Source organism: Moraxella sp. CTOTU47616 (genome assembly GCF_032017465.1).
GTDB lineage: Bacteria > Pseudomonadota > Gammaproteobacteria > Pseudomonadales > Moraxellaceae > Faucicola > Faucicola tetraodonis.
Map to the genome: position 1 here is coordinate 230686 of NZ_DALZPU010000004.1, position 41933 is coordinate 272618.

The 41933-nt window shown below is 43.3% G+C and carries 41 protein-coding genes and 2 tRNA genes (1 of these 43 running past the window's edge); 28 read left to right on the plus strand and 15 right to left on the minus strand.

Annotated elements, in window-relative coordinates; genetic code table 11:
- The 4 genes from metX to RTS10_RS06740 all read left to right on the plus strand — a co-directional run.
- On the plus strand, positions 1-734 hold the 3' portion of the coding sequence (gene metX, locus RTS10_RS06725) for a homoserine O-succinyltransferase MetX (RefSeq protein WP_312539742.1). Its footprint begins 433 nt before the window's first position; only the last 734 of its 1167 coding nucleotides appear in the window; its start codon lies beyond the left edge, outside the window; the stop codon is at positions 732-734.
- Positions 735-755: 21 nt separating this feature from the next.
- Positions 756-1364 (plus strand): methionine biosynthesis protein MetW, encoded by a 609-nt coding sequence (metW, locus tag RTS10_RS06730; protein ID WP_007117232.1) that lies wholly within the window; start codon positions 756-758, stop codon positions 1362-1364.
- 358 nt (positions 1365-1722) lie between these two features.
- Positions 1723-2304 (plus strand): tetratricopeptide repeat protein, encoded by a 582-nt coding sequence (locus tag RTS10_RS06735; protein ID WP_007117233.1) that lies wholly within the window; start codon positions 1723-1725, stop codon positions 2302-2304.
- Positions 2305-2542: 238 nt separating this feature from the next.
- Positions 2543-3790: an MFS transporter gene (locus RTS10_RS06740; protein WP_312539712.1), complete on the plus strand. Its 1248-nt coding sequence runs from the start codon at positions 2543-2545 to the stop codon at positions 3788-3790.
- Here the strand turns inward: RTS10_RS06740 and RTS10_RS06745 are convergent.
- Both RTS10_RS06745 and RTS10_RS06750 read right to left on the minus strand, forming a co-directional pair.
- Positions 3780-4589, minus strand: a complete 810-nt coding sequence (locus RTS10_RS06745; protein WP_095356735.1) for a DNA-methyltransferase — start codon at positions 4587-4589, stop codon at positions 3780-3782. The genes RTS10_RS06740 and RTS10_RS06745 overlap by 11 nt on opposite strands.
- Entirely contained in the window at positions 4586-4801 is a 216-nt protein-coding gene (locus tag RTS10_RS06750; protein ID WP_036596632.1) for a hypothetical protein, read from the minus strand. The genes RTS10_RS06745 and RTS10_RS06750 overlap by 4 nt, the downstream gene beginning before the upstream one ends.
- A 66-nt stretch (positions 4802-4867) precedes the next feature.
- Between RTS10_RS06750 and RTS10_RS06755 the strand changes: the two genes are divergently transcribed.
- Together RTS10_RS06755 and RTS10_RS06760 are read left to right on the plus strand one after the other, a co-directional pair.
- Positions 4868-5089 carry a helix-turn-helix domain-containing protein gene (locus RTS10_RS06755; RefSeq protein ID WP_076775015.1) on the plus strand — a complete coding sequence of 74 codons (222 nt, stop codon included), beginning with the start codon at positions 4868-4870 and terminating at the stop codon, positions 5087-5089.
- Entirely contained in the window at positions 5089-5613 is a 525-nt protein-coding gene (locus tag RTS10_RS06760) for a hypothetical protein (protein ID WP_076775013.1), read from the plus strand. Before RTS10_RS06755 ends, RTS10_RS06760 begins: the two co-directional genes overlap by 1 nt.
- Here the strand turns inward: RTS10_RS06760 and RTS10_RS06765 are convergent.
- Both RTS10_RS06765 and RTS10_RS06770 read right to left on the minus strand, forming a co-directional pair.
- Positions 5587-6489, minus strand: a complete 903-nt coding sequence (locus RTS10_RS06765; RefSeq protein WP_312383690.1) for a type II restriction endonuclease — start codon at positions 6487-6489, stop codon at positions 5587-5589. The two genes, RTS10_RS06760 and RTS10_RS06765, sit on opposite strands and share 27 nt — an antisense overlap.
- A 2-nt stretch (positions 6490-6491) precedes the next feature.
- Positions 6492-7382, minus strand: a complete 891-nt coding sequence (locus RTS10_RS06770) for a DNA adenine methylase (RefSeq protein ID WP_144918227.1) — start codon at positions 7380-7382, stop codon at positions 6492-6494.
- A 129-nt stretch (positions 7383-7511) separates the two neighbouring features.
- On the opposite strand from RTS10_RS06770, the gene ispE reads away from it, so the two are divergent.
- The 7 genes from ispE (at position 7512) to panD (ending at position 12088) form a co-directional block, all read left to right on the plus strand.
- On the plus strand, positions 7512-8417 hold the full coding sequence (ispE, locus tag RTS10_RS06775) for a 4-(cytidine 5'-diphospho)-2-C-methyl-D-erythritol kinase (protein ID WP_312539714.1): 906 nt from the start codon (positions 7512-7514) through the stop codon (positions 8415-8417).
- Positions 8418-8516: 99 nt separating this feature from the next.
- Positions 8517-8592: transfer RNA gene (locus tag RTS10_RS06780), tRNA-Gln, on the plus strand.
- Positions 8593-8715: 123 nt separating this feature from the next.
- Positions 8716-8791: transfer RNA gene (locus RTS10_RS06785), tRNA-Gln, on the plus strand.
- A 127-nt stretch (positions 8792-8918) separates the two neighbouring features.
- On the plus strand, positions 8919-9869 hold the full coding sequence (locus tag RTS10_RS06790) for a ribose-phosphate pyrophosphokinase (protein ID WP_007117244.1): 951 nt from the start codon (positions 8919-8921) through the stop codon (positions 9867-9869).
- 273 nt (positions 9870-10142) lie between these two features.
- Complete coding sequence (locus tag RTS10_RS06795) at positions 10143-10868, plus strand: 50S ribosomal protein L25/general stress protein Ctc (protein ID WP_007117245.1); 726 nt, start codon at positions 10143-10145, stop codon at positions 10866-10868.
- Positions 10869-10905: 37 nt separating this feature from the next.
- Positions 10906-11493: an aminoacyl-tRNA hydrolase gene (gene pth, locus RTS10_RS06800; protein ID WP_312539717.1), complete on the plus strand. Its 588-nt coding sequence runs from the start codon at positions 10906-10908 to the stop codon at positions 11491-11493.
- Positions 11494-11707: 214 nt separating this feature from the next.
- Positions 11708-12088, plus strand: coding sequence for an aspartate 1-decarboxylase (panD, locus tag RTS10_RS06805; RefSeq protein ID WP_036589204.1), 381 nt, complete (start codon positions 11708-11710; stop codon positions 12086-12088).
- A 321-nt stretch (positions 12089-12409) separates the two neighbouring features.
- Here panD and RTS10_RS06810 read toward each other — a convergent pair whose 3' ends face one another.
- A complete protein-coding gene (locus RTS10_RS06810) occupies positions 12410-13036 on the minus strand; it encodes a superoxide dismutase (protein WP_312539719.1) in 627 nt (208 codons plus the stop codon).
- Between the two features lie 513 nt (positions 13037-13549).
- Here RTS10_RS06810 and rdgB point away from each other — a divergent pair.
- From rdgB to clpX, 4 genes are all read left to right on the plus strand, one after another.
- Positions 13550-14200 (plus strand): RdgB/HAM1 family non-canonical purine NTP pyrophosphatase, encoded by a 651-nt coding sequence (rdgB, locus tag RTS10_RS06815; protein WP_312539720.1) that lies wholly within the window; start codon positions 13550-13552, stop codon positions 14198-14200.
- 305 nt (positions 14201-14505) lie between these two features.
- The gene (tig, locus tag RTS10_RS06820) at positions 14506-15870 is read left to right on the plus strand and encodes a trigger factor (protein WP_312539722.1); all 1365 of its coding nucleotides are present in this window, start codon (positions 14506-14508) and stop codon (positions 15868-15870) included.
- Between the two features lie 137 nt (positions 15871-16007).
- Positions 16008-16682 carry an ATP-dependent Clp endopeptidase proteolytic subunit ClpP gene (gene clpP, locus RTS10_RS06825; RefSeq protein ID WP_007117251.1) on the plus strand — a complete coding sequence of 225 codons (675 nt, stop codon included), beginning with the start codon at positions 16008-16010 and terminating at the stop codon, positions 16680-16682.
- Between the two features lie 56 nt (positions 16683-16738).
- Positions 16739-18022 carry an ATP-dependent protease ATP-binding subunit ClpX gene (clpX, locus tag RTS10_RS06830; RefSeq protein ID WP_203171366.1) on the plus strand — a complete coding sequence of 428 codons (1284 nt, stop codon included), beginning with the start codon at positions 16739-16741 and terminating at the stop codon, positions 18020-18022.
- Between the two features lie 63 nt (positions 18023-18085).
- On the opposite strand, the gene RTS10_RS06835 is transcribed toward clpX, so the two are convergent.
- The 9 genes from RTS10_RS06835 to RTS10_RS06875 form a co-directional block, all read right to left on the minus strand.
- Positions 18086-18673, minus strand: a complete 588-nt coding sequence (locus tag RTS10_RS06835) for an HD domain-containing protein (protein WP_203171365.1) — start codon at positions 18671-18673, stop codon at positions 18086-18088.
- 36 nt (positions 18674-18709) lie between these two features.
- A complete protein-coding gene (locus tag RTS10_RS06840) occupies positions 18710-19285 on the minus strand; it encodes a hydrolase (protein ID WP_312539723.1) in 576 nt (191 codons plus the stop codon).
- A gap of 90 nt (positions 19286-19375) precedes the next feature.
- Positions 19376-19918 carry a hypothetical protein gene (locus tag RTS10_RS06845; protein ID WP_312539725.1) on the minus strand — a complete coding sequence of 181 codons (543 nt, stop codon included), beginning with the start codon at positions 19916-19918 and terminating at the stop codon, positions 19376-19378.
- A gap of 131 nt (positions 19919-20049) precedes the next feature.
- Positions 20050-20307 (minus strand): YfhL family 4Fe-4S dicluster ferredoxin, encoded by a 258-nt coding sequence (locus tag RTS10_RS06850; protein ID WP_007117256.1) that lies wholly within the window; start codon positions 20305-20307, stop codon positions 20050-20052.
- Positions 20308-20344: 37 nt separating this feature from the next.
- Entirely contained in the window at positions 20345-20764 is a 420-nt protein-coding gene (locus RTS10_RS06855; RefSeq protein ID WP_095356728.1) for a hypothetical protein, read from the minus strand.
- A 46-nt stretch (positions 20765-20810) separates the two neighbouring features.
- A complete protein-coding gene (gene trhP / locus RTS10_RS06860; RefSeq protein WP_312539727.1) occupies positions 20811-22244 on the minus strand; it encodes a prephenate-dependent tRNA uridine(34) hydroxylase TrhP in 1434 nt (477 codons plus the stop codon).
- Positions 22245-22354: 110 nt separating this feature from the next.
- On the minus strand, positions 22355-22825 hold the full coding sequence (locus RTS10_RS06865) for a flavodoxin family protein (RefSeq protein WP_082168271.1): 471 nt from the start codon (positions 22823-22825) through the stop codon (positions 22355-22357).
- A gap of 107 nt (positions 22826-22932) precedes the next feature.
- Positions 22933-23805 carry an SPFH domain-containing protein gene (locus RTS10_RS06870; protein ID WP_050324924.1) on the minus strand — a complete coding sequence of 291 codons (873 nt, stop codon included), beginning with the start codon at positions 23803-23805 and terminating at the stop codon, positions 22933-22935.
- Between the two features lie 30 nt (positions 23806-23835).
- Entirely contained in the window at positions 23836-24294 is a 459-nt protein-coding gene (locus RTS10_RS06875) for an NfeD family protein (RefSeq protein ID WP_312116616.1), read from the minus strand.
- A gap of 222 nt (positions 24295-24516) precedes the next feature.
- Here RTS10_RS06875 and RTS10_RS06880 point away from each other — a divergent pair, with 222 nt between their 5' ends.
- The 3 genes from RTS10_RS06880 (at position 24517) to RTS10_RS06890 (ending at position 26537) form a co-directional block, all read left to right on the plus strand.
- Positions 24517-24981, plus strand: coding sequence for a MarR family winged helix-turn-helix transcriptional regulator (locus RTS10_RS06880; protein WP_312523953.1), 465 nt, complete (start codon positions 24517-24519; stop codon positions 24979-24981).
- A 281-nt stretch (positions 24982-25262) separates the two neighbouring features.
- On the plus strand, positions 25263-25679 hold the full coding sequence (locus RTS10_RS06885; RefSeq protein ID WP_007117263.1) for an Ohr family peroxiredoxin: 417 nt from the start codon (positions 25263-25265) through the stop codon (positions 25677-25679).
- 222 nt (positions 25680-25901) lie between these two features.
- A complete protein-coding gene (locus tag RTS10_RS06890) occupies positions 25902-26537 on the plus strand; it encodes an NAD(P)H-dependent oxidoreductase (protein WP_312539728.1) in 636 nt (211 codons plus the stop codon).
- Positions 26538-26687: 150 nt separating this feature from the next.
- Here the strand turns inward: RTS10_RS06890 and RTS10_RS06895 are convergent, their stop codons facing one another.
- The gene (locus RTS10_RS06895; protein WP_312383663.1) at positions 26688-27785 is read right to left on the minus strand and encodes a TonB family protein; all 1098 of its coding nucleotides are present in this window, start codon (positions 27783-27785) and stop codon (positions 26688-26690) included.
- A 171-nt stretch (positions 27786-27956) separates the two neighbouring features.
- Between RTS10_RS06895 and RTS10_RS06900 the strand changes: the two genes are divergently transcribed.
- The 8 genes from RTS10_RS06900 to RTS10_RS06935 all read left to right on the plus strand — a co-directional run bounded on the left by RTS10_RS06900 (position 27957) and on the right by RTS10_RS06935 (position 41616).
- Positions 27957-28730: an ABC transporter ATP-binding protein gene (locus RTS10_RS06900; RefSeq protein ID WP_007117267.1), complete on the plus strand. Its 774-nt coding sequence runs from the start codon at positions 27957-27959 to the stop codon at positions 28728-28730.
- A 35-nt stretch (positions 28731-28765) separates the two neighbouring features.
- The gene (locus tag RTS10_RS06905; RefSeq protein WP_253852240.1) at positions 28766-29674 is read left to right on the plus strand and encodes an ABC transporter substrate-binding protein; all 909 of its coding nucleotides are present in this window, start codon (positions 28766-28768) and stop codon (positions 29672-29674) included.
- On the plus strand, positions 29667-31730 hold the full coding sequence (gene fhuB, locus RTS10_RS06910; protein WP_312539729.1) for a Fe(3+)-hydroxamate ABC transporter permease FhuB: 2064 nt from the start codon (positions 29667-29669) through the stop codon (positions 31728-31730). Before RTS10_RS06905 ends, fhuB begins: the two co-directional genes overlap by 8 nt.
- Positions 31731-31835: 105 nt before the next feature.
- Positions 31836-34082: a TonB-dependent receptor gene (locus RTS10_RS06915; protein WP_312539730.1), complete on the plus strand. Its 2247-nt coding sequence runs from the start codon at positions 31836-31838 to the stop codon at positions 34080-34082.
- A 95-nt stretch (positions 34083-34177) separates the two neighbouring features.
- Positions 34178-35872 (plus strand): multidrug ABC transporter permease/ATP-binding protein, encoded by a 1695-nt coding sequence (locus RTS10_RS06920; protein WP_312539732.1) that lies wholly within the window; start codon positions 34178-34180, stop codon positions 35870-35872.
- A gap of 136 nt (positions 35873-36008) precedes the next feature.
- Complete coding sequence (locus RTS10_RS06925) at positions 36009-38141, plus strand: TonB-dependent siderophore receptor (protein ID WP_312539733.1); 2133 nt, start codon at positions 36009-36011, stop codon at positions 38139-38141.
- Between the two features lie 77 nt (positions 38142-38218).
- Positions 38219-39313 (plus strand): SIP domain-containing protein, encoded by a 1095-nt coding sequence (locus tag RTS10_RS06930; protein WP_312539735.1) that lies wholly within the window; start codon positions 38219-38221, stop codon positions 39311-39313.
- A 206-nt stretch (positions 39314-39519) separates the two neighbouring features.
- Complete coding sequence (locus RTS10_RS06935) at positions 39520-41616, plus strand: bifunctional 2',3'-cyclic-nucleotide 2'-phosphodiesterase/3'-nucleotidase (protein WP_312539736.1); 2097 nt, start codon at positions 39520-39522, stop codon at positions 41614-41616.
- Positions 41617-41933: the final 317 nt, after the last annotated feature.

The following is a 41933-nucleotide window of genomic DNA, read 5'->3' on the forward strand; positions in this document are numbered from 1 at the left end:
ATCTGGGCATTGACATCTGGCATGCCATTGTTGGTGGCTCAATGGGCGGCATGCAAGCCATGCAGTGGTCAATTGATTATCCGAGTCGGCTCAAAAAATGCCTGGTCATTGCCAGCACGCCGAAGCTGTCTGCGCAAAATATCGCCTTTAACGAAGTGGCACGCCAATCGATTTTATCCGATCCTGATTTTTGCGAAGGACGCTATATCGAGCAAGGCAAAATCCCCAAACGCGGTTTGATTTTGGCGCGTATGGTCGGTCATATCACTTATCTCACTGATGAAGCGATGCGGGTGAAATTTGGACGCGATTTAAAAGCCGGCAAGCTGATGTTCAATTACGATGTAGAGTTTCAAGTGGAAAGTTATTTACGCTATCAAGGTGAGCAGTTTAGTGAACGTTTTGATGCCAATACCTATTTGCTGATGACTAAAGCCTTGGATTATTTTGACCCGGCGCGTGGCGCGATTGCGGATGACAGTCTCAATGATAGCTTGACTGATACCGATGCGCTACGGTTGGCATTGGCAAATACCCAATGTAAGTTTTTAATTATATCCTTTACCACCGATTGGCGGTTTAGCCCAGAGCGCTCGCAAGAAATTGTGGATGCGCTAATTGCCAATGGTAAGCCCGTAAGCTATATCAATATCGATGCCGCCTATGGGCATGATTCGTTTTTGTTTGATATTCCAACCTATCGTCAATCGGTATTTAATTTTTTAACGGCTTAACTTAGATTTAACGAGAATTGAATGAAAATCGACCATCAACTTGCCGAACGCTGGATCAAACCCAATGCCAAAGTCTTAGATTTAGGCTGTGGCAACGGTGATTTACTCGCGCATTTGCAAAACAAATTGGGCGTATTTGGCTATGGTATCGAAATCGACCAAACTAAAATCAATGACTGTGTTACCAAAGGCGTTAACGTCATTGAGCAAGACTTAAATGATGGGTTGGCGCGGTTTGCCGACGCAAGCTTTGACACGGTGGTGATGGCGCGTGCCCTACAAGCGGTCAAAGAGCCCGACCAACTACTTCTCGATATGGTACGTGTTGGCAAAGAAGTGATTGTCACTTTCCCTAATTTTGCGCATTGGCAAAACCGTATTCACTTGGGTATCAAAGGCATGATGCCAATGTCTGAAGCCCTGCCGTTTGCTTGGTACAACACGCCGAATATTCACTTGTGTACCTTTAAAGACTTTGAAAAGCTGTGTGATGACAATGACATCCGTATCATCAATCGTTTTGCGGTACAAGAAAGTGAAAAGCCCTATCCTTGGCTACTTGCACAAATCATCCGCAAAAACCCCAACTTACTTGCCGATGTGGCCATTTATCGGGTTACCAAAAACTAAGCTGTTTTATCGCTGATTCTATGCCTATGAAAATTTGGTAAGCGGATAAATTATAGTCTAGTCTAACAATATGTCACAAAAGTAAAGCCCTACACGACACCAAGTGTCGCAAGACTTTGTTTCCTCTGTGAAATATTGTAACAACTGTTTACATTTTCCCTTAAATATTTGAAACGCAAAGCAAACAGTGTTAACCTAAAACAATCAAAAGATTGCGTTATCCTATTAAAACATAACGAACAGCTAAATCATTGTAAAATTTAAGATTTTCTGTTAATTCGTTTACCTATTTATTAAGTTATTTTATCTAAACCTAGGCAAGCTTGCGATGGCTGCAGCTTGATACTCGGAGTTGGTTATGAAATTATTAAAAGTCACCGTATTAACTGCATTTTTAGGCTTATCTGGCGTTGCAAGCGCTGAACTGGTTGCCAATATTCCACTCAATGGCTCACGCTATGACAGCATGGAACCGATGGCATTACTAAGCCAAGCTAAATCTGGCAACCAACAAGCCCAATTCTTCCTAGCCAAACGCTACCAAAAAGGTCTCGGCATTCAGCAAAACTTCCAACAAGCCATCCAGTGGTACACCACCGCCGCCAAACAAGACATTGCACCTGCACAATTAAATCTTGCCATGATGTATATCCGTGGCGAAGGCGTGCAGCCTAATGCTGGGCAAGCGCGTTATTGGTTAGAAAAAGCGGCAAAACTGGGTGATAACCGTGCCAGCTATACCCTAGCCATGCTAGATGAAAAAGAAAAGAAATTGGTCGATGCCTACAAATGGTATGACCTAGCGGCTCGAGACGGCATGCTATCAGACCAAGTACGCACCCGCGCGCAAAGCAAAATCGGTCAATTGGCATTAAACTTGTCCTCACAAGACATCGCCACTGCACGTAGCCGTGCGGATTCTTGGTTCCAAAGCAAGTAAGTTTAATACAACGAATGCTTGGTTAAGTGTTAAGCTAACCATTAAAGTCTATGAAACCCTAGTATTTACTAGGGTTTTTTGTTTTTATGGGTTAAATTAATCAAGATTGCTCGGCGCACATTGATTATATGAAATCGCGCATTCATGGATTTTTTTGTACAGTTTTATGCGTCAGATACTAGCGCGTTAGCCAAGTAGTTGCCACCCCAGTTTTTGTTACCTTTTTTGGATATTCCCTATGCCAAGCTCTAACCTACCGTCAAAAAATCAGCTTTGGCTGTTAGTCGCCGCCGCTGCGGTTATTTTATTGATTACGTCTGGGATTCGCCTATCGCTTGGGTTATTTATCAAACCGATTGATGCTAGCGCGCATATTGGCATTGTGCAAATCAGTTTTGCCTTAGCGGTGACACAGCTAATGTGGGGCGTGTCACAGCCTGTGACAGGGGCATTGGCGGATAAGTTTGGCGCATGGCGGGTACTGTTGTTCGGTACTTTGCTACTGGCGATTGGCTGTTTTAGTGTGCCGTATTTTGTCAGTGCCGGTGGTTTGGTGGTCACGCTTGGGATTTTGGTCGCATTTGGGACAGGTGCGGGTAGTTTTTCAGTGCTGATGGGGCAAGTAGCGAATCAGACCCCACCCCATATGCGCGGCACTGCATCGGGTATTATTAATGCAGGTAGCTCGTTTGGGCAATTTTTATTTGCGCCGATTTTACAAGGGTTAATTGCCCTGCCAGTGGTAGGTTGGACAGGGGCAATGTATTTTATGGCAGGGACAAGTTTGCTTTGTTTGCCGCTGGCTTATTATCTCACGCAGGGTAACAATGTAGGTAAACATGCGCCTGCCGCTTCGTCGGCGGTTGCCAATAACCAAGCCCACGAAACGCTATCACAATGCATTCGACGCGCGCTTAGCGATCGTAACTACTGGCTGCTGCATATCGGCTTTTTTACCTGTGGTTTTCATATTGCGTTTTTGGTCACTCATTTGCCGATGGAAGTGACGTTGGCGGGTCTTGGTAGCAATGTTGCCTCTTGGTCGCTCGCGTTGATTGGCTTATCAAATGTGGTCGGCAGTTTGTTTGTCGGTTGGTGTGTGGGTCATTTTCGCAGTAAATATATTTTGTTTTGGATGTATTTGAGCCGTACTATCTTGATTGCGATTTTCTTGATGGCGCCTAAGACGGCAACGACTTTTTTTATATTTGCGGTTAGCTTGGGTCTAACTTGGCTTGCCACCGTACCCCCGACTGCGGCAACCGTCGGCAAGTTGTATGGGGTCAAATATTTGGCGACCTTGTTTGGATTGGTGTTGTTTAGTCACCAAGTTGGCGGGTTTTTGGGCGCTTACTTGGGGGGAATTGTGGTTGATAAATTTGGTAATTATCAGTATATGTGGTATGCCGATATGGCGCTGGCTGCCTTGGCTGCTGTGCTCAATCTACCGATTCAAGAGCCAAAAATGATGAAAGCTACAAGCTAATCTGTTGCTTTACTCTCTCTTTAAAATATTGGCGTGATTTTTCATCCAACCCAAGATAGCGATTTTTGCTTAAGGTTAAAAAATTACTATCTTGGTCAACTCCGATAAATTTTCTACCAAATAAATTGGCAGCAATACCTGTTGTCGATGAGCCTGTAAATGGGTCAAGCACGAGATCATTGGCTTTGGTAGAGGCCAAAACAATCCTTGACAACAATCCTAACGGTTTTTGCGTAGGATGTTTGCCAAATTGCTTTTCCCAGCTTGATACCGCAGGCAGACGCCAAACATCTTTCATTTGTTTGTCACCATTGAGCGACTTCATTAATTCATAATCAAAGTAATGCGGAATTTTTGGGTTTTTTCTTGCCCAGATTATCCATTCAGTTGAATAGGTGAAATAGCGACAAGAAAAATTTGGCGGTGGATTGGGTTTTTCCCAAGTTATCATGTTTAAGATTTTAAAATTGAGTTGTGATAATACTCGCCCTAGCGTAAAAATATTGTGGTGGGTTCCACTCATCCAAATCGTGCCATTATCTGCCAACATTCGCTTTGCTTGGCTTAGCCAATCATAAGTAAAAATATAGACTTCATTATCATCACTAAATTTATCCCATTCGCCCTTATTAACAGATTGCACCATGCCATTTTTTACCGTTAATCCGTCATTGGATAAAAAATAAGGCGGATCAGCAAAAATCATATTGATAGATTTATCATGGATAGTTGGTAGGATGTGCAAACTATCGCCTTGCAACAACGTAAAGTCCTGCGATTGTGATTGATAAAAAATCATTCCATCATATCCGCAATAAAGTGCAACATTGACGCGATATCATAACTCCCTTCTAAAAAACCCATATTTTCACAACCATCAGGAATGAAAACCGTCTGGTTTTCTAATCGACTATCCAAGCTAAGCATTCGCAAGGTATTCACAATTTTGCCTTTGATGCCTTCATCCGCTAGCCATTCACAATCATCATTGAACTTGTAAGCAACATGCATGTCAATAATTCCAAAATAATACTTATTGTGTGTAGTTTATTTTAAACAATGAGTGAGAATAACGCAATGGAAAATGACATTTTAATCAAGTTTGGGCAAAAAATTCGCCAACTGCGTAAAGCTAAAAACCTCAGTCAAGAGCAGTTAGCAGAACTGACAGGGTTTCATCGTAACTATATTGGGATGGTCGAACGTGGCGAGCGAAATCCTGCACTAATCAATATTGAGATTTTTGCTAACGCGTTTGATTTGTCGTTAAGTGAATTATTTGAATTTAAGGATAAATAATGGCAAGACAGCCTAATAGTTTTGGCGGTGGGGCACAAACCAATATTAATGGTCTAACCTTTGAAAGAGACATGAATCTTTTGACAGTGATTGATGCTCTACCTAATTTTCATACGGTAAATAATAAAATTTATTTGAAAAATATTTTGGTCGCTGAACATTTTTCTAAGTATGGCTTGTACAAGAATTACTTATTGCTTAATCAAATAAATTGGCAAGATTTTATTAGCTCTCAATTATTGCCTGATGATGTATTAATTACCCAAAAGTCATGTTATATCATAGAGAAAAAGTTTCAAAATACAGGCGGGTCAGTTGATGAGAAACTGACAACTTTTCCTTTTAAAACCCAGCAATATCAAAAAATGTTTACCCCTTTAGGAAAACAAGTTCATTTTTATTACTTACTAAGCGAATGGTTTGATAAGCCTAAATATAAAGACCCGTTGCAATATATTCGAGATAATCAATCGGACTACTTTTTTAATGTTGCTGACTTACTTAATAAGATTGTTTGGGAATAAAATTTTACCCAAATAATCATCTTTTAACATTTCAATATTGAGCAAAATATTGTTGCGTTCAAAATAGTCTTTTAATGGATTTTTAGTTTTCAGCCAACCTTTCCCATCAGTCACCCAAATAAAAGTAACCTCTTGAGCCTGCCAAAAGCGGCTCATTTCGATATATTCAGTTGCGGTGGATTTTAACTTTGAGCCACCACCGCCATAAAAATTGCACTCGATAAAAAATAACTGCGCATCTTTTTTGATTACAAAATCGATGATTCTCGAAGATTTATCAACAGCAATATCGATGCCCCAAACTTCTTTAATCTTTTTGGCGTTGGCTTGAGCCAAATAAGCTAAATTATGTTCATGACAAAATATGGCGACAAAGGATTCAACGAGTTTTTCCATCGATGTACCACCACGATTTTTTCGACCGTTGGAATCAAGTCCAACTTCTACACCAATACAATAGTCAGGGATACTTTTAATTTGCTTGGTTTTGATCAATTCCGCAAAACCACTCTCAATCAAGAGATTTACCACATCGTGAATTTTTTCATCTGTGACTTCTTTTAAATTGAAGTCAAAATTTTTATAAATAAAAGCCGTGCTATCAATCAAAACTTCAACTGATTTATCTCGAATTGCCAAAAGAGTGGGTACTGTCTTAATTGTCTTCGGATAAGTCTTAAGAATATCGAACAATGCCGCTTCGATATCTTCTTTACCAATGGCAGTGTTTAACAAATTCAGCTCTTTTTCGATTGGGGTAATATTTTTAAACACCTTTCCCCAGTTCACAAAATAATCAAACTGAGTGATACCTTTTAAATTTAGTGTCTCAATGAACTTCTCAAAATGTTCATCTGCAAACAATTGACTATCCATAATTAATAATTCCGTATTAACAATTCATTGACGGCTTGACGACTGGTTGATTTTGCCCCAATAGCACGATTAGCGGTTACTCGCTCTATATTAAAATCTTGATAAAGATTATCAAAAAAATCATCATACTTGCTGTGCGTCGTTGGGTCGGAATTACTTAATAAAAACTGATGTCCCAATTTATCAATTTTTTGGCAAAACCCATGCAGCCGACGTTGCTCACTGTCATCAAAAACTTGATGAGAATAAGCAGTAAAACTTGCTGTTTCGCTAATCGGGCGATAAGGTGGATCAAGATAAAACCAGCAAGGTAAGTCGTTTGGTAGCGCTTTAATCGTTTGCTCGTAGTCACCCTGTAAAATCACGACTTTTTGCAACGCGTCAGAGACTGCAAGTAATAATGCTTTATCCAAAAAAATCGGTCTTTTATAACTACCTATTGGCACATTAAACTGATTTTTTTTATTAACTCGATATAGCCCATTAAAACTGGATTTATTCAAAAATATAAATAAACTGGCTTGCTTCACTGGATCAAGATTTCTTTGATTGAAACTTGCACGTTTAGCATAAAAATAAGGCGTTTTTGCATCTTTATCTAACAACTTATCATAATCTCTTTGCAAGTTATCTAACTCAATCATTAATTGTTGAACATCTGCCTTGATAACCTGATAGACATTTATTAGATCTTCATTAAAGTCATTAATAATAAGTTTTTTTAAATATTTTAAGTTAGATAATGCCCAAAAACTGACCGCACCCCCACCCAGAAATGGCTCAATCATGCAGAAATCTTGATTGGCTGTATAATTTGGCAAACGTGCTTGTATATCACCGATGAGTTGTGATTTACCGCCAGCCCATTTTAGAAAAGGTTTAAGTTGAGACATTTTTTAAATTTGAACATCGAATCAAAAAGGATAGGCATTATAGCACAGCCGATTTTTATCCTTTCAATGAACTTCAATGCAAATTGATGTGTTAGAATTTTAAGCAAACCTGTCACTCATTATAAAAATATGCCGACCCTTACCCAACAATCCCCTGCCAAAATCAATTTATTTTTACATATTACCGGTAAACGCCCCGACGGCTATCACAATCTACAAACCGTATTTCGGCTGATAGATTTGTACGATACGCTCACTTTTAGCCATACAGATAAAACCATTGGCGATAATTTACCCGTCACCCTGTCCAATGCCGAGCACGTCACCGACACCCCTGCCGACAATCTGATTATTAAAGCGGCCATTGCCTTATTAGCCTTTGCCAAAAATCATCAAATTTTGAGTGACTCGCAAATCGCCCAATTACCGATTGTTGATATTCACCTCGATAAACACATTCCGATGGGGGCAGGCTTGGGCGGGGGTTCGTCTAATTGTGCGACAGCCCTGATGACGCTCAATACCTTATGGCGACTGGGATTGAGAAATGAGCAGCTACGCCTCATTGGCGCAAAACTGGGCGCGGATGTACCGATATTTATTTTTGGCAAAGATGCCATTGCTGAAGGCATTGGTGAGATTTTAACGCCGATTGACTTGCCTGCGCAGCAATTTTTATTGCTAAAACCCGATGCCCATATCAGCACGGCTGAACTTTTCGTCCATCCGCTGTTAAAACGGGATTGCGCAAGCCTTTCTCATGACTATTTAAAAAGCCATTGCCATGCCTTTACCAATGAGTTAACCGATGGCTTTACCAATGTTTTTGAACCTGTAGTATGTGCCTTATCTGCAGACGTCAACGCCGCGATGAATGTTTTAATGACGCTTGCCGCCAACACCCACACCACACCGCGCATGACGGGCTCAGGGAGCTGTGTGTTTTTGCCAGTACCTAGCGATGTTGATAAAAATAGCATTAAACACGGTCTGCAGTCCTCACCTTTTCAGGCGTATTGGGTGCATACGCTGTAACAAAGTTTTGAGAAATCAACAATTGCAAAAATTTTGATGTTTATGCCCAAAAAAAGCTTGCAATTTTATGTTTTTTGGTTAAAATATCGCTTCCAATATAGGGGTATCGCCAAGTTGGTAAGGCACCAGGTTTTGATCCTGGCATCCGTTGGTTCGAGTCCAGCTACCCCTGCCATATTCAAAGATGTACAGATTTTCTTGTGCCTCACGTAGTAAAAATTTTGTCATAAAATCTGCGCTGTTCAAGACATTTTACATTGACAAAATCGCCTAAAATCGGTATAGTTCGCACCGTCACAGGGGTATCGCCAAGTTGGTAAGGCACCAGGTTTTGATCCTGGCATTCGTTGGTTCGAGTCCAGCTACCCCTGCCATTTTCTTTACTAACCCATTTTTAGTAGTTGACGTAATGACGTTTTTCTCATCCTAATTGTAAAAGTTAGTTGATGAGTTTTTTTGTTTGATGAAACCGTCGTTGGTCTAGAAAAATAGGACTCGCATATGCCTTATTTGGCGATTTTTACCGGAAATGCCCATCCAGAATTGGCAAAAAATGTCACCAATCACTTACATATTCCGCTAGGACGTGCCGATGTGACGCGTTTTTCGGATGGTGAAGTCGCGGTTGAAATCCAAGAGAATGTACGTGGTAAAGACGTCTTTATCCTACAATCAACTTGCTCACCGACCAATGACAATTTGATGGAAATCATGGTAATGGCAGATGCCTTGCGCCGTGCTAGTGCAGGTCGTATTACGGCAGTGATGCCCTATTTTGGTTATGCGCGTCAAGACCGTCGTCCTCGCTCAGCGCGTGTCCCTATCTCAGCAAAAGTGGTCGCTGATATGCTCAATATCGTGAGCATTGACCGTGTCGTTACCGTGGACTTGCACTCAGACCAGATTCAAGGTTTTTTTGATATCCCTGTAGACAATATTTACGGTACGCCGGTTTTATTTAAAGATTTACGTGAGCAAAAATACGATAACTTGATGGTAGTATCCCCTGACGTAGGCGGTGTGGTTCGTGCCCGTGCAATGGCAAAACAGTTAGGCGATGCCGATATGGCAATTATTGATAAACGCCGCGCCAAAGCCAACGAATCAGAAGTGATGCATATTATCGGTGATGTTAAAGACCGCGATTGCGTGATTATTGATGATATGGTGGATACCGCAGGTACCCTGTGTAAAGCCGCTGCCGCATTAAAAGAACGTGGCGCGCGCCGTGTGGTGGGTTACATCACCCACCCAGTATTGTCAGGTAAAGCAATCCAAACAATTGCCGCGTCAGTGCTTGATGAACTTGTCGTAACCGATACTATCCCACTGTCAGATGCCGCAAAAAACACGGGCAAAATTCGCCAAGTGACCATTGCACCTATGCTGGCTGAAGCGCTACGTCGTATCAACAATGAAGAATCATTGAGTGCGATGTTTGACATTATGTAGGTAATTTTAGGCAATGTTAGCCAGCATGTGGAATGCGGGCTTATCGGCTACGCCCATGTTGCTATTATTAACTTGCTATTTACAAAATAATTGTTAAAGTTTTGCTATTTTTTTGAAAAATGGCGTATAACGCATAAATTGGTCGCAAATTTATGCTTTTTTTCACTCGCTAGTTACTTGCTAATTTTTATAAGCAGAGCGTTGTAAGTAAAGGCAAACAGCCAAATCATACTGACAAGGCATCCCTGACTAGCCTAACCCAAGGAAACTCCCATGAGTAACCAAACTTTTGAATTAAACGCTGTCGTACGTGGCGACGAGTTACAAGGTAAAGGTGCGAGCCGCCGCCTTCGTAAACAAAACCTAGTACCAGCAATCGTATACGGTGCGGACAAAGAGCCAGCCTCTATTGCTATCCGTTACAATGAATTGATTAAATCACTTGAAACAGAAAGTTTCTTCTCTCACATTTTGACCATCAACGTAGAAGGTCAAGGTACGGAAGAAGTGGTGATTAAAGCACTACAACGTCATCCAGCCAAAAACACCCCAATGCACGCTGACTTCCAACGTATCGTCCGTGGTCAAGCGATGCACATCACTGTTCCTGTACACTATGTAGGCGCTGAAGATGCACCAGGTCATAAAGCAGGCGGTATCTTTGTATCGAATGCCACTGAACTTGAAATCACTGCTATTCCTTCAAAAATCCCAGAATACTTGACAGTCGATGTATCTGGCATGAACGTCGGTGATTCGATTCACTTGTTAGATATCCAGTTACCTGAAGGCGTTGCCATTCGTGAGCTTGAAGTGACTGAACCGTTTAACCGTACCGTGGCTACTATGCAAGCGCCAACGGTGGAAGTTGAAGAGCCAATCGAGCCAGAAGCAAATGAAGAAGCTGCAGGTACTCGTGATCCTGAAGGTGACGAAGAAGCACGTAAGCTTCAAGCACAAGATGACACCCATGATGCCCCAAAATCTGATGATGAATAATCATTTGTCATTTGCCGCTTAAGTTGGAATAATCAGCGTGTCAAAACTGAAACTGATTGTCGGACTTGGCAACCCAGGTCAGCAGTATGCCCAAACACGGCATAATGCTGGCTTTTGGTTTGTGGAGCGTATAAGCGAGACGTTTAACATCACCATGACGTTGGATAAAAAATTTCATGGTTTGGTTGGACGTAGCGTAGTGTATGGCATGGATATACGCTTATTGTTACCGCATACTTTTATGAATAAATCAGGGGAAGCGGTGGTGCCGATGGTGAATTTTTATGGCATCCACAATGACGAACTGCTGATTGTTCATGATGAGCTTGACCTTGATGTGGGTCGTATGCGCTTAAAAACAGGCGGTGGTCATGGCGGTCATAATGGACTGCGTGATATCGTGCCGCATATCGGTGCAGATTTTCACCGTTTACGTTTGGGTATTGGTCATCCAGGACATAAGTCCAAAGTATCGGGTTATGTGCTTGGCAAACCGACCGCTGATGAGCAAATCGCATTTGACAGTATGCTAGATGCTGCCATGCGTACCCTGCCCGATTTGGTAACAGGTGACTTAGCCAAAGCCCAGCAAGCCATCAATAGTTTTAAACTACCTAATGCCTAACGTTAACCAAAGGATAAGATTGATAAATCTTGGGGTCTATCCTTGAACTTTTATTTTCCTTCCATATATTGATTGCAAGATGGATGAATTTTTCACCTGATATTTCAATCATGTTTAACTTTTATCGAGTTGGTTAATAGCCTCTCATGACTAGCCTGCTCACTTTTACCACAATGACGCGCATCGCGTTAACCTGACAAGGTAAGGAACGATCATGTTATTAACCCTATTAAAAGCCAAACTTCACCGCGCGCGTGTGACCCATTGTGAGCTTCACTACGAAGGCTCATGTGGCATTGATAGCGAGTTACTCGACTTGGCGGGCATCCGTGAGAACGAATCAATCGACATTTACAATGTCAACAATGGTAAACGCTTTCGCACCTATGCGATTCGTGCAGAAGCAGGCTCAAAAATGATTTCGCTCAACGGAGCAGCCGCTCACATGGCGGATTTAGGCGATGTAGTGATTATCGCTGCTTACGCGCAAATGGATGAGAAAGAAGCCGACAACCATCATCCACGCTTGGTTTACCTTGATGAAGGTAATATCGTTAAAGACACTGCCAACGTGATTCCTGTACAAGTTTCTTAACACTGCTTTATCTTTACCACAAATGTGCAAATAAATTAGGCGAGTCATTGAATACTCGCCTTTTTTTGTCTGTATTTTTTATTTAAACAATGCGTTTGGCTGATGCGTAAATGAATGAGCGGGTCAACCGTAAATTGCACGTTGGTAATCTGCTTGCGATAGGTTAATTAGCACCAATGTGGCAGATAACGAAAGGCTTGATATAGGATTAATAACATTTTACTTTTAGTGCCTATTAATAAAAAAAAATAATAAAAAAAGCCGAAATTGATTCGGCTTTTTTTAAACGATTAAAGGACTTAAAAAAGCAAAGATAGATGATTATTTCTCTACGCCAGCTGGTTGACCTTTGTATTTGGCGTTTGCGTAATCCCAGTTAACCAGTTTATCTAGGAAAGTATCAACGTAGTCTGGACGACGATTACGGTAGTCAATGTAGTAAGCATGCTCCCACACGTCACAAGTCAATACCGCAACTTGGTTATGGGCTAATGGGGTGTCTGCGTTTGCCGTTTTGGTGATTGATAATTGACCACCCACGCTGTCAGCCACTAACCATGCCCAACCTGAACCAAATTGGCTTACGGCCGCGTTTTTGAATTCTTCACGGAATTTTGCATACGAACCAAATGCTTCTTCGATTTTGGCTTTTAGGTCGCCTGTTGGCTCACCACCACCATTAGCAGTTAGGCAGTTCCAGTAGAAAGTATGATTCCAAACTTGTGCCGCTTGGTTAAAGATTGTCGCTTTGCTGTTATCACCTGCGGTGGCTTTGATGATTTCATCTAGCTCTTTACCTTCAAGACCTGAACCTGGTAGTAGCTCATTTAGTTTGTTGACATACGCTGCATGGTGTTTGTCATGGTGAAATTCTAGGGTTTCTGCGCTGATATGTGGCTCAAGCGCGTTTTTGGCGTATGGTAAATCTGGTAATGTAATGTGTGACATGTTGTTTTCCTTTTTCCTTCGCTATTGTTGTGATGACTTTATGATAAAAGTAACCACATGCCATTTTTGAGATAAAAGCTTTGTATTAAAAACGCATATATCAAAACCATATCCAAAATGGCAAGTTGGCTGGGTTTATGTTATTTATCTATGCTTCATCAAGGGTTAAAAACGCTCACTAGCTTTACTATCGTTAGCTTTGTTTATTAACCTTGCTATCATTAGCCTTGATAATATCCTCATAACACATGGGTTATTTTGCCATAAAAATTGGCAGAATTTAACCGTTTCTATAGTGGGGATTTATTATCTTGTGGGGTAAAAATCAATGAGTGCCTGCTAATAAGCTGATTTTTAACCCGTTACTTGCTATTTGATGATAGCAAATTACTCAAAAAAAACTGTAGTGGTTTGGTATAAGGCTTTTGCAATGTGAGTATTTGCAGCGCGAGCCACTGTTAACTATGCTATGATAAGGTCAAGTTTTTTATGCAAAATACACAGTGGGTCTGTATGTCAGTTTCTATCCCCAATCAACTATTTCCTACCCGCCAGTTAGTCCTCGCCAGTAATAACCAAGGCAAGCTCGCGGAATTCAAGCAATTATTTGAACAAGCCAATCTTGAGATAACCGTCATTCCGCAAGGGCAATTGGGCATCGAGGATGCGGTCGAAGATGGACTTAGTTTTATTGAAAACGCGCTGATTAAAGCCCGTCATGCCAGCCGTATTAGCGGACTGCCTGCGATTGCTGATGATTCGGGTTTATGTGTACCCATACTAGGCGGTCAACCTGGGATTTATTCTGCGCGTTTTGCCCAAGATGAAGCCAGCTTTAGCGAGCATAAAGACTTAGCCAATAACCAAAAATTATTGCGGCTGCTTGAACCCCACAGACACGCGAATGAACCGATTATCGGGCAGTTTGTTTGCGTGTTGGCACTCGTGCGCCATGCCGATGACCCACTACCCATCATTGCACAAGGGATTTGGCAAGGTGAAATCTTGCCCGCCCCGCAAGGTGAGCTTGGTTTTGGTTATGACCCGCTATTTTGGGTGCCAAGCGTACAAAAAAGCGCTGCCGAGATGCAAAAGACCGATAAAAACCGCATCAGTCATCGTGGGCAAGCGATGCAGCAACTGCTAATGCAATTGATGAAGTAAAGTAGTGAAATTGATAAAGTAAAGGTTTTCAACTCACGCTCTTGCAGATAGACAGGGTGTGACTGCTAAGGTAGCCGATACAGAGATTTTACAGCAACAATTTTTTTACTTTACTAGATGATTAATTTATACTATACCACTTTCGGTTAATTTTTGCCTTTTAGCATGCGTTAACCAACAGATTTTGGATTGCGTATTTTATAGGCTTTTTTCATTCACCTTAAAAGCCTGATAACTTATCGCTATTTACCCTTATGAGTGGCACCCACGCTGCTCTTTTTTGATATTTTATGGAAGGTTTTGTTATGTCAAATTCAAATGTGTCAGATTCAACAGTTACTAACTTAGAAGTAACTACCAACAAAAAATCAAACCTTGAAACCCAAATCACGGTTAAAGTACCTGTGTCAACCATTCAAGGTCGCGTGGAAAAACGCATCAACCAAGTGGCAAAAACCGCTAAAATCGACGGGTTCCGCAAAGGTAAAGTGCCTGTATCACACATTCGCGCCCAATATGGCGCAGGTATCCAACAAGAAGTGATTAATGACGTAATTCGCGATACCGTATTTGATGCGATTCGTCAAGAAAACATCCGCGCCGTGGGTATGCCAAACATTGATGACGTGAAACTTGAAAACGACTTTTTGGTTTATCAAGCAACGGTTGAAGTATTCCCAGAAGTAGAAGTTCAAGGGTTATCAGACATCGAAGTTGAGCGTCAAGTTGCCAACGTGGGCGACGCAGACGTTGACACCATGATTGAAAACCTACAAAAACAACGCCAAACTTACGTTGCCAAAGATGATGCCGCAGCCGAAGGCGACCAAGTCAAGTTTGACTTTGAAGGTTCAATCGATGGTGAAAAATTTGAAGGCGGTAGCGCACAAGACTTTAGCCTAGTACTAGGCAGTGGCCGTATGATTCCAGGTTTTGAAGATGGTATCAAAGGCATGAAAGCAGGCGAAGAAAAAACCATCGACGTGACGTTCCCAGAAGATTACCCAGCCGAAAACCTACAAGGTAAACAAGCACAGTTCAAAATCAACGTCAAATCAGTTGAGCAATCACAATTACCAGAATTAAACGATGAGTTCCTTGAAGCATTTGGGGTAACAGAAGGCGGCTTAGACAAACTTAAAGCAGACGTGCGTAAAAACATGGAACGCGAAGTAAAAAGCGCTGCCCGTAACCAAGTGAAAGAAGCGGCATTTAACGCCCTACTTGAAAAAAATGAAATCGACGTACCTGCATCGATGCTTGAGCAAGAAATCGATCGCCAACGTAGTATGATGTTAAACCGTTTTGCCCAGCAATTTGGTGCCGATCCTAAAACTTTTAACAAAGACATGCTACCAAACGAATTATTTGAAGAGCAAGCCCTGCGCGCTGCCCGTCTTGGCATCATCGTTTCGAGCCTGATTGAGTCAAATAAACTTGAAGTTGACCAAGAACGTGTGACCACATATATCAATGAAATGGCAGAAAACTACGAAGATCCAAACGAAGTTATCGACTATTACACCAACAATGCGCAGGAACGTGCCAACATCGAAGCGGTGGTGTTAGAAGACCAAGTGGTCGATCATATCTTGTCTCAAGGTAAAGTGACTGATACTGAAGTATCTTACCAAGACTTACTAGCTAGCCAACAACAAGCGATGATGTAATAATTGGCTTAATCCATTCTTAGGCATTTAAGCTTAGGCGTTTAAGAATGTATTTTTAGTCAGCTTAGTAACTTGTTTTTATGCCAATTGCCCTTATAAACAATAAGGGCTTTTGCATATTTAAAAAGGACAATAACATGTTAGAAAAATTCTTGGACTCGCCTTTCGCGACGAGTCAAATCCAAAATACTGTAACCCGTGACGTGTTGTCACCACAAAGTGCTTTAGTACCTATGGTGGTCGAGCAATCGGCTCGCGGTGAGCGCTCATTTGACATCTATTCACGCCTATTGCGTGAGCGTGTGGTGTTCTTAGCCGGTCAAGTTGAAGACCACATGGCGAATTTAATTGTCGCCCAGTTGTTGTTCCTAGAAGCGGAAAATCCAGAAAAAGACATTCACTTATACATTAATTCACCAGGTGGCTCTGTGAGTGCAGGTCTTGCGGTGTTTGACACCATGAACTTTATCCAGCCACAAGTGTCAACGATTTGTATGGGCGGTGCTTATAGCATGGGTTCATTCTTACTAGCGGCGGGTGAAAAAGGTAAACGCTACGCCTTAGCCAATGCGCGTGTGATGATTCACCAACCGTCAGGTGGGGCACAAGGTCAAGCGACTGATATTGAAATCAATGCGCGTGAAATCCTAAAAATCCGTGAACGCTTAAATAAAATCTTGGCAGAACGTACCGGTCAGCCACTTGAGAAAATCGCCCGTGATGTCGAGCGTGACTATTGGCTAGACGCCCAAGAAGCCAAAGAATACGGTCTGATCGATGAAGTATTAGAAAAACGTCCAAGCATTGCTTAATAGGTTACACAATCACAAAGCAATTAAAACAAGCATAATTTTAGGAGCGTTTTTTTATGTCAAAAAATGACATTGAGCCACACTGCTCGTTTTGTGGTAAAGCCAAACACGAAGTCAAAAAGCTAATTGCAGGTCAAGACGCCAATATCTGTAATGAGTGTATTGAACTGTGCGATGATTTAATCGCCGAATCAAAGTCATCGGGCAGCGACGGTAGTGATACCAATGAGCGTGAAAACTGGGCAGCGCGCAAATTGCCAACGCCCAAAGAAATCCGCAGCCACTTAGATGAGTATGTCATCGGTCAAGATAAAGCCAAAAAAACTTTGGCAGTCGCGGTTTACAACCATTACAAACGCTTAAAGGTCAGTGAAAAGCTGAGTGAAGATAAGGCACTGACGACACTTGGCGCTGAAGATGCGATGGTTGAGCTATCAAAAAGTAATATTTTGCTGATTGGTCCAACGGGCTCTGGTAAAACCTTACTGGCACAGACCCTTGCCCGCCTACTTGATGTCCCATTTGCGCTCGCCGATGCCACTACCTTGACCGAAGCGGGTTATGTCGGTGAAGACGTGGAAAACATCGTACAAAAACTGTTACAAGCGGCAGAGTTTGATGTCGAGAGAGCGCAAAAAGGCATTATTTATATCGATGAAATTGATAAAATCAGCCGTAAAAGCGAAAACCCTTCGATTACCCGTGATGTGTCGGGTGAAGGCGTACAGCAAGCGCTGTTGAAATTGATTGAAGGTACGGTTGCCAATATTCCACCGCAAGGTGGTCGTAAGCACCCAAACCAAGAGATGATTCAGGTCGATACCAGTAATATCTTGGTGATTTGTGGCGGTGCGTTTGCTGGTCTAGACAATGTCATTCAACAGCGTACCGAAAAAACCGGTATCGGTTTTAACGCTGAGGTAAAAGCCAAAGACAGCGGCAAGAAAACCGGTGAATTATTCAAGCAAGTCGAGCCAGAAGATTTGATTAAATTTGGTCTGATTCCAGAGTTAATTGGTCGTCTGCCTGTGGTCGCGACACTGGAAGAATTGGACGAAGAAGCATTGGTACAAATCTTAACCGAGCCAAAAAATGCGCTGGTCAAACAATACGAATACTTGTTTGAGATGGAAAATGCGACGTTATCGTTTACCGATGATGCGCTAGTTGCGATTGCCAAACAAGCCTTAAAGCGTCGTACCGGCGCGCGTGGTCTACGCTCCATTGTTGAAAACGCCCTGCTCGATACCATGTATGAATTACCCTCGATGACACCCGGCAAAACCGTGACAGTCAATAAGGCAGTGATTGATAATAACCAATCGCCAGAGATTGTTTAACTGTTAGTGATTTTAAAAATAGTGAGTTAAAAAAACGTGCCTATGTCGCACGTTTTTTTATGTTTAATCTTCAATCAACCAACCCTGTTGTACCGCAATGGCAATTTGCTCGGTTATCCAGTCGTGAATGATGGGAAAATCCTGTCTGATAAAGGCTTGGGCGGCTTCGACTTGGGAGCGCTTGACCTGATGGTCTGTCCACGCACCGCCATCTGTCACCATATTGAGCATAAAGGGCAATAGCCTATCCACTACTTTAACTAGTTTGCTTTCAGCACTATGACCTGTTTCTTGCTCATCCCACAGCGTTAACAATTCTGGAACGGGGTTGCCCATCATCGTTGCCAGTTTTTCTACACCAATGCGCTCATCAACATGCGCCTGCGAGCGTTTATCAGCATATAAGAATGTGTCACCCGCCTCGATTTCACCCAAGTCATGAACCAATGCCAGTTTGAGCAACTTTTCATGATTGACATCCAGTTTGAAATGCTGCGCTACTGCCCAACACGCCATCGCCAAATGCCATGAATGCTCGGCTGAGTTTTCAAGACGTCGTGGCGTGTCTTTAGACAGTTGGGTGGTATAGTTGCGGCGGTTGACTGATTTTAAGGCATCCAATGCCAACAGATAATCAATAAGTGGTTGCATCAAATACCTCTTAATCCTGCATGGTCTGAGTCGTATTCACTTGACTAGCGCTGAAATCGTTTTAAAAGCGGGATCTTCTGAGCTACGACACAGCTCAAATAAAATCGCTTCGGTGGTGGTGACGACCGCACCGGCACGGCGCATACGACGAATCGCAATTTTACGGTCATACAGGTCTCGCGAGCCCACGGCATCGGTGATAATGATGGGCTGCATACCGTTATCGAGTAAATCTAACGCCGTCTGCATGACACAGACATGAGCTTCTGTACCAAATAAAATCACATTGTTGCGATTTTGCTGGGCGATATGATGCCAAGAGGTTGGCGTATCACAGGCGCTAAAGGTGGTTTTTTCAAACACTGGGGTATTTTTTTCAGATAGTAACTGCGTCAACTCTGGCAAAGTATGCCCAAGTCCTTTGGGATATTGCTCATTAACCATAATAGGCACATTAAGCGCTTGTAGACCTTGAATCAAAATCGCTGTTTTTTTGAGTAATTTTCGATGTTCGGCAATATGGGGCGCAAGTTTTTCTTGTATATCAATCAGCATGGCTTGGCAGTCATTGCGCTCGATACGATAGGGTTTTGGGATAAATTTTGTTGTCATCTTCAGCTCCTTTGATGATGGTTCAACTTGGGTGGTTACAATCATTCGTATGTCACGAATGCTATACTATACTCTATTAAAAAAACGCCATTAAAAATTCATGGCATCATCTGCGGTGTCGACCACAGTTAACTGATAGTCCAAATGCCCTAAATAGCCATAATGTCCTTTTTCACTGAGTTCGGCAACAATAGTGACGTCATCACAGTGCACCTGATCCATAAGCTTGGTTTGATGACTGGCTTGATTGTCAGTAGGTGTTTTATTGGACTGATACAGTGATTGAATACGCAGTAATGGATCATTGAGCGCATAGGTAGCGCCATCGGTGACAAAGGTTAAATACTCACCGACTTTGTGCACCTTACCTTTAAAATGCTGATTGGTCACAACCCCGCTAAATGCAGGGGTATACAAACGGCGCGTTTTATATTGCTGCTTGGCATATTGCCATGCGCCATAACTGCCTAAGACAGCAGTTGCGCCCGTTGCCGCTGTGGCTGTCACACCGACGCCAATGAGTTTCGCGACAACGTGACGCTTTTTAGCTTTGTTTTTTTGTTTGCGAGGCTGTGCTGAGCGCTTCGATTGTTGTGCTTGAGAGTCAGTCGCTTTGCTATTTTTTTTAAACATGAATGTCACTTTACTTTAAATGTCACTTTAAATGTTGTTTTTGATAAAAAATGCCAGTAATCACTTCAAAAAAAATTGATTAACTTATAGTAAAATGTTTTGGCAACATTTACCGCAACTTTTTGTTAGTATTATTTTTGCCAAATTTGCTTATATTTTGCAAGCAGCTGTTCGGGCGATTCAGGGCGCTCATCGTCTTTGATGATGCAGTCAATCGGACAGACTTTATCGCAGGTTGGCTCATCATAGAACCCGATGCATTCGGTGCACAAGTCAGGATTGATGACGTAGGTTTTTTGTACTTTATTGTCATAGCTAATGGCTTCATTTGGGCATTCGGGCTCACAAATGTCGCAATTTATACAGTCGGAAGTGATTTTTAGTGCCATGTCTTGTAGTCTGTTTTTACCTTAGCAATTAAAACCTTTAGCGATTAACGATTGACACCGCACTTAGGCGCCATACATTGTTATCTTGCATCCACAATTCCTGCATGACATTTGCCAGCGGTTCATGCTTATAATACAAAGTGATCATACATTCGGTGAGTGAGAAAAAGTGATAGCGAACACGGTCAGGCAATAGCGGTTGAGACTGCCAGTCTCGAGATTGCCATAAGTTATGTAAAATCTCATGCCAGCTGTCGCGATTGTGGATTGCTTTACCGTTAACGAACCGAAAGTTGTCCGCCAAAGTCGTCTCAATGGCTTTAAAATCCTGTGATAAATATCCTTGGATAAACACATTACGGCGAAGTGCTAGGGAATCCTGCAATGCTTCAACATTCACCGCTTCAACAATCGTTGAAATGGTGTCTGATTTATTTTGCTGGTATGAGTGAACCACAAAAATTCCTTAACCTAATGCCTGATACCGTGACAACAAGACCAACTTAGGTAAAAATTGGCTCACTGACGCTTTTCATGATTAGCGCAAATTGCAACACATCATCCTGCATCTCTTTAAACGGATTGGCGATTTGACACACCCAGCCAGAGCCTAAAGCGCCATCAATTGGCTCACCTTGTTTATTCCACATTTCTTTGAGTGGGTAGCTCAAATTACCCTGCGGCGTCATGATTTCGATGGTATCACCCACCATTAATTTGTTCTTAATTACCAAGGTTAAGCGCGTTGGGGTAATGTCGCTAATCTCCGCAACAAACTGCTGATGATCGGTTTTTGATGACCCATATTCATAGTTTTGGTAATCACTGTGCACGTGGCGACGTAAAAAACCTTCGGTATAGCCGCGATTGGCGAGCCCATCGAGTGCGGTGATTAAGCCTGTATCAAATGGCTTACCAGCGGCGGCATCATCAATCGCTTGGCGGTACACTTGCGCGGTGCGCGCCACGTAATAATGCGACTTGGTACGGCCTTCGATTTTGAGTGAGTGTACGCCCATATGGGTCAGCTCAGGCACTAGCTCAACAGCACGTAAGTCCTTAGAATTCATAATATAAGTGCCATGTTCATCTTCAAACATCGCCATCAATTCGCCTGGGCGACCTTGTTCTTCAATCAGTACCACTTCATCTGATGGCTGCTGTACATAGTCATCGCCCATCACCACATCACCATTTAGATTGATAGTTTGAATGGCATCTTCTTGCGTGGCTTGAGTAGGCACAAAAACCTCTGGGCTATTGATAGCTTGGCTGATAGGCTGCGTAGGCACGATATCGCCCGTTTCGTTTTCTTCTGCTTTATAGGTGTTGTATGACCAGCGACAGGCATTGGTACAAGTGCCTTGGTTGGCATCGCGTTTATTGATATACCCAGAGAGCAAACAACGACCCGAATACGCCATACAAAGTGCCCCATGCACAAACACCTCAATTTCCATATCGGGCACTTCAGCGATGATTTGCTCGATTTCTTTGAGTGACAGCTCGCGACTCAAAATCACGCGGCTGACGCCCATTTGTTTCCAAAACTTGACCGTTGCCCAGTTCACCGCGTTCGCCTGCACCGATAGGTGAATCACCTGCTCTGGAAAGGCTTCACGTACCATCATAATCATCCCAGCATCTGACATAATCAGCGCATCGGGTTTCATCTCAATCACAGGGCGGATGTCTTCGATAAAAGTTTTAAGCTTGGCATTATGCGCTTGGATATTGACCACGACATAAAAATGCTTGCCGAGTGAATGGGCGTAGGCAATCCCTTTGGCAAGATTTTCCTCATCAAAATCATTATTGCGCACCCGCAAGCTATAACGTGCTTGTCCCGCATAGACGGCATCTGCGCCATAGGCAAACGCATATTGCATATTACGAAAAGTGCCAGCAGGGCATAAAAGTTCAGGCTTACGGGTCATAACTATCCTTACAGCGTGTCATACAATGTGAAATTGTTGATATTATAACAAACTTGATAATCACGCGGAAAAAAACTTGAGTAATTTACTCGGAAATCATGCTAAAGCCGTTATAAAATATTCAATGATAAACCTGCACAGACTGCCATGGTAAGCTCAGCGACTTGCTCATCAAATGCGCTTGACCATTCACCTTTTAATACTAAAGGCGGTTGTATCCAGCGCCAACGCAATCCTGTGACGATACTCTCTACCGCGCGTTTGCTACCTGTACCGTCAAGCCCAGCACGGATATAACACGCCACAGGCAGTCCTTGTTTTTGCTCAAGCACCGGGTAATAAATTCGCTCAAAAAAATCCTTGGTCAGCCCCGCCATATAACCAAAATTTTCGGTTGTGCCAATGATAATGGCATCCGCTTTTAACACATCTTCCACTTGGGTTTGTAACGGTGTTTTAACAATCACGGTGACGTTATCAATATCCGCTAGCTGTGTGGCGGATTTTGCAACTTCTGCTAATCGCTGGGTATTATCTGATGGGGTATGTAGTACCAATAGTAAATTTTTCATTTCACGCATACTGTATATCCTAAAATGTCATGATTACCCAATTTTGGCGAATAAAAAACCGCAAGGTGATGCGGTTTCAGTCAGCGTTTTAATTAGCAGATGAGTCACGCCCAATGTTAAGGACGGTGGATTTTATCGCCCACTTCCCCCATCATACCGCGCACGGTATTTAAGATATCAGCAGGCAGTACCACGGTTTTGGCATTCGGTGATTTTGACATATCAGTCATGGCTTTGATGTACTGCTCACCTAGTAGATATAGCAGCGGAATCTCGCGCTCGCCCACCGCTTCACTAATCAAGCGAATTGATTGCTCACTGCCTCGTGCCAGTACCACTTGCGCTTCGGCATCACGCCGTGACGCCTCAAGACGTCCATCAGCTTCTGCAATCGCTGCTTGGCGTTGCCCATCCGCTTTGGTCACTGTAGCACGGCGTTGACGCTCCGCAGCCGCCTGTTCTTCCATCGCCATTTGCATGGTAGGTGATGGGCTAATATCTTGGATTTCCACGGTTTTTAGGGTAATTCCCCAATCGGCAATATCATCAGAAATGGACATTTTTAGCGCGGCTTTGATTTGGTCACGCGATGATAACGCACTGTCAAAATCCATGTCACCAATGATAGAACGCAGTGAGGTTTGTACCAAATTACGAATGCCCTGCTCATAATCCTCAATACCATACACGGCACGCTCTGGATGCACGATATTGATATACGCCACCGCATTGGCGATAATCACGACGTTATCACGGGTGATTACCTCTTGCGATGGAATATCTAGCACGATATCTTTGGTAGTTACTTTATATGCCACGTTATCGACATAAGGAATGATAAAATTCAACCCAGGCTCTAAGGTCTGATGGTACTTACCCAAACGCTGTACAATCCACTTAAACCCTTGTGGTACGATTTTTACCCCTTTATAAAGGGTAAATAGCACAAAGGCGACCAAAAAAATACCAATACCGCTCAACGCTTCCATGACAATTCCTTTATTGATGCTTATTAATGCTTATTGATGCTTGGTGGATTCTACAAGCAACTCATTTCCAATAACATCCACCACAATGGCTCTATCGCCAACTTCTAGCGGTGCGCTTTGGTAGCTACGACACACCCACTCATCCGCCCCAAAAATTGGCACACTAAAACGAATCTTGCCCAATTTATCTGCTTGCGGACTTTGAATAATCATGCCTGTTTCCCCGATGATAACCCCTGAACCCAATCCTGCTGTGGTACGATTTTGCATATACGGCTTGATAAATTTAAAGCCAATGATAGTAAAAATCACCGACAGTATCAGCCATACCATGAGCCAAAAAAACCAGCTAAACGGTAATAACCATGACAAAACGGCCACCACAATCGCTGCCACACCAATCGATAAACTCACAAAACTGGTCAAGAATAGTTCAAGAATAATCAGCACTAACCCCAAAATCAGCCAGTGCCAAGGCTCAATTAGCATATCCCCACCTTGATTTTTAGTATACCAAACCCATTATGCAAGATTATGAATTTAAAAACAAATGCCGTTATTTACCCGCCATCTTTGTCACATTATGCACTATCATCGGCTATCAACTGCTTGACCGCACAGACCGCCAATTGTGGTTAATGATTGCACAAAGATGTGTTTTTTCCTATAGTGGTCAATGACCCTTTCATCTCTAGAGTCCCAAAAAATACGATGAGCCTTGATGCCCTCAAACTGAGTAACCAGTTATGTTTTCCCATTTATTCACTGTCAAAAAGTATCACTAACCACTATCGTCCCCTGCTAAAAGCCTTGGATTTGACCTATCCACAATACCTTGTCATGTTGGTGCTATGGGAAAAAAGTCCACAAACTGTCGGCACATTGGGCGATTTTTTAGACCTTGATACCGGCACACTTACCCCTTTACTTAAAAGACTTGAAGCCAAAGGCTTTGTGCACCGTGAGCGTGCCACACAAGACGAACGGGTAGTACAAATATCGCTCACTGCCAAAGGGGATGCCCTAAAAATCCAAGCCGCGTCCATTCCTAGTGCTATGTTAGCTGCCATGCAGTTAGATGACGAAGCGATAGATCTGCTACAGCAAGTGGCGAAAAAACTCTGCCCGACTCATACAAGCGAGTGTACCCACAATCTATCACCCAAAAATCCTTAAACAAATTTTTAGCGTTAAGCGCTATCTGCCTGCGTCTTGTCTATTATCATGCGTCTTGTTAGGGTATCGTTAGATTTAGCATTTTTAGTCATTTGTTATTAGTTTGTATGCAGCGTGTGAGAATTTTATTACCTTATCTAGGCACCGAAAATTATATTGTGTAAAATATAATTTTTTAAAACTTAAATATTAAAACCTAAATACCGTGGCGAATGTTGTAACGTCTATCGCCGATTTTTTCATTCATTCACGCAATTTAACAATTCAAAAAAGGTACTCTTATGAAAATTTTTTATAAAACCCCAACCGCTACCTCAACAGGCGGCCGCTCAGGTCACGTTGCACTAGAAGATGGTTCACTGGGCTTTGATTTACAATCCCCTGAGCAAAATAGCACAGGCGTCAACCCAGAAAAATTATTTGCCATGGGTTATGCCGCTTGTTTTGACAATGCGTTGACTCATGTGGCACAGCGTATGAAGCTAGAAGGCGTGAGCTCAAAAACCTCAGCAGTAGTTGGGCTTGGCATGAATACCCAAGGCGGTTATGCGCTTGACATCGATTTGTATATAGAACTTAGCGGCGTCAGCGAAGAACAAGCGAAAGACTTGGTTGAGACGACGGACAAAGTCTGCCCGTATTCTAATGCCGTGCGCGGCAATGTTGACGTACGTCTGCATACCCAAGTAGTGGCATAATCAATTTAACATAATTTCCATTGCAACCGGCGTGCTCATCTGCCAAAAGACCAATTCCCACACATTCACCGTTTTGTTGAGCAAGTTGAAAGCCACCCAAGCTATCTAAAAGCCAATGATAAAATTGGCAAAATCGAGCTTTCTTTAGCTTTGTTTAAAGGCTCGGGCAATAATCTTTATCACTATCAAATTACTTTATCACTACTATATTAGGAGTATTTCATGTCACTGATTGAAAACTTACATTGGCGCCATGCCGTCAAAGCCTTTGACCCAAACCAAAGCGTGAGCCAAGAAAATATCGACAAAATCATCGAAGCCGCCCGACTTGCGCCCACCTCATCGGGATTGCAGCCCTTTAAAGTTATCGTGGTCAAAAACCAAGCCATCAAAGCGCAGCTAGTGGCGGGTGCGCTCAATCCTGACTGCATGAAAGAATGTTCTCACGTGCTTATTTTTGCAGGTTGGCAGGATTATAGCGCCGAAAAAATTGATACCGTGTATGACATGACCACAGATGAGCGTGGCTTACCTAGAGGACGTTTTGATAGTTATACTTCCATGCTCAAAGCAAGTGTGGCCAAAAAAAGTGCAGACGAAAACTTTGAACATATCGCTCGCCAAGCTTACATTGGCTTGGGACTTGCGTTGGCACAAGCAGCAGAGCTTAAAGTAGATAGTTGCCCTGCCGAAGGCTTTGATCCTAAGCTGATTGACGAGGTATTAGGTTTAGAGAAATTGGGGCTAAAAAGTATCGTAATCATGTATGTGGGTGTTTCAGATCCAGCACGTGATTGGATTGCGCCTATGGCAAAAGTACGCGTAGCCACTGAAGATTTTGTGATTGAATACAATTAATTCATCAGCTAGCAAAAAAATCTCTAAGAACAACCCTCTAAATAGCTTATTTAGAGGGTTTTTTATATCTACAATGGGCAAGTGATATTGGTTAAAGCAATTTGTACGGGGATAGGTTTTATGAAGTACGGATTTTTTTAATAATCATCTTTATTGACAGCGAACCGGTAGATTGACAATACCTACCACCGGTACGCCATTTTTGGTAAAGGGGTTAAATTTGCCGCTCTTAGCCTGCATAGACAGTTGTCTATCGACTCTGACATTGCCGGTCGATTTGGCTAAAGTGACGCTGGTTGGATTGCCTTGTTTGTCCACCGTATAGCGAATAATCGCTGTTAATGCGCCGTTTTCCAGGTCTTCACTATGACAGCTAAAGCTAGGTTGCCGCCGCCAACTTGCTTGCCCTGCCGAAAAGCTCACAGGTGAATTATTTTGCGCTTGCTGGGCTTCTTTATCCTTGTCGGCTTGTTGTTGTTTTGCCTTTTCGGCTTTCGCCCTAGCTTCATCGGCTTGTCTGGCTTTGGCATCAGCTAGCGCTTTTTGACGATCTATTTCTGCTTGTTTGCGCTCACGCTCTTGTTGTTCAATTAATTGGTTTTCCAACGCTTTTTGCCGTGCAAGCGCTTGTTGGCGTTCCAATTCTTGTTGTCTTTCTAATTCTTGCTGTCTGACGAGTGCTTGCTGGCGTTCAAGTTGTTGTTTTTGCGCTTGTTCGGCTCGCTCATTGGCGAGGGCTAGTTGCCTTGCCATGACAATGTTTTGGTCAACCTGTGGCGGCTTGACGATAGTTTTTTCAGCTGGTTTCGACGGTTCGGGTAATGGTTTAATCGGTTGTTCTACAGGTTTCTTAGCAATCGGTTTTTCGACTGTTTTCTCAACAGGCTTGCTGATGGGTTTTTCTATCGGCTTTTCTTCTGGTTTTTCTGCTATTTTTTCTATGGGCTTTTCTGTTGGCTTTTCGACGGGCTTAGGTAGTTGTTTTATCGGTTGTTGCTCGGCTGTTACCGTCATCTCTTCAGGCTTGGTTGGCGCAGGTGGTGGCGCGATAAAGCTAATTTCTAACGGTGGCGTGACTTTGGGCGGTTTGATATCAGGCGTTGCCATATTTGCCAAGCTAATCGCTACGATACCATGTAAGCTCAATACACCAATCAGTGCCAACGTGCCCGACTTTTTATCGACTATGCTGCTAATATCGTTTGAGAAATGGGCTGGACTAAAGTTAGCGTGACGTTGGATAGACATAGTTATAGCGCTGTATGTTTAGGGAAACTTTTGAAATCGCTGTATTATAGTGTGAATGAGAATCGTTATCAATATCTTAAATGATATTAATTCTTATTTATAAAAATTAATGATAATTATTATCATCAATGCTATGATTTGCTATTTTAAAACTTTGACCCGGGTCAACTCATGCTAACCACCCAATCGCTTACCGTCATGCGCCAACAAAAAACCCTCTTAAACAACATCAATGTTACCATTGAGAAGGGAAAAATCTATGCCTTAATTGGGCATAACGGTTCGGGTAAATCGACATTGATTAAAGCTTTGGCAGGGGAAACCACCCCCACTAGCGGACAGATTTTATTACCGGATTTTGCTGACAAATCAATCTTTGATTTACCGCCAAAAACCCTCGCCCAACAAGTCGCCTATTTACCGCAAAAATTGCCTGATGCCAGTCAATTTACCGTTGCCGAACTGGTGATGTTAGGGCGATACCCTTATCAAAAATGGCTACAAAAGCCTACGCCACAAGACCATACTAAGGTGCGTGAAGCAATGGCGCTGACCCAAGTCACGCCGTTTGCCGAGCAATCAGTGGCAACGCTATCCGGAGGGGAGCGCGCCAGGGCATGGCTTGCCATGTGTATCGCCCAAGATACGCCCTATTTGCTACTTGATGAACCACTTGCCCCGCTCGACATCGTCTATCAAGTTGAAATACTGCGTCTCATTCGTGATTTGGCACGGCAGAAAAACAAGGCGATTGTGATTATTATTCATGATATTAATCTTGCGGCACAGTTTTGTGATGAGTTTATTGCGTTAAAAAACGGCAAGCTTTGTCATGTTGGTGATATCGCCAGTACCATGCAACCGCAAGTGCTTGACCAGATTTTTGGTATCAATTTGCATTTATTAAGTCACCCAGTCACCGGTAATAAAGTGGCGGTGGTGTGATGAGAGCTTTTTGCTTGCTAATTGTTTTGTTTTTTTTGACAGCGTGCCAGCCTCAGCGGGATTTAAAGCTTGAAGCGCCCCCCGCAGAGGCTCACAGCGTCAAAGTCATCACCCCTGATTGGGCGGTGGCTTCGACACTCACCGCCCTAGGCTATCCACCGATTGCCACAGGCGATACCAAAAGCTACCGTGAATGGGTGGGGACGCCCGCGCTGCCAAGTGATATTATCGATATTGGGGAACGATTCACCCCAAACTTTGAACGGCTTGCCCAACTCACCTCATCTTCTAACAATATTGTGATTATTGATAATGATTTTTATGCTCATCTAAGACCTGCTTACGGCAACACACCCCATAAGTCGGTGAGTTTTATGTCAAAAAACGCGATAGCGACTTGGCAGGACTATGCTGAACCGACACTTCAGCTGGGTGAAATTATTCATCAGCCGCAGCGCGCCCAGCAATTTTTAACCCAGTCAAAAAAACAGCTTGGCAAGCTTGGTGCGACATTTCGCCAAACACATCCTCACATCAAAAAAATTGCGGTGGTGCAGTTTGCCGATAGCAATAATTTGCGGATTTATACCAACAATAGTCTGTTTCGACCGACATTTGAGGTGATGGGGTTAAATTTGATTACACTTGAAGATCAGATGGGTAAAGGTAATCTTTGGGGATTTAATTCGTTGGTATTGAGTGATTTGGCAAAACTTGATGATGATACCTGTTTGGTAGTGGTTGAGCCGTTTAGTCCTATGCTACGTCAAGAATTAGCCAAGAATTTGCTGTGGCAGCGGCTAGGCTATGGCGCAAGGGCTAACAATAGCCGCTGTATGGCAGTGTTACCGCCGATTTGGCTGTATGGCGGTGTGTCTTCTATGGTGGTATTTGGCGAGCGATTAAATCAGGCTCATTGGTTAGGGGGCAAGGCGCATGGATAATAAAACTAGGCTACAACATAACCAGCGAATTACCAAGCCCTTTAATGCCCCTGCCTGTTGGCTTTTTAGTGGCTTATTGTCGCTGGTTTTAATAACCACGGCTTTAGTCCTTAACAGCACTTGGCATGATGCATTGTGGTTATTATTTGCCAGTTCACAGTCGCTGACCTTAGCGCAAATGGTGGCGCAGTTACAAATTTTGCCGACTATGTTAGTGGCGATATTTGCCGGCGGATTACTGGGCGTAGTCAGTGTCTTGCTACAACAATTGGTCAAAAATACCCTTGCTTCAGATAGTACCCTTGCGGTAGGAACAGGGGCACAATTGGCTTTATTAATTGTGACGCTGTTTTTTCCCAGTTTTGGATTATATGGTAGCTTTTGGGTGGCGTTTGTTGGGACATTGCTGAGTATGGGCTTGGTGTTTGCGATTGCTGCCAACAGCCGTATGAATCCTGTGGTGCTCATTTTGGGTGGTTTGGTGGTCAATATTTTGTTTTCTGCTATTTCCTCACTGTTGATGATTTTTTTCTCAGAAAGGGTTATGGGGGTCATGGCATGGGAAAGCGGTAACTTAACCCAAACCAGTTGGCAAAATAGCCAGTTTTTTGTGCTAATAAGCCTAGTCCTGCCCGTCATCTTGTTGTTTTTGGTCAAACCTTTAACCATCATGAGCCTTGATGAACGCCAAGCCAAAGCCTTGGGCGTGCCTGTGGCTGCCGTGCGTATGTTGGTAGTAATCCTTGTTGCGATAGTCACGGCAAGCGTGGTAAGCCGCGTGGGCGTTTTAAGTTTTGTGGGCTTGGCTGCGGCAAGTGTCGTTAATGTAGTAGCGATTCGCCCGATTGGACAACGATTACTGGCAGGATTTGCCTTTGGGGCGATGTTGTTGTGGCTGACCAATAACATTGTGACGCTGCTGTCACCTTGGTTTAAACAGTTACTTAATATAACGCTGCCTGTGGGGTCGGTCACAGGAATATTAGGTGCCGGGTTGATTATTTGGTTGGTCATTCGACAAAGTAAACAGCCGATGATTGCCGAACAAAGCCCTAGCCTGTTGGCCGGCAAACGCCGATATTTTGGTGGCGGTTTTTGGGCGGTTTCGGTAGGGTTGTTGCTGCTTTTGACAGTAAGTGTATTACATATTTCCCCTGATGCAATGGGCAGTTTTGGGTGGCATGCCGAGGCAAGTTTTATCGAGAATTTTCGCCTGCCGCGTACCTTATCGGCAATGGCAACAGGTCTGATGCTGGCTACCGCAGGGGTGCTATTACAAAACTTGACGCGCAATCCGATGGCAAGTCCTGAAGTGATGGGCATCAGTTCAGGTGCAGCATTGGGGGTGGTATTGGTGTTCGTGCTTAGTCCAGTGATATCAGGCACACTGGGACTGGCAACCGATTCTGTTTGGGCATTGGGATTGCCGTTATTGGGCGGACTGTTAGGTGCGGCTTTGGTGTTACTGTTGGTTTTATGGCTTGCGCGTCGGCTATCCTCAAGCTATTTGTTGCTCGTGGGTGTGGCGATTTCTGCATTGATGGGTGGTATTTTAACTTTAATCAAACTGTCAGGCGACCCTCGCTTACAAGCGATGCTCAATTGGCTATCGGGTACAACGTATCATGCTTATCCTGTGACAGCGTGGGCATTGATGGTCATTGGTGCAGTGTTATTTTTGCTCAGTTTTTTGCTACTAAAGCCGCTTAGGGTGATTAGCCTAGATGAAACAATGGCTCGCAGTTTGGGCGTATCAGTAAAACGTAGCGAAATACTGATTTTTAGTCTTGTAGCAGTGTTAAGCACTGTTTCGACATTGGCGGTTGGACCGCTAAGTTTTATTGGATTAATGACGCCGCATTTAGCCAAGACACTTGGGGCGGTGCAGTTACCTCACCAATTAGCCTTATCAGCGCTACTGGGCGCAGGATTGATGTTGATTGCTGATTGGGTGGGACGTTATGCGATTTTTCCCTATGAAATACCTGCGGGCACAATCGCTTCCATCGTAGGCGGTTTATATTTTTTATGGTTGATGAAAGGTATGAAAAATTAAACAGATAACTTCTTTGGTTGCGCTATCATTATTTATTGTAAATAAAAATAATAATTGTTATCATTCGCAAAAATGTTTTATCTATTGTCCTTTGAGTGATTGAATATGCGTTTATCCCTATTATCTTTAGCCGTGCGTTCGGCTTTGGCAGCAAGTACGATTGGCTTATTATCGACCGCGGCGATGGCAGAAGAAGCAAATACCACGGATGCCGCCACAGAAACCCTACTCGATGAAATCGTGGTGACTGCAAGTGCGGATGCATCAAAAACTGGTTTGCCGCCCGCCTATCAAGGTGGGCAAGTCGCCACAGGTAGCCGTATCGGTATTTTGGGTAATAAATCGACCATGGAAACGCCTTTTTCGACCACGGCCTATACCAATGACTTTATTTTGAATAAACAAGCGGATTCTGTTGGGGATATCCTAAAAAAAGATTCAACGGTGCGTGTGGCTCGTGGCTTTGGTAATTTTCAAGAAGCTTATCTGATTCGCGGATTTGTCACCAACTCTGACGATACCATGATGAACGGCTTATACGGCATTATGCCTCGTCAATTTATCGCAAGTGAGCTATTTGAGCGGGTCGAAGTACAACGTGGCGCGAGTACCTTCCTAAATGGCATGGCACCCGGAGGTAGTAATAAAGGGGGCACAGTCAATTTGCTGCCAAAGCGTGCCACTCAAACGCCGATTCGTAAAGTCACTATCAGCAGCGAAAATGCCGAAAATGGTAAAATTGCCCTAGACGTGGGACAACGGTTTGGCGCAAATCAAGCGTACGGTGTGCGTGCCAATGTCGCCTATCAAGACGGCGGTACAGCAGTCGATGATGAAAAAGCCAAATTGGGTTTGGTCGGTTTGGGCTTAGATTATCGCCAAGATAACATGCGGTTATCGGCAGATTTGGGCTATCAAAATAACGAACTGCAAAAAACACGCACCAATGTCACCTTGTCAGGTTTGACCCGTGTACCCAATGCCGCTGATGCCAAAAGCAACTGGTCGCAACCGTGGAGTTATTCAAATGAAAAAGATGTGTTTGGCACATTACGGGCTGAATATGACCTTAGCCCAAATTTGACTGCGTATGGCGCGTATGGCTTTCGTCATGGCGAAGAAGAGAACTCGCTCGCTAACTTGACGGTCACCAATTTAAATGGCGATGGCACCACCTACCGCTTTGACAATGCCCGTGAGGATGACATTAACACAGGCGAAATCGGTATCCGTGGCAAACTGACCTCAGGCAAAATCAACCATAACTGGGTAGTGTCTGGCAATATCTATAAAGCACAGATAAAAGCACCTTATCAATTTGATTGGCAAAACACGCTGACGACCAATTTATATCACCCAACCTCGTACGCCAAACCCAGCTGGTCAGCAGCGGCGTTGGCAGGTGGCGATATCGACCATCCTACCAAGACAGGCGAAACCACGCTCACCAGTGTGGCATTGGCAGACACCCTAGCCTTCATGGATGATAAACTTCAAGTGACCTTAGGGGCAAGACACCAAACCATTGAAGATGAAAGTTTTGACCCCACCACCCAAGCCAGCAATGGCAAATATAAAGAAAGTAAAACCACGCCTGCGTTTGCCCTATTATATCGCCCTAGCGATGAATGGTCAGTCTTTGCTAACTATATGCAAAGCCTCAGCAAAGGCGAAACTGCCCCATTCACCACCACCATTGATGGTGTAGCAACTGAGCTGACCAATGCAGATCAAGCCATGTCACCGTACGTCACCAAACAAAGCGAAATCGGCGTGAAATACGACCGTGGCGTTATCGGTGCAGGTCTCACCGTTTTTCAAACCAACAAGCCGCGTTATACTACCGTTGATACTACCTTTGAAGCGCACGGCAAAAACCAACATAAAGGCATTGAGCTCAATGTATATGGACAACCCACCGCCAATATGCGAGTGCTAGGCGGCGTGACATTTCTTGATACCCAACAAAAAGACACCGGTAGCGATGCCACTGAAGGTAAGCAAGTTATCGGTGCGGCAAAACACCTGTTGAATCTAGGGCTGGAATATGACTTACCCCAAGTAGACGGCTTAACCTTAACAGGCGATGTCATCCATACCGGCAAACGTTACGCCAATGATGCCAACACCCTAACAGTCGATGGCTACACCACTGTGGATTTGGGCGCAAGATATAAAACCCAACTTGCCGGTAAAGCAGTCACGCTCAAAGGGGTGATTGCTAACGTCACCGATAAAGACTACTGGTCATCGGTGGGCGGTTATGAAAATACGGCAGGTGACAACGGTGCAGGCTATCTTACCTTAGGTGAGCCACGCACATTGAAGCTGTCAGCGACCTTTGATTTTTAATTTTACCCATCGTTAACGTTTGCCATCGGATAAAGCTTGCTTTGTCCGATTTTTATTTGAGACTGCCTAAAAAATAAAAGCTAAACAGGAAATACATGTTCCCTACTACCATGCCCCTTATGACCCTTATCTGGCAACAGCACCGTATTGCCTTTACCAAAGTCATCTTGCTCAATCTGCTTAATGCCTTGGTGAATGTCGCTATTATCGCCTTTATTAACCGTTTTTTAATCGCAGCAGTCGGCACTGATAATCCCCTCTTAGGCAGTTGGCAGATATTAGCGGTATTTTTGGTAGCGATTATGGGTTTATTAGCGACAACGTTTATGTCACAGCTTGCCTTGACTAAGTTAGGGCATCGCTTTGTGTTTGAATTACGTTCGCAACTGATAAAACGTATCTTAGACACTGCAATCGCCCAAATCGAAAAAATCGGTAGTGCCAAGCTGTTAGCCAGCTTAACTACCGATGTGCAGTCGATTACCGTGGCGTTTGTACGCTTGCCTGAGCTGGTGCAAGGGGTGATTATCTGCACAGCGACCGCGGTTTATTTGGGGTTTTTATCTCTGCCAATGCTGCTTGTGGTCATGGGGTGTATTACGCTGACCATTTTTATCAGCAGTAAACTCGTGGGTCATGTGTATGCCCATTTAGCCACATTACGAGAGATCAATGACGCACTGTATCAAGATTATCAAGCGGTGATTGATGGAAGAAAAGAACTTGCCTTAAATCGCGAACGTGCCAAACGCCTATTTACTAATGATTATCAACGCCACGCAAGCGACTATTTCAAGCATATTGTCAAAGCCGATACTTTTCATCTGTCAGCCGTAAGCTGGTCAAATATTATGATGTTTGCCGTAATTGGGGTGATTTATGCCCTAGCCAATATTTATCATTGGGTAGATACCGCCACCGCTACTACGTTTGCCCTCACCGTATTATTTATCCAGTCGCCTCTACTGATGGCGATTGGGGCATTTCCCACCGTGCAAACGGCTAAAGTTGCCTTGGAAAAAATACAATCCTTACAGCTTGCCGACTATAGCCCAGATTTTGATACCCAAATTTTAACCCCCAATTGGCAAGTCATTACTTTTAAAAATATAAATTATCACTATGACAATAGCACAAATTTTGGCTTAAAACATATCAACTTTACGTTAAAACGGGGCGAAGTGGTGTTCTTAATTGGCGCCAATGGTAGCGGAAAATCGACACTTGCCAAGCTCATCACAGGGTTATATCAGCCTAAACTTGCGGAAAACACGGGTATTTTTATCGATAATCAGCCTGTCGCCTCAGAACATTACCCCCATTATCGCCAGTTATTTTCAGCGATTTATAGCGATTTTTATCTGTTTAAAACCGTGATGGGAAACGCACAAAATGCGCCCAATGCTGAGTTAATCGATAATTGGCTTGATATCTTAGCCATCAAAGAAAAAGTCAGCGTCACCGATAACCAATTTAGCGCCACTGAGCTTTCGCAGGGGCAGCGCAAACGCCTTGCCATGCTGCTTGCTGTCGCCGAAGAAAAGTCTATTTTACTGCTTGATGAATGGGCTGCCGACCAAGACCCTGCCTATCGCCGTGTGTTTTATCACACTATTATTCCCATGTTGCAAAAAATGGGCAAAACGCTGTTTATTATCAGTCATGATGACAGCTATTTTGAAAAGGCGGATAGATTGTTGATGATGAAAAATGGCGAACTCAGCGAGCTGACCGGTTTGCAACGCGAAAAAGCCAGTCTAGATGCCATTACAGTGATTGGTGAGCATTAAGAATCTATATGATCTGCCCTAAAACCAATGAAAGCGGATTAAATATAATTGCAAATGAGAATAATTATTGTTATTATTTTCATTAATTTTAACATACTGTAAATTTCTGTAATTATTTATTAGGGCGGGGTCACTTATGCGTTTATCTTTTTTATCAGTAGCAATACGGGCTAGTTTAGCGGTGGGTATTAGCCATGTTTTTACCAGTCAAGTGATGGCAGACGTTGCAGCCAATAGCGAAGATGCACCAGAAACCACATTAGATACCTTGGTCATTCGTAGTGATGCTTACCGCACTACCGCTACCAAGACCGCCCTTGACCCCGAAAAAACCCCCATGAGTTATTCTCGTATCGAGCAAGAGACATTGCGGCAACGCCAAGCAGACAGTGTCGCGAGTGCGCTGCGTTATGAGCCAGGTGTCAGTAGCGAAAGTCGTGGGACGGTTGGCATTTTTGATGAATATACCCTGCGTGGTTTTAAGAATTATTCTAACTTTTATGACGGAATACGGCTGCCGTATGATGGAACTTGGAATTTAATGCCCCAAGTCGATGCCTATGCTACCGAAGCTGTGGAAGTACTCAAGGGACCTGCTTCGTCACTGTACGGCTATAACGAGCCGGGCGGCATGGTCAATCAAATCGCCAAAACCCCAAAAAATACCCCCGAAAACGAAATCAGACTACGGGCAGGCACCAATAATCTTAAAGAAATCGCCATTGACAGCACAGGTCCTATTAACGATAGCACCAATTATCGCATGGTGGCATTAGCCCGTGAAAAAGACGGACAAATGCAAACGACCGAAGAAAAACGGGTACTAATTAATCCATCTATCGAATACAAACCGAGCAACAATATCTCGGTGCTTGCCAATTTGTATTATCAAGATGACCCTCATCAAGTCCCTTCTACCCCACTACCAAGCGTTGGCACAGTCTATAAAGCCAGTTATGGTAAGTTAGACGCGGATGCCTACGCCGGCGATAAATGGAATGATTTTAGTAAAAAAGTCTTTATGCCAAGCGAGACCATCAACTGGAAAATCAATGATTTGTTAACCTTTAAACATACCTTGCGTTATACCGATGCCGATGCCCAACAAAAAAACACCTACCATCAAGGCTTTAGCGAGGGCTCAGACAGCCAGCTGATACGCACCGCCTACACGACCGATGAAAAGATGACCAACTGGGCAACCGATAACCAATTGGCTTATAATCTGATTACCGATAATACCTCGCATAATTTATTATTGGGCGTGGACTATCAAAAAACTGACAGCACCGCTAAGTACGCAGACGCCATGTACAATGGCATACCCATCATCGATTTAAGCGATCCTGATTATGATTTATTTAGCAAAACTGCCCTTAGTTTGACAGGCTATCAACAAACCGATGATATTGAGCAAAGTCAATTCGGCGTTTATCTACAAGATGAAATGCAATGGAACAAGCTTACTGTGGTCGCAGGGTTGCGCCATGATGACTATAAAAGCACCACCAAAACCACTGCCACAGGTAGCGATGCAAAAACCACCGTCAACGAAGCCAAGCAAACATCTGGGCGATTGTCAGCCCTGTATCAACTTGACAATGGGTTTGCCCCCTATGTCAGCTACGCTCAGTCATTTCAACCATTATTGGGCATCAACTATATTACAGGTGAAGCCTTTAAACCCACCACCGCCAACCAAGTTGAAGTCGGCATAAAATACAGCTCGCCAGATAAAGCCACCAAGGCTACGCTGTCTGCCTACGATATCACGCGCAAAAATGACAAGGTCACTGCCATCGACTGGACCAAACAAACCCAAACAGGTGAAACCACATCAAAAGGTTTTGAAATTTCTGCCGATCATCGTTTCAACGATTGGCTCAATGTGGGTGTCGGCTATGGTTATGTCGATGCCGAAATCACCAAGGATGAGTTTAATCCCCAATTGGTTGGCAATACCCCGCAACAAATTGCCAAGCACAACGCCACACTGTGGGCAAGTATGAAACCCAACGCCAAAACCGCGGTGGAAATGGGTGTGCGACACATCGCTGGGATGCAGATTGATAGAGAGAACTCAGATACTTTGCCAAGCGTCACCTTGGTCGATTTGGCTGGCAGTTATCAAATTAACCCCATGTTCGATGTGGGCTTGACTGTCAGTAACTTGTTTGACAAAACCTACGTGGGTAGTTGTTATAACCGCAACAATTGCTGGATGGGCGCAGAGCGACAAGCCAGTGTTAGCTTAACCGCGAAGTTTTAATCAGGTTCATAAATTTAAACAAAGGACTTGTGATTGCAAGTTCTTTCCTTATCGCCCTTTAACAAAAATTACATGCTATGCACCCAGAAAATCTGACTTTATTTGATGACCCCGAAATTGCCGACATCATCGATCACATCAACGAAGACCACGGCGATGATATGAAGCACATGGCGTTAGGCTTGCTAAATTTAACCAAGGTTCAGCAAAAAACCTTGAAAAATGCGACCTTACGCCAAATCTATCAACAAGGCTTACTGTTGGATTTGCAATTTACGCAAAGCGAGCCGCACTTAGACAATCAGCTTTTGGCATTTAGTGAGCCGACCCAAACCCTTGAAAAATTCAACGACCAATATGTCGCCTTATTGCAGCGCAGTGACCGCAAACAAGGTAAAAAAACCATTGACATTAAGCAGCGTCAATTTTGTCTGCAAAGCGTGGAAGCGGTTAGTCACCATATGTATCGTTTGACAGTGCAAACAGATAGCGATTTATCCAATTTACCGGCAGGTTATGCGTTTTTGTTTGATGTCAAACTACCCGACACCGACCTAAAAAAACACCCCCGCCCCTACCGCTATTATACGCTTCGCAAGGCATGGAAAACCGTGAATGAAAATGGTGAAACGCAAAACCTTGCTTGGATAGATATCTATTGTCATGGAGAAAAAAACGGTGAAATCAGTCTTGGCGAAACCTGGGTAAAATCGTTAAAAACAGGCGATGTTTTTACCAGTGAGCGAGAATTCCCCGAAAAAATCGATCATCTCGGTGTTAATCAGCCACAGGGACAAAGTCTATTAATCGCTGATGAAACCTCACTACCGACCGTAGCCAGACTGTTAGAGCAGTCGCCAATGACCGAGCAGACAATACCGCCGATTGTACTTACCTTTTTGCAAAGCCCGCTAGATTTGGCTTATTTAGAAGACGTTTTAGCCCAGTATCCTGCAACGGTGTTGCCAATTGTGGCGAATGATAACCAACTGCCCCATAAGCAGATTTTTACGACCCTACAAGATTTTTTACAACAACATCCTCGCCAAATTGACCACATCTGGGGTGGTCTTGAAGCGACAACAACGAAAAAGCTGCGTTTGCTATTGGATGAGTTATTACAGTTAAGTCGCGATAATAGCGTACTAAAAGTGTATTGGCGAGCAAGCTAAGGGTTATCCTAGAATTGGGCAGACTATCAAATGCGTCTTTGGGTGCGTGGTCATAACAATTGATTGTTTGCGGGGTCGCTTGACGGTAGGCGGCGGGCGGCGAATTTTATGAACCCCTAGCTATTCATCATTTTGTCACGCAACCTTTCTATGATATTTCACAAATTTATCAACGCTCTTATTTGAGCCTAATTTAGTGAGCGATCATGAACTATAAGACCCATCATTATAAAAACCATCATTATAAAAACCATCATTATAAGAATACGCAAATCAAGCGCATTTGCCTCACCACATCCATGATTGTAGCAAGCATGTCACTTGTTGCTTGTAATAACAATGATAATGATAGTAATGACCCTAAACCACAGCAAATCGCTACCAATACGAACCTTAACTTTACTATTCTTGAAACGTCAGATTTGCATAATAATGTCATGAGTTATGATTATTACAAGTTGACAGAAGACAAAAGTTTTGGGCTTGAGCGAACCGCAACGCTTATTAATAACGCTCGTAGTGAATCTGCCAATAATATCTTGCTAGATAACGGTGATACCATTCAAGGTAGTGCTTTAGGTGACTATCAAGCAACGGTGAACCCTGTCAAATGCGACGAAACACTGGGCATTTATAAGGTTATGAATGACCTAAAGTATGATGCAGGTACGATTGGTAACCATGAATTCAACTATGGGTTGAACTATCTTAATCAAATTACAGGCAGTCAGTTTAATGTTGATGGCATAACCGCAAGTGCCAGTGCTTGTAAAGGACCTAACTTCCCCTTGGTTTTATCCAATGTCATTAGCGCTCGCAATAATCAGCCACTGTTTAAGCCTTATAAAATCATTACCAAAACCTTTACGGCAACCACACCAGATGGTAAGACGGTTACCGTACCGCTAAAAATTGGTATCATTGGCTTTACCACACCCGGTATTATGCAATGGGACAAAAAATGGCTAGACGGCAAAGTCACCACCGCCGGTGCAAAAGAAATGGCAGAAAAATACGTGCCACAAATGAAAAGTGAAGGTGCAGATGTCATTGTCGCCTTGTCGCATGGGGGTATTGATACCTCACCATACAGCCCAACGATGGAAAACGCCAGTTGGCATCTATCGCAAGTGGCAGGTATTGATGCGATTTTGATGGGACACACACATCAAGTGTTTCCTGATGCTAATAGCAAAGACACCCGCCTAGACCAAGCAGGTATTGATAAAGTTAATGGCTTATTAAACAACGTCCCTGCTGTCATGCCAAGTTTTTGGGGCAAAGGGTTAGGCGTCATCAAATTGAATTTAACCTTTGATGGTCAAAAATGGGTCGTCAATAAAAACAATACCAAAGTGGAAGTGCGTACTATCCAAAATGCTGATAAAACTTTTGTCGCAGCTAACCCGCGAGTGGCTCAGTTAATTCAGGCAGAACATAATGCCACTATTAATTATGTCAAAACCCCAATCGGTACATCCGATTTCTCAATGACTTCTTACTTTGCTGATGTGGGTGATGTGTCAGCGATTCAAGTGGTCAACCAAGCCCAAGCCAATTATATCAGCGATTACATTAATGCCAATTTGCCACAATATAAAGATGTCCCTGTCTTATCGGTGAGTGCCCCATTTAAAAGCGGATTTGCAGGGGGTTCAGATTATACGGATGTCGCTCAAGGCAATATTGCTATTAACAATGCGGCTGATTTATACCTGTATCCAAATACCGTGTTTGCAGTAAAAATACAAGGCAGTGATATCAAAAAATGGCTAGAGAATTCTGCCAAACGCTTTAATCAAATAAACCCAAGCCTTACTACGCCACAAGCGTTAATCAGCACTTTTCCTGGGTATAACTTTGATATGTTTACCTCACCCGATGTGCAATATGAGATTGATGTGACTAAACCTGTCGGTAGCCGTATCCAAAACTTAACCTACAAAGGCAAGCCGATTGAAGAAAACGCACCATTTATCATCGCAACCAATAACTATCGTGCATCAGGTCTAAAGGAGTACTACAGCATTAATAGTACCAATGTAGTTGAATCACCGGATGCCAATCGTGATGTGCTGATTAACTACATCAAAGCGGCTAAGAATTTATCTTTAACCAATAATGGTAGCAGTCGTAGCTGGCGGTTTGTCAAAGTGAAAACAGCGGGTCCTGTAACCTTTAAATCGAGTGCAAACAAAATTGACTTTGCCCAAAAAGCAGGACTAACCAATATTAGCGTCGTAAATAATGACGACGGTTCAAATAAAGGCTTGGCAGATTATGCGATAGATTTATCAAAATAATCGCCAAAAAACTTGTATTTTATTTATTTTTAAAAGTGTGGTAGTTGCCACACTTTTTCTATTTTATCAAGCGTTCAAAGGTACATCGGACAAGCTTTGTAATGTCATCCATCTTAAGCTTATACCGGATTTTACGACACTTCTGTTTTGTTGTTTGGTTTGCATAAAGGTTGTGTCTCAGCATTTTAGGTTTCCGACAATACCCTATATCAAACGTCTTGAGAATTCCAAAGACCAAAACCCCCCCCTTACTGATGTAAGGGGGGGGGTGATTTGGAATAGGGAGCTGACGATGACCTACTCTCACATGGGCGAAC

What these genes read in the sequence shown, in the direction of transcription:
- RTS10_RS06755 (WP_076775015.1), top strand. Translation starts at nt 4,868, where the DNA reads ATGGAAAATGACATTTTAATCAAGTTTGGGCAAAAAATTCGCCAACTG.
- RTS10_RS06885 (WP_007117263.1), top strand. Translation starts at nt 25,263, where the DNA reads ATGAAAATTTTTTATAAAACCCCAACCGCTACCTCAACAGGCGGCCGC.
- RTS10_RS06765 (WP_312383690.1), bottom strand. Translation starts at nt 6,489, where the DNA reads ATGGATAGTCAATTGTTTGCAGATGAACATTTTGAGAAGTTCATTGAG.
- RTS10_RS06930 (WP_312539735.1), top strand. Translation starts at nt 38,219, where the DNA reads ATGCACCCAGAAAATCTGACTTTATTTGATGACCCCGAAATTGCCGAC.
- RTS10_RS06900 (WP_007117267.1), top strand. Translation starts at nt 27,957, where the DNA reads ATGCTAACCACCCAATCGCTTACCGTCATGCGCCAACAAAAAACCCTC.
- RTS10_RS06810 (WP_312539719.1), bottom strand. Translation starts at nt 13,036, where the DNA reads ATGTCACACATTACATTACCAGATTTACCATACGCCAAAAACGCGCTT.
- RTS10_RS06865 (WP_082168271.1), bottom strand. Translation starts at nt 22,825, where the DNA reads ATGCGTGAAATGAAAAATTTACTATTGGTACTACATACCCCATCAGAT.
- RTS10_RS06745 (WP_095356735.1), bottom strand. Translation starts at nt 4,589, where the DNA reads ATGATTTTTTATCAATCACAATCGCAGGACTTTACGTTGTTGCAAGGC.
- RTS10_RS06790 (WP_007117244.1), top strand. Translation starts at nt 8,919, where the DNA reads ATGCCTTATTTGGCGATTTTTACCGGAAATGCCCATCCAGAATTGGCA.
- ispE (WP_312539714.1), top strand. Translation starts at nt 7,512, where the DNA reads ATGCCGACCCTTACCCAACAATCCCCTGCCAAAATCAATTTATTTTTA.
- RTS10_RS06770 (WP_144918227.1), bottom strand. Translation starts at nt 7,382, where the DNA reads ATGTCTCAACTTAAACCTTTTCTAAAATGGGCTGGCGGTAAATCACAA.
- RTS10_RS06840 (WP_312539723.1), bottom strand. Translation starts at nt 19,285, where the DNA reads ATGACAACAAAATTTATCCCAAAACCCTATCGTATCGAGCGCAATGAC.
- metW (WP_007117232.1), top strand. Translation starts at nt 756, where the DNA reads ATGAAAATCGACCATCAACTTGCCGAACGCTGGATCAAACCCAATGCC.
- RTS10_RS06920 (WP_312539732.1), top strand. Translation starts at nt 34,178, where the DNA reads ATGTTCCCTACTACCATGCCCCTTATGACCCTTATCTGGCAACAGCAC.
- RTS10_RS06870 (WP_050324924.1), bottom strand. Translation starts at nt 23,805, where the DNA reads ATGGAAGCGTTGAGCGGTATTGGTATTTTTTTGGTCGCCTTTGTGCTA.
- RTS10_RS06740 (WP_312539712.1), top strand. Translation starts at nt 2,543, where the DNA reads ATGCCAAGCTCTAACCTACCGTCAAAAAATCAGCTTTGGCTGTTAGTC.
- RTS10_RS06890 (WP_312539728.1), top strand. Translation starts at nt 25,902, where the DNA reads ATGTCACTGATTGAAAACTTACATTGGCGCCATGCCGTCAAAGCCTTT.
- rdgB (WP_312539720.1), top strand. Translation starts at nt 13,550, where the DNA reads ATGTCAGTTTCTATCCCCAATCAACTATTTCCTACCCGCCAGTTAGTC.
- tig (WP_312539722.1), top strand. Translation starts at nt 14,506, where the DNA reads ATGTCAAATTCAAATGTGTCAGATTCAACAGTTACTAACTTAGAAGTA.
- RTS10_RS06835 (WP_203171365.1), bottom strand. Translation starts at nt 18,673, where the DNA reads ATGCAACCACTTATTGATTATCTGTTGGCATTGGATGCCTTAAAATCA.
- RTS10_RS06935 (WP_312539736.1), top strand. Translation starts at nt 39,520, where the DNA reads ATGAACTATAAGACCCATCATTATAAAAACCATCATTATAAAAACCAT.
- panD (WP_036589204.1), top strand. Translation starts at nt 11,708, where the DNA reads ATGTTATTAACCCTATTAAAAGCCAAACTTCACCGCGCGCGTGTGACC.
- clpX (WP_203171366.1), top strand. Translation starts at nt 16,739, where the DNA reads ATGTCAAAAAATGACATTGAGCCACACTGCTCGTTTTGTGGTAAAGCC.
- RTS10_RS06750 (WP_036596632.1), bottom strand. Translation starts at nt 4,801, where the DNA reads ATGCATGTTGCTTACAAGTTCAATGATGATTGTGAATGGCTAGCGGAT.
- RTS10_RS06760 (WP_076775013.1), top strand. Translation starts at nt 5,089, where the DNA reads ATGGCAAGACAGCCTAATAGTTTTGGCGGTGGGGCACAAACCAATATT.
- RTS10_RS06850 (WP_007117256.1), bottom strand. Translation starts at nt 20,307, where the DNA reads ATGGCACTAAAAATCACTTCCGACTGTATAAATTGCGACATTTGTGAG.
- fhuB (WP_312539729.1), top strand. Translation starts at nt 29,667, where the DNA reads ATGGATAATAAAACTAGGCTACAACATAACCAGCGAATTACCAAGCCC.
- RTS10_RS06875 (WP_312116616.1), bottom strand. Translation starts at nt 24,294, where the DNA reads ATGCTAATTGAGCCTTGGCACTGGCTGATTTTGGGGTTAGTGCTGATT.
- RTS10_RS06915 (WP_312539730.1), top strand. Translation starts at nt 31,836, where the DNA reads ATGCGTTTATCCCTATTATCTTTAGCCGTGCGTTCGGCTTTGGCAGCA.
- clpP (WP_007117251.1), top strand. Translation starts at nt 16,008, where the DNA reads ATGTTAGAAAAATTCTTGGACTCGCCTTTCGCGACGAGTCAAATCCAA.
- RTS10_RS06880 (WP_312523953.1), top strand. Translation starts at nt 24,517, where the DNA reads ATGAGCCTTGATGCCCTCAAACTGAGTAACCAGTTATGTTTTCCCATT.
- RTS10_RS06735 (WP_007117233.1), top strand. Translation starts at nt 1,723, where the DNA reads ATGAAATTATTAAAAGTCACCGTATTAACTGCATTTTTAGGCTTATCT.
- trhP (WP_312539727.1), bottom strand. Translation starts at nt 22,244, where the DNA reads ATGACCCGTAAGCCTGAACTTTTATGCCCTGCTGGCACTTTTCGTAAT.
- RTS10_RS06795 (WP_007117245.1), top strand. Translation starts at nt 10,143, where the DNA reads ATGAGTAACCAAACTTTTGAATTAAACGCTGTCGTACGTGGCGACGAG.
- RTS10_RS06845 (WP_312539725.1), bottom strand. Translation starts at nt 19,918, where the DNA reads ATGTTTAAAAAAAATAGCAAAGCGACTGACTCTCAAGCACAACAATCG.
- RTS10_RS06925 (WP_312539733.1), top strand. Translation starts at nt 36,009, where the DNA reads ATGCGTTTATCTTTTTTATCAGTAGCAATACGGGCTAGTTTAGCGGTG.
- RTS10_RS06895 (WP_312383663.1), bottom strand. Translation starts at nt 27,785, where the DNA reads ATGTCTATCCAACGTCACGCTAACTTTAGTCCAGCCCATTTCTCAAAC.